Origin of the sequence: Paraburkholderia fungorum, from assembly GCF_003610895.1 — a bacterium.
Taxonomy (GTDB): domain Bacteria; phylum Pseudomonadota; class Gammaproteobacteria; order Burkholderiales; family Burkholderiaceae; genus Paraburkholderia; species Paraburkholderia fungorum_B.
Map to the genome: position 1 here is coordinate 57672 of NZ_MCAS01000020.1, position 57671 is coordinate 115342.

At 62.4% G+C, this 57671-nt stretch carries 46 protein-coding genes (2 of these 46 cut by a window edge); 20 read left to right on the plus strand and 26 right to left on the minus strand.

Features of this window, described 5'->3' with window-relative positions; all coding sequences use genetic code 11:
• A protein-coding gene (locus tag BCY88_RS19695) for a sugar ABC transporter ATP-binding protein (protein WP_120345875.1) crosses the window boundary here: on the minus strand, nucleotides 1-1170 show its 5' portion. 465 nt of this gene lie to the left of the window's left edge; 1170 of the gene's 1635 nt are visible here — the first part of the coding sequence; its start codon is at nucleotides 1168-1170; its stop codon lies off the left edge, out of view.
• Nucleotides 1171-1431: 261 nt separating this feature from the next.
• Between BCY88_RS19695 and deoC the strand changes: the two genes are divergently transcribed.
• The 7 genes from deoC to BCY88_RS19730 all read left to right on the plus strand — a co-directional run bounded on the left by deoC (nucleotide 1432) and on the right by BCY88_RS19730 (nucleotide 10843).
• A complete protein-coding gene (gene deoC, locus BCY88_RS19700) occupies nucleotides 1432-2442 on the plus strand; it encodes a deoxyribose-phosphate aldolase (protein ID WP_120345876.1) in 1011 nt (336 codons plus the stop codon).
• A 16-nt stretch (nucleotides 2443-2458) separates the two neighbouring features.
• On the plus strand, nucleotides 2459-4861 hold the full coding sequence (locus BCY88_RS19705) for an aldehyde dehydrogenase family protein (protein ID WP_120345877.1): 2403 nt from the start codon (nucleotides 2459-2461) through the stop codon (nucleotides 4859-4861).
• A gap of 162 nt (nucleotides 4862-5023) precedes the next feature.
• Nucleotides 5024-5998, plus strand: a complete 975-nt coding sequence (rbsK, locus tag BCY88_RS19710; protein ID WP_120345878.1) for a ribokinase — start codon at nucleotides 5024-5026, stop codon at nucleotides 5996-5998.
• A 32-nt stretch (nucleotides 5999-6030) separates the two neighbouring features.
• Nucleotides 6031-7092, plus strand: coding sequence for an ABC transporter permease (locus BCY88_RS19715; protein ID WP_120345879.1), 1062 nt, complete (start codon nucleotides 6031-6033; stop codon nucleotides 7090-7092).
• 111 nt (nucleotides 7093-7203) lie between these two features.
• Nucleotides 7204-8208, plus strand: coding sequence for an autoinducer 2 ABC transporter substrate-binding protein (locus BCY88_RS19720; protein WP_120345880.1), 1005 nt, complete (start codon nucleotides 7204-7206; stop codon nucleotides 8206-8208).
• 1 nt (nucleotide 8209) lies between these two features.
• Nucleotides 8210-9769 (plus strand): sugar ABC transporter ATP-binding protein, encoded by a 1560-nt coding sequence (locus tag BCY88_RS19725; protein ID WP_120345881.1) that lies wholly within the window; start codon nucleotides 8210-8212, stop codon nucleotides 9767-9769.
• Nucleotides 9770-9784: 15 nt separating this feature from the next.
• The gene (locus BCY88_RS19730; protein WP_120345882.1) at nucleotides 9785-10843 is read left to right on the plus strand and encodes an ABC transporter permease; all 1059 of its coding nucleotides are present in this window, start codon (nucleotides 9785-9787) and stop codon (nucleotides 10841-10843) included.
• Between the two features lie 51 nt (nucleotides 10844-10894).
• On the opposite strand, the gene BCY88_RS19735 is transcribed toward BCY88_RS19730, so the two are convergent.
• The 5 genes from BCY88_RS19735 to BCY88_RS19760 all read right to left on the minus strand — a co-directional run bounded on the left by BCY88_RS19735 (nucleotide 10895) and on the right by BCY88_RS19760 (nucleotide 14670).
• Nucleotides 10895-11620, minus strand: coding sequence for a DeoR/GlpR family DNA-binding transcription regulator (locus tag BCY88_RS19735; RefSeq protein ID WP_120345883.1), 726 nt, complete (start codon nucleotides 11618-11620; stop codon nucleotides 10895-10897).
• Nucleotides 11621-11814: 194 nt separating this feature from the next.
• A complete protein-coding gene (locus BCY88_RS19740) occupies nucleotides 11815-12432 on the minus strand; it encodes a hypothetical protein (protein WP_120345923.1) in 618 nt (205 codons plus the stop codon).
• 381 nt (nucleotides 12433-12813) lie between these two features.
• The gene (locus BCY88_RS19750; RefSeq protein ID WP_120345885.1) at nucleotides 12814-13392 is read right to left on the minus strand and encodes a YceI family protein; all 579 of its coding nucleotides are present in this window, start codon (nucleotides 13390-13392) and stop codon (nucleotides 12814-12816) included.
• 48 nt (nucleotides 13393-13440) lie between these two features.
• Entirely contained in the window at nucleotides 13441-14004 is a 564-nt protein-coding gene (locus tag BCY88_RS19755) for a YceI family protein (protein WP_120345924.1), read from the minus strand.
• Between the two features lie 111 nt (nucleotides 14005-14115).
• Entirely contained in the window at nucleotides 14116-14670 is a 555-nt protein-coding gene (locus tag BCY88_RS19760; RefSeq protein ID WP_120345925.1) for a cytochrome b, read from the minus strand.
• Nucleotides 14671-15362: 692 nt separating this feature from the next.
• Here BCY88_RS19760 and BCY88_RS19770 point away from each other — a divergent pair.
• The 3 genes from BCY88_RS19770 (at nucleotide 15363) to BCY88_RS19780 (ending at nucleotide 19865) form a co-directional block, all read left to right on the plus strand.
• Complete coding sequence (locus tag BCY88_RS19770) at nucleotides 15363-16274, plus strand: hypothetical protein (protein WP_259461455.1); 912 nt, start codon at nucleotides 15363-15365, stop codon at nucleotides 16272-16274.
• 293 nt (nucleotides 16275-16567) lie between these two features.
• Nucleotides 16568-18553 (plus strand): AI-2E family transporter, encoded by a 1986-nt coding sequence (locus BCY88_RS19775; RefSeq protein WP_120345888.1) that lies wholly within the window; start codon nucleotides 16568-16570, stop codon nucleotides 18551-18553.
• Nucleotides 18554-18641: 88 nt separating this feature from the next.
• Nucleotides 18642-19865: a DUF2252 family protein gene (locus BCY88_RS19780; protein WP_120345889.1), complete on the plus strand. Its 1224-nt coding sequence runs from the start codon at nucleotides 18642-18644 to the stop codon at nucleotides 19863-19865.
• A 101-nt stretch (nucleotides 19866-19966) separates the two neighbouring features.
• Here BCY88_RS19780 and BCY88_RS19785 read toward each other — a convergent pair whose 3' ends face one another.
• Nucleotides 19967-20839 (minus strand): manganese catalase family protein, encoded by an 873-nt coding sequence (locus tag BCY88_RS19785; RefSeq protein ID WP_120345890.1) that lies wholly within the window; start codon nucleotides 20837-20839, stop codon nucleotides 19967-19969.
• A gap of 724 nt (nucleotides 20840-21563) precedes the next feature.
• Here BCY88_RS19785 and BCY88_RS19790 point away from each other — a divergent pair.
• The 3 genes from BCY88_RS19790 to BCY88_RS19800 all read left to right on the plus strand — a co-directional run bounded on the left by BCY88_RS19790 (nucleotide 21564) and on the right by BCY88_RS19800 (nucleotide 27425).
• A complete protein-coding gene (locus tag BCY88_RS19790) occupies nucleotides 21564-25577 on the plus strand; it encodes a chemotaxis protein CheB (RefSeq protein WP_120345891.1) in 4014 nt (1337 codons plus the stop codon).
• Nucleotides 25578-25593: 16 nt separating this feature from the next.
• A complete protein-coding gene (gene gmtX, locus BCY88_RS19795; RefSeq protein WP_259461456.1) occupies nucleotides 25594-25929 on the plus strand; it encodes a gamma-mobile-trio protein GmtX in 336 nt (111 codons plus the stop codon).
• A gap of 248 nt (nucleotides 25930-26177) precedes the next feature.
• On the plus strand, nucleotides 26178-27425 hold the full coding sequence (locus tag BCY88_RS19800) for an arsenic transporter (protein WP_120345893.1): 1248 nt from the start codon (nucleotides 26178-26180) through the stop codon (nucleotides 27423-27425).
• A 1-nt stretch (nucleotide 27426) separates the two neighbouring features.
• On the opposite strand, the gene BCY88_RS19805 is transcribed toward BCY88_RS19800, so the two are convergent.
• Nucleotides 27427-27666 carry a hypothetical protein gene (locus BCY88_RS19805; protein WP_120345894.1) on the minus strand — a complete coding sequence of 80 codons (240 nt, stop codon included), beginning with the start codon at nucleotides 27664-27666 and terminating at the stop codon, nucleotides 27427-27429.
• A gap of 258 nt (nucleotides 27667-27924) precedes the next feature.
• A complete protein-coding gene (locus BCY88_RS19810) occupies nucleotides 27925-28137 on the minus strand; it encodes a hypothetical protein (RefSeq protein WP_259461457.1) in 213 nt (70 codons plus the stop codon).
• A gap of 436 nt (nucleotides 28138-28573) precedes the next feature.
• On the opposite strand from BCY88_RS19810, the gene BCY88_RS19815 reads away from it, so the two are divergent.
• From BCY88_RS19815 to BCY88_RS19825, 3 genes are all read left to right on the plus strand, one after another.
• Nucleotides 28574-28867 (plus strand): EF-hand domain-containing protein, encoded by a 294-nt coding sequence (locus BCY88_RS19815; protein ID WP_120345895.1) that lies wholly within the window; start codon nucleotides 28574-28576, stop codon nucleotides 28865-28867.
• A 129-nt stretch (nucleotides 28868-28996) separates the two neighbouring features.
• Nucleotides 28997-29710: a response regulator gene (locus tag BCY88_RS19820; RefSeq protein ID WP_120345896.1), complete on the plus strand. Its 714-nt coding sequence runs from the start codon at nucleotides 28997-28999 to the stop codon at nucleotides 29708-29710.
• A complete protein-coding gene (locus BCY88_RS19825) occupies nucleotides 29707-31065 on the plus strand; it encodes an ATP-binding protein (RefSeq protein ID WP_120345897.1) in 1359 nt (452 codons plus the stop codon). The genes BCY88_RS19820 and BCY88_RS19825 overlap by 4 nt, the downstream gene beginning before the upstream one ends.
• 10 nt (nucleotides 31066-31075) lie before the next feature.
• Here the strand turns inward: BCY88_RS19825 and BCY88_RS19830 are convergent, their stop codons facing one another.
• The 6 genes from BCY88_RS19830 to BCY88_RS19855 all read right to left on the minus strand — a co-directional run bounded on the left by BCY88_RS19830 (nucleotide 31076) and on the right by BCY88_RS19855 (nucleotide 35548).
• The gene (locus BCY88_RS19830) at nucleotides 31076-31342 is read right to left on the minus strand and encodes a hypothetical protein (RefSeq protein ID WP_120345898.1); all 267 of its coding nucleotides are present in this window, start codon (nucleotides 31340-31342) and stop codon (nucleotides 31076-31078) included.
• Nucleotides 31343-31523: 181 nt separating this feature from the next.
• Nucleotides 31524-31844: a DUF1634 domain-containing protein gene (locus BCY88_RS19835; protein WP_259461458.1), complete on the minus strand. Its 321-nt coding sequence runs from the start codon at nucleotides 31842-31844 to the stop codon at nucleotides 31524-31526.
• Complete coding sequence (locus BCY88_RS19840) at nucleotides 31841-32728, minus strand: sulfite exporter TauE/SafE family protein (protein ID WP_259461459.1); 888 nt, start codon at nucleotides 32726-32728, stop codon at nucleotides 31841-31843. The genes BCY88_RS19835 and BCY88_RS19840 overlap by 4 nt, the downstream gene beginning before the upstream one ends.
• Nucleotides 32725-33471 (minus strand): GntR family transcriptional regulator, encoded by a 747-nt coding sequence (locus tag BCY88_RS19845; protein WP_120345899.1) that lies wholly within the window; start codon nucleotides 33469-33471, stop codon nucleotides 32725-32727. Before BCY88_RS19845 ends, BCY88_RS19840 begins: the two co-directional genes overlap by 4 nt.
• Nucleotides 33472-33586: 115 nt before the next feature.
• Nucleotides 33587-34483: a DMT family transporter gene (locus BCY88_RS19850; RefSeq protein ID WP_183081404.1), complete on the minus strand. Its 897-nt coding sequence runs from the start codon at nucleotides 34481-34483 to the stop codon at nucleotides 33587-33589.
• Between the two features lie 9 nt (nucleotides 34484-34492).
• Nucleotides 34493-35548: a hypothetical protein gene (locus BCY88_RS19855; RefSeq protein WP_120345901.1), complete on the minus strand. Its 1056-nt coding sequence runs from the start codon at nucleotides 35546-35548 to the stop codon at nucleotides 34493-34495.
• A 325-nt stretch (nucleotides 35549-35873) separates the two neighbouring features.
• Between BCY88_RS19855 and BCY88_RS19860 the strand changes: the two genes are divergently transcribed.
• On the plus strand, nucleotides 35874-36404 hold the full coding sequence (locus BCY88_RS19860; RefSeq protein WP_120345902.1) for a MarR family winged helix-turn-helix transcriptional regulator: 531 nt from the start codon (nucleotides 35874-35876) through the stop codon (nucleotides 36402-36404).
• A gap of 184 nt (nucleotides 36405-36588) precedes the next feature.
• On the opposite strand, the gene BCY88_RS19865 is transcribed toward BCY88_RS19860, so the two are convergent.
• Nucleotides 36589-37716, minus strand: coding sequence for an aminotransferase class V-fold PLP-dependent enzyme (locus tag BCY88_RS19865; RefSeq protein ID WP_120345903.1), 1128 nt, complete (start codon nucleotides 37714-37716; stop codon nucleotides 36589-36591).
• Nucleotides 37717-38025: 309 nt separating this feature from the next.
• On the opposite strand from BCY88_RS19865, the gene BCY88_RS19870 reads away from it, so the two are divergent.
• From BCY88_RS19870 to BCY88_RS19880, 3 genes are read left to right on the plus strand one after another with little or no spacing between them, the layout of a single operon-like run.
• Complete coding sequence (locus BCY88_RS19870) at nucleotides 38026-38301, plus strand: metal/formaldehyde-sensitive transcriptional repressor (RefSeq protein WP_120345928.1); 276 nt, start codon at nucleotides 38026-38028, stop codon at nucleotides 38299-38301.
• Between the two features lie 8 nt (nucleotides 38302-38309).
• Nucleotides 38310-39587, plus strand: a complete 1278-nt coding sequence (dmeF, locus tag BCY88_RS19875; protein ID WP_120345904.1) for a CDF family Co(II)/Ni(II) efflux transporter DmeF — start codon at nucleotides 38310-38312, stop codon at nucleotides 39585-39587.
• A 3-nt stretch (nucleotides 39588-39590) separates the two neighbouring features.
• Nucleotides 39591-39758, plus strand: a complete 168-nt coding sequence (locus BCY88_RS19880) for a DUF1289 domain-containing protein (RefSeq protein WP_120345905.1) — start codon at nucleotides 39591-39593, stop codon at nucleotides 39756-39758.
• A 58-nt stretch (nucleotides 39759-39816) separates the two neighbouring features.
• Here BCY88_RS19880 and BCY88_RS19885 read toward each other — a convergent pair whose 3' ends face one another.
• The 10 genes from BCY88_RS19885 to bcsD all read right to left on the minus strand — a co-directional run.
• Entirely contained in the window at nucleotides 39817-40293 is a 477-nt protein-coding gene (locus BCY88_RS19885; protein WP_120345906.1) for a GNAT family N-acetyltransferase, read from the minus strand.
• A gap of 111 nt (nucleotides 40294-40404) precedes the next feature.
• The gene (locus BCY88_RS19890) at nucleotides 40405-41325 is read right to left on the minus strand and encodes a DUF72 domain-containing protein (RefSeq protein WP_120345907.1); all 921 of its coding nucleotides are present in this window, start codon (nucleotides 41323-41325) and stop codon (nucleotides 40405-40407) included.
• A gap of 35 nt (nucleotides 41326-41360) precedes the next feature.
• Complete coding sequence (locus BCY88_RS19895; protein ID WP_120345908.1) at nucleotides 41361-43985, minus strand: response regulator; 2625 nt, start codon at nucleotides 43983-43985, stop codon at nucleotides 41361-41363.
• Nucleotides 43986-44438: 453 nt separating this feature from the next.
• The gene (locus BCY88_RS19900; protein ID WP_120345909.1) at nucleotides 44439-49211 is read right to left on the minus strand and encodes a cellulose biosynthesis protein BcsC; all 4773 of its coding nucleotides are present in this window, start codon (nucleotides 49209-49211) and stop codon (nucleotides 44439-44441) included.
• Nucleotides 49202-50422 (minus strand): cellulose synthase complex periplasmic endoglucanase BcsZ, encoded by a 1221-nt coding sequence (gene bcsZ, locus BCY88_RS19905; RefSeq protein ID WP_120345910.1) that lies wholly within the window; start codon nucleotides 50420-50422, stop codon nucleotides 49202-49204. Before bcsZ ends, BCY88_RS19900 begins: the two co-directional genes overlap by 10 nt.
• Nucleotides 50423-50441: 19 nt before the next feature.
• The gene (bcsB, locus tag BCY88_RS19910; RefSeq protein ID WP_120345911.1) at nucleotides 50442-53018 is read right to left on the minus strand and encodes a cellulose biosynthesis cyclic di-GMP-binding regulatory protein BcsB; all 2577 of its coding nucleotides are present in this window, start codon (nucleotides 53016-53018) and stop codon (nucleotides 50442-50444) included.
• A 3-nt stretch (nucleotides 53019-53021) separates the two neighbouring features.
• Nucleotides 53022-55226 (minus strand): UDP-forming cellulose synthase catalytic subunit, encoded by a 2205-nt coding sequence (gene bcsA / locus BCY88_RS19915; RefSeq protein WP_120345912.1) that lies wholly within the window; start codon nucleotides 55224-55226, stop codon nucleotides 53022-53024.
• Complete coding sequence (gene bcsQ, locus BCY88_RS19920; protein ID WP_120345913.1) at nucleotides 55223-56011, minus strand: cellulose biosynthesis protein BcsQ; 789 nt, start codon at nucleotides 56009-56011, stop codon at nucleotides 55223-55225. Before bcsQ ends, bcsA begins: the two co-directional genes overlap by 4 nt.
• On the minus strand, nucleotides 56008-57081 hold the full coding sequence (bcsP, locus tag BCY88_RS19925) for a cellulose biosynthesis protein BcsP (RefSeq protein ID WP_120345914.1): 1074 nt from the start codon (nucleotides 57079-57081) through the stop codon (nucleotides 56008-56010). The genes bcsQ and bcsP overlap by 4 nt, the downstream gene beginning before the upstream one ends.
• Nucleotides 57082-57285: 204 nt before the next feature.
• Nucleotides 57286-57671 carry the 3' portion of a cellulose biosynthesis protein BcsD gene (gene bcsD / locus BCY88_RS19930; protein ID WP_120345915.1) on the minus strand. Its footprint extends 70 nt past the window's final position, so only the last 386 of its 456 coding nucleotides appear in the window; its start codon lies beyond the right edge, outside the window; its stop codon occupies nucleotides 57286-57288.

The window sequence follows — 57671 nt, forward strand, 5'->3', positions numbered from 1 at the left end:
CGGCAGCCGCGGCAAGGTCAGGTTGCGTTCGATCGAATGATCGAGGACGAGCCCTTCAAGATGGCGATCTTCGGGCACCAGCGCGACGCCGAGCCGGATCGCTTCGGCAGGCGTCATGCGCGCGCGCGATTGACCGTCGATCACGATGGCGCCCGACTCGATCTTTCGAATGCCAAAGATGGTTTGCAGGATTTCCGTGCGTCCGCTGCCGATCAATCCCGCGAGCCCGTGAATCTCGCCGCGGCGAATCAGCAGATCGACGTGGCGAAGCCGGTCATTGCTGAGCTTCGACAACTTGAGCATGGGCGCCGCCGCGGCATGGAAGGTGGCGAGGGTTTGCCGCTCGACACCGGGTTCGTCGCCCGCCATGCCGGCGGCAGTCCTCTCCCGCGCCTGCAAGGCGGCATGATCGGGGCCGACGATCGCCGCGACCAGTTGCTTCATATCGGTGTGCGCGGTCTGGAACACGCCGGCATTGGCGCCGTCGCGAAACACGGTGACGCGCTGCGAAATCCGGAACACCTCGTTCAGACGATGCGTCACATAGATCACGCCGACGCCGCGATCCGTGACCGTGCGAATCGCGTCGAACAGAATCTGCTCTTCGCCGCCCGTCAGCGCCGAGGTGGGTTCATCGAGAATCAGCACGCGCACGTCGCCCATCAGCGCCTTGCAGATTTCCGTCATTTGCCGGTACGCGAACGGCAACGCGCCAACCGGTGTGCGCGGGTCGAGCGGAATGCCGTGCGCGTGGAGGAATTCGCGCACGGTGGCCATGAGTTGGCGGTTTTTCACGAAACCGAGGCGGGTGCGAGGTTCGCGCCCCAGCATCAGATTGGCCCCGACCGAGAGCGACTCGACCAGGCTCAGATCCTGGTAGACCACCGCAACACCGGCTTCACGCGAGCGCGCCGGTGAGTCGAATGCCACTTTCTCGCCGGCAATCTCGATGATGCCGTCGTCATAGGCATGAACGCCGCTAAGGATCTTGATCAGCGTGGATTTGCCCGCGCCGTTTTCGCCGAGCAAGGCGTGGACTTCGCCGGGCAACACGTCGAGGCTGACGCCGCGCAGCGCCTGTACGCCACCGAATCGTTTGGTGACGCCCGCAACACGGATCAATGGAACCTGAGGCGATGACGCGGCCGCGACCGCAACCGGCTCACTCATCTGACACGTCTCCTTCGTCGATACGGCGGAATTTTTCTCTTTGCTTTCTCTTTGTATGGCGCTGATGGCCGAAACCGTTTTGTTATCTTCGCATCATGAATATGGTGCGTCAATAACATTCATGGCCAGAGTCAGGGCAGGACATCTGATTATGTAATGATCGAAGCGGAAAGCTTGTGATAATTCTATCAATCGTTGTAGCATAAGTGCGAACAACTTGTCGGCGGCCGTGGTGCGCCGCGTCAAATTTCCGGATGCCTTATGCCTGAAGCCCCTGTGCTTTCTTCCTCGGTCGTTACGCTGCGCGGCGGCCCGCTCGTTCATCCGGTTCGCAATCCGGGCCTGCCGTTCGATGCCTCCTGGCTCGACGGCCTGCGTGTCAACCAGTCCGCGGTCGAGCGGCGCACGGCCACGCTCGGCACGCGCCGCAGCGTCAAGAAAGATGCGCAGGCGGCCTGGCTGCTCAAGGCCGTCACCTGTATCGACCTCACCACGCTCAACGGCGACGACACCGAGGGGCGCGTGCGCCGCCTCTGCGCGAAGGCGCGCCAACCCGTGCGCGCCGATCTGCTCGAAGCGCTCGGCATCGCGCCGCATGGCATTACGACGGGCGCGGTCTGCGTCTATCACCGTTTCGTTGCGGCGGCGGTGGATGCGCTGCAGGGCAGCGGTATTCCGGTCGCGGCGGTATCCACGGGATTTCCGGCCGGCCTGATTCCGCATCCGCTGAAGCTGAAGGAAATCGAGGCCTCGGTTGCGGACGGTGCGCGGGAAATCGACATCGTCGTCACGCGTGAATACGTGCTGACCGGCAACTGGCAGGCGCTTTACGACGAAGTGCGCGAGTTCCGCGCGGCCTGCGGCCCGGCGCATCTGAAGGCGATTCTCGCAACCGGCGACATCCGTACGCTTTCCAATGTGGCGCGCGCCTCGATGGTCTGCATGATGGCCGGCGCCGACTTCATCAAGACTTCGACCGGCAAGGAAGGCGTCAACGCCACGCTGGATGTCTCGCTGGTGATGGTGCGCATGATTCGCGAGTACCAGGAGCGCACCGGCGTGCCGATCGGCTTCAAGCCGGCGGGCGGCGTGTCGAGCGCGAAGTCCGTGCTGTCCTATCAGATTCTCATGAAGGAGGAGCTCGGCCGGCCATGGCTCGAACCGGAGCTGTTCCGTATCGGCGCATCGAGCCTGCTGGCCGATATCGAACGCCAGCTCGAACATCACGTGAGCGGCCGTTACTCCGCTTTCAACCGTCACCCTGTAGCCTGAACTGAAGACCGATCCCATGAGCGTAGCCGAGTATTTTTCATCGATGGAGTACGGTCCCGCACCCGAGGACGATCAACCCGCGCGCGCCTGGCTCGCGCAACATGAGGCCGGCTTCGGGCATTTCATCGGCGGAGCGTGGCATGCGCCGGCCGCCGGCGAGCGCTTCGTCTCGCACGCGCCCGCCACCGGCGAGCGGCTCGCGGCCATCGCCCAGGGCGACGCGGCCGATGTCGACGCAGCAGTGGCCGCCGCGCGTGCCGCGCAGCCGGGCTGGCTCGCGTTGGGCGGTGCCGGGCGGGCCCGGCACCTGTATGCGCTCGCGCGCATGGTGCAGCGCCATAGCCGCCTTTTTGCCGTGCTCGAAGCGCTCGACAACGGCAAGCCGATCCGCGAAACGCGCGATATCGACGTGCCGCTGGTCGCGCGGCACTTCCTGCATCACGCGGGGTGGGCGCAGTTGCAGGAGAGCGAATTCGCCGATTACGCGCCACTCGGCGTGGTCGGCCAGATCGTGCCGTGGAATTTTCCGCTGCTGATGCTCGCGTGGAAGATCGCACCGGCGATCGCAATGGGCAATTGCGTCGTGTTGAAGCCGGCCGAATACACGCCGCTCACGGCGTTGCTGTTTGCCGAACTTGCGCATCGGGCCGGTTTGCCGTCAGGCGTGCTGAACGTCGTGACAGGCGATGGCCGTACCGGCGCCGCGCTCGTCGAGCATCCGCGGGTGGACAAGATTGCCTTCACGGGTTCGACGGAAGTGGGGCGTCTGATTCGCGCGGCCACGGCGGGTACGGGGAAATCGCTGACGCTCGAACTTGGCGGCAAGTCGCCCTTCATCGTGTTCGACGACGCGGATCTCGACGGCGCTGTCGAGGGCGTCGTCGACGCGATCTGGTTCAATCAGGGGCAGGTTTGCTGCGCGGGTTCGCGCCTGCTCGTGCAGGAAGGCATCGAAGCGCGCTTTATTGCGAAGCTGAAGCGCCGCATGGAAACGCTGCGGGTCGGCACGTCGCTCGACAAGAGTATCGATATCGGCGCGATCGTCGACCCGGTGCAACTCGAACGCATCCAGTCGCTGGTGGAAACCGGCCGTCGCGAAGGCTGTGCGGTGTGGCAGTCGCCTGATACGGCGATGCCCGCCGGCGGCTGTTTTTATCCGCCCACGCTCGTTACCGGCGTGGCGCCGGCTTCCATTCTGGCGCAGGAAGAAATCTTCGGGCCGGTGCTGGTCACCATGAGTTTTCGCACGCCGGATGAAGCGATTGCGCTCGCCAATAACTCGCGCTATGGGCTCGCCGCGAGCGTATGGAGCGAAACCATCGGCCGTGCGCTCGACGTCGCGCCGCGCCTTGCCTGCGGCGTCGTGTGGATCAATGCGACCAATCTGTTCGATGCGGCGGTCGGCTTCGGCGGTTACCGCGAGTCGGGCTATGGTCGCGAAGGCGGCCGCGAGGGCATCTACGAATATCTGAAACCGCTCGCCTGGCTCAAGCTTGCCGTCCGTCAGCCCGCGCACGCTGAACGGCCTGAACCGACAGCAGGCTCCGGCGAGCGCGAGCCGTTGTCGAATGTCACGTTGATCGACCGTACTGCGAAGCTTTTCATCGGCGGCAAGCAGGTGCGTCCGGACAGCGGCTATTCGTTGCCGGTTCACGCGCCGGATGGCACCCTGGTCGGTGAGGTGGGCGAGGGTAACCGCAAAGACATTCGCAACGCGGTCGAAGCGGCGCGCGCGGCGCAGAAATGGTCGCAGGCGAGTACGCATAACCGCGCCCAGGTGCTGTTCTATCTCGCGGAGAACCTGGCTGTTCGCGCGGACGAGTTCGCGCGGCAACTGGTGATCAGAAACGGGGCGACGGAAGCGGCGGCACATGTGGAAGTCGAGGCCGCCGTCGCGCGTCTCTTTACTTACGCGGCATGGGCCGACAAGTTCGACGGCGCCGTGCATACGCCGCCGTTGCGCGGCGTCGCGCTGGCGATGCACGAGCCGCTCGGCGTGATCGGCATCGCCTGTCCGGACGAAGCGCCCTTGCTCGGCTTTGTCTCGCTGGTGGCGCCCGCGCTGGCCATGGGCAATCGGGTGGTGGTGGTGCCGGGCGCGGCGTGCCCGCTCACCGTGACCGATTTCTATCAGGTGGCCGAAACCTCGGACGTGCCGGCCGGCGTGCTGAATATCGTCACAGGTGAGCGTAAGGCCTTGTTGCCCGCGCTTGCGAAACACGACGACGTCGATGCGCTCTGGTGCTTCGGCCATGCGGCGGATTCGACGCTGGTCGAGCGCGAATCGGCCGGCAATCTGAAGCGGACGTTCGTCGATTACGGCCGTCAGTTCGACTGGTTCGACCGTTCGAGCGAAGGCCGTGCGTTTCTGCGCCAGGCCGTGCAGGTGAAGAACATCTGGATACCGTACGGAGACTGACCGGGAGTCGGCGCTCGCGCCTGAACACTATGCACGCCAACCAGAACATGGAGGAGACAACGTGCTGAAGCATCTGAATCTGCATCTGAACACCGTGGTGCTGCGCTCGGCGCATGCCCCGCACGCATGCTTCACGATGAACGCGCCGCAAGGGGAATGCCAATGAACACGTCGTCGCAACGAAATGGGCGTGTTGTCATTCTCGGCATCTACGTCACGGACCTGACGTTTCGCGCCGGGCGTATGCCCCTGATCGGCGAGACGATCGCCGGTACGGCATTCGCAATGGGACCTGGCGGCAAGGGTTCGAATCAGGCGGTGGCGGCAGCGCGCGCCGGTGCCGACGTGGTGTTCTGCACGCGCATCGGCAACGACGCGTTCGGCGAGATCGCGCGCAAAACGTGGTCTGCCGAAGGCATTACGGCACGCGCGTCGGTGATCGAGGGCGTGTCCACCGGGGCGGCGCATATCTTCGTCGACGACACCACCGGCATGAACGCGATCATCGTCGCCGCCGGTGCGGCCGGCACGATGAATGCCGCCGACGTCGATGCGATCGAAGCCGATATCGCCGCCGCGCGCGTCTTCGTCACGCAGCTCGAACAGCCGCTCGCGGCGGCGCGCCGCGGTCTCGAGGTGGCGCGCCGGCACGGCGTCATCACCGTGTTCAATCCGGCGCCCGCGTTGCCGCTCGACGACGACATCTACCCGTTGTGCGACTACATCACCCCCAACGAGACCGAAGCCGCCGCGCTCACGGGTGTGCCGATCGCGAATGCCGACGACGCGCGCCGGGCTGCCGATGTGCTGCTCGCAAAGGGTGTCGGCGCGGTCATTGTCACGCTGGGCGAAAGCGGCGCGCTGCTGCACTCGGCAACCCAATCCGTGCTCGTGCCGGCCTATCGCTGCGGCCGCGTGGTGGAGACCGCCGGCGCGGGCGACGGCTTCACGGGCGGCTTCGCGGCCGCTCTTGCACGCGGTGACGACGCCGTGACCGCGCTGCGGTTTGGCTGCGCGCTGGCGGGCATTTCCGTCACGCGCCCGGGCACGGCGCCTTCCATGCCGACGCTCGACGAAGTGAACCGCGTGTTGAACCAGCCGGCCGAGCTGTCCCAGGCATCTTCAGCGCAGTCCTGACTAATCGAAGACTCAAGGAGATCATGCCCGCCATGAAGTCCTCGTTCACCGCTGGAAAAATGTTCGGCGACCGCCAGCTGAATTTTCTGCTGATCGTCAACGTACTCGTCGTGCTGGCCGCAACGTGGCTTTCGCGCGGGCAATTCGTCGATATCGACAACCTGCAGTCGATGGGCGGCCAGTTGCCCGAGCTTGGCCTGCTCGCGCTCGGGATCATGCTATCCATGGTGTCGGGCAACGGCGGGATCGACCTGTCGGGCGTCGGGCTCGCAAACCTGTCCGGCATGGTCGCCGCGCTGGTCGTACCGCGCTTCGTCAGTGGCGACGACTCGCCGGTGCTCTATACGTCGCTCTTCTGCGCGATCGTCGTGATGATGGGACTGCTCGGCGGACTCCTGAATGGCGTGGTGATCGCGCGCCTGCGGCTCACACCGATTCTCTGCACGCTCGGCACGCAACTGCTCTTCACGGGGTTTGCGGTGGTGCTCAGCAATGGCGCATCGGTGCACGTCGACTATGTCGACCCGTTGTCGAATATCGGTAACGGTACGGTGTTTCAGGTGCCGATCGCGTTCTGCATCTTTATCGCCGCGGTGATCGTGCTGGGATGGTTGCTCAAACGCAGCCCGTTCGGCCTGCGCCTCTATCTGATGGGCACCAATCCCAAAGCCGCGTTCTATGCCGGCATTCCGCGCGCGCGGATGCTGATTACGACCTATGCGATGTGCGGCGTGCTGGCGTCGCTCGCCGGCCTGATCAGCGCGACGCATACGTCCAGCGCCAAATGGGACTACGGGAACTCCTATCTGCTGATCGCCATTCTGATCGCGGTGATGGGCGGTGTGAATCCGGCCGGCGGTCACGGCCGCATCATCTGCGTATTTTTTGCGGCAACCGTGCTGCAGTTTCTATCGAGTCTGTTCAACCTGCTGGGCGTGTCGCAGTTTTTCGGCGATTGTGCGTGGGGTTTTCTGTTGCTGCTGTCGCTCGCGTTCGCGGGCGGCGAGCGGGTGCGCGCAATCTTCGGCTTCGGTGGCGGTAGCGGCGGTGGTGGTCGCAATGCGGCGAGTTCCGGCACGGCGCCGAAAGGTTAGCGTACCGAAACGGCTGCGGAGCGCAACAAGGTTTCAGTAGCGGCGGACAACGAGCCCTGGCTGTCCGTGACGGTGAAGTGGGGCGACATCGAACCATAAAGGAGACATCGCATGAAATTGACTCGACTGGGTACCGCGCTCGCAGCTGGCGCTCTTACAGTGGGCGTGATTGCCGCTGCGCACGCGGCAACCAACGAGACGATCGTCACGGTCGTCAAGGTGACCGGCATCAACTGGTTCAACCGGATGGACGACGGCGTCAAGCAGTTCGCGAAAGACAACCCGGGCGTGACCGCGTATCAGACCGGCCCCGGCCGTGCGGATGCGGCACAGCAACTGAAGATCATTGAAGACCTGATCGCGAAGAAGGTCACCGCGATCGCCGTGGTGCCCTACGATCCGCCGACGCTCGAACCCGCGCTGAAAAAGGCGATGGATCGCGGCATCAAGGTGGTGACCCATGAAGCCGACAATGCGAAGAACACGATGGTCGACATCGAAGCATTCGACAACACGGCCTACGGCGCCGGCCTGAACGAACGCCTCGCTTCGTGCATGCATAGCGAAGGCAAATGGGCCGTGCTGGTCGGTTCGCTTGGCAGCCGCTCGCAGGTGCAATGGGCCGACGGTGGGATCGGCAACGCCAAGGCGAAGTATCCGAAGATGGATCTGGTCGAACCGAAGCTCGAAACCAATAACGACGGCGAGCGTGCCTATGAAGTCGCGAAGGAAGTGCTGCGCAAGCATCCGGACCTGAAGGGCTTCCAGGGCTCGTCCTCGCTCGACGTGATCGGCATCGGCCGCGCGGTTGAAGAAGCCGGCATGCAGGGCAAGATCTGCGTCTACGGTACGGGCCTGCCGACCGAAGCAGGCAAGTTCCTCGAGAGTGGCGCGATCAACGGCATTGCCTTCTGGGATCCCAAGCTGGCGGGCATTGCGATGAATAAGGTCGCGCAGATGCTGATCGACGGCAAGACGGTCGAGAACGGCGCCGATCTCGGCATTCCGGGGTATACGAAAGTCACCGTCGCCAAGGGACCGGGCAAAGGGATCATCGTGCGCGGCCAGGGCTGGGTGAACGTCGACAAATCGAACTACAAGCAGTATCCGTTCTGATATGAACCGAGACGCAGTGTCACCGCAGTCAGCGCGAACCGGGACGCCGCAACCGTTTCTTCAGGTTGTCGGCGTGCACAAACGTTTCACCGGCGTGCACGCGTTGCGCGGGGTGAGCCTGTCGTTCGAGCGCGGTCAGATTTATCACCTGCTCGGCGAGAACGGTTGCGGCAAGAGCACGCTAATCAAGATCATCTCCGGTGCGCAGCCGCCCGACGAAGGCGAACTCGTAATCGAAGGTGTTCGGCATGCGCGGCTCTCGGCACTGGAGTCGCTGGCGGCGGGAATCGAGACCGTCTATCAGGATCTCTCGCTGCTGCCCAACATGAATGTGGCGGAAAACGTCGCGCTCACCGCCGAGCTGGCCACGCACGAAGGCCGGCTCGCGCGGACCTTCGACCGGCGCGCGCTCGCGCGCACGGCGGCGCGCGCGCTGGAATCGGTGGGCCTGCCGGGTGACGCCGAGTTTCAGGCGACCCTGATCGAGCAATTGCCGCTCGCCACGCGTCAGCTCGTCGCGATTGCGCGCGCGATTGCCAGTGAGGCGAAGTTCGTCATCATGGACGAGCCCACCACGTCGCTCACCCAAAAGGAAGTCGACAATCTGATCGCCGTGCTCGCGAATCTGCGCGCGCAAGGCGTCACGGTGCTGTTCGTGAGCCACAAGCTCGACGAGTGTTACGCAATCGGCGGCGAGGTCATCGTGCTGCGCGACGGCCAGAAAATGGCGCAGGGACCCATCGCGCAGTTCACCAAGGCGCAGATCAGCGAACTGATGACGGGGCGCCACCTGTCGAACGAGCGCTATCGTGAAGGCGCGTTTAGCGAGGAGGTGGTGCTCGACGTGCGCGGCTTCACGCGCACGGGCCAATTTAGCGACGTGTCGTTCGCGCTGCACGGCGGTGAGATTCTCGGCATTACCGGTCTGCTCGATTCGGGGCGCAATGAACTTGCGCGCGCGCTCGCGGGCGTTGCCCCGGCGCAGTCGGGGCAGGTGATGCTCGATGGCAAAGCGATTTCCTTGCGTACGCCTTCGGACGCGAAACATCATCGCGTTGGCTACGTGCCGGAAGACCGCCTGAATGAAGGGCTGTTTCTCGACAAGCCGATCCGCGACAACGTGATTACCGCAATGATCTCCAGCCTGCGGGACCGCTTCGGCCAGATCGACCGCACGCGTGCGCAAGCGCTCGCGGAACAGACCGTGAAGGATTTGCAGATCGCGACGCCCGGTGTCGACAAACCCGTGCAGTCGCTCTCGGGCGGCAATCAGCAGCGCGTGCTGATTGGCCGCTGGCTGGCTATCGATCCGCGCGTGCTGATTCTGCATGGGCCGACGGTCGGCGTCGACGTCGGATCGAAGGACATCATCTACCGCATCATGCAGCGCCTGTCGCAACGCGGTATCGGCATCATTCTGATTAGCGACGACCTGCCCGAGCTGCTGCAGAACTGCGACCGCATCCTGATGATGAAGAAGGGGCGTGTGGCGAGCGAGTATCAGGCCGACACGTTGAGCGAAGGCGACCTGTATCGCGCGCTGCTTTCGGAAGCCGCATAAAGGACACCGATACCCATGAACACGCGGATCCCCTCGCGCATGAACCAGACCATGACCACCCCGAGCGTTGTTGAAGTCGCACCCGAGGTCAAGCCGCCCACCTTGCGGGCCAGACTTTCGCGCAACCCCGAATGGTTCACCGTCGCCTTGATCGCGGCGACGTGTGTGATTGTCGGCGCGATCAATCCGCGCTTCTTTCAACTCGCGACGCTGTTCGATCTGCTGCATTCCGCCACCACGATGTCGCTTTTCGCGCTGGGCACGCTCGTTGTGCTCGCGTCCGGCGGTATCGATGTCTCGTTCACGGCAATCGCCGCGCTGACGATGTACGGCATCACCAAGGCGGTATTCGCGTGGTGGCCGGACGCGCCGTTCGCGCTGATTCTGATCACCGGCGCGCTGGGCGGCGTACTGCTCGGACTTATCAATGGCCTGCTGGTGCATCGTTTGAAAGCGCCTTCGCTGATCGTCACGATCGGCACGCAGTATCTGTATCGCGGCCTGCTGTTGACGTTCATCGGCACGACGTTCTTCATGAACATTCCGCACAGCATGGATCACTTCGGGCGGATTCCGCTGTTTTTCTATCACACGAGCGAAGGCCTGCGCGCGGTGCTGCCCATTTCGGTGCTGGCGCTGGTGGCGGCCGCCATTGTGACGTGGTGGCTGCTGAACCGGACCATGATGGGGCGCGGTGTCTATGCGATGGGCGGCAGCCTCGCGATCGCCGAGCGGCTCGGCTACAACCTGCGCGCGATCCATCTGTTCGTGTTCGGTTATACCGGCATGCTCGCCGGTATTGCGGGCATTCTGCATGTATCGAACAACCGGCTCGCGAATCCGTTCGATCTGGTGGGCTCCGAACTCGATGTGATCGCCGCGGTGATCCTGGGCGGCGCGCGCATTACGGGCGGCACGGGGACGGTGGCCGGCACCCTGCTTGGTGTGGTGCTGGTCACGCTGATCAACAGCGTGCTGATTCTGGTTGGTGTGCCGAGTACCTGGCAGAAGGTGATTATCGGCGCGTTCATTCTGATCGCCGGGACGCTGTTCGCTTTACAGCGCAAAAGCTGACAACGGAAAGCCGGCTGCTCGATGGCACGATGCCGGGAGGCACAAGCGCATTTATTTGCGCTTGCGAAGCTCCTGGCCTTTTTCGGTGATGATGGAATCGAAGTCGTCGACTTGTGAGAAGCGTACCGCCTTGACGACACCAAACTTGCTCTGGTCCACAACCAGATGCCGTTCGACGGCGCTCGCCATGGCCGCCTGCTTGAGCGCGACTTCGTGAAAATTCCAGCACGTGACGCCGCGTGCGTTATCGACGCCGCCCGCGGAAATAAACGCTTTGTTGATGCCCATGCGGCGCAGCATCTCCAGACTCTCTTCGCCTGCAAACGAATCTGAGGACGGTACGTAGACACCGCCCAGCAGAATCATCCGCACATTGGGCTTGCGCCGCAGAATTTCCGCCACGTTCAGCGAATAGCAGACCACGGTGACGTGACGCTCGAGTGGAATCAGGCGTGCAAGCGTGGTGAGCGTCGTGCCGCAGTCGATAAAGATCGTTTCGTGGTCGACGACGAGCTTTGCCGCGATCGCCGATGCTTCGGCTTTGGCCTGCGCGAAATGATCCTTCTCTTCTTCGAGCGAATAACCGGCGGTGTTGGGCAGATCGGTCGCGCTGACGATGTAGCCGCCGAGATAGGTGAATCGTTCCGGACTGCCTGCGATATCGCGCCGGACAGTCATCTCGGATACGTCCAGCAGGCTGGCGGCGTCGCGCAGGCGCATCACGCTCTGCTTGGCCAGCGCATCGGCGAGGGCGCGGAGGCGGTCGGGTTTCAGCATGGAGGTCCTGTCGCGCAGTGTGAGGGAACGTTATGTTTTGTTCGACTTGGTGGGAGAATTATAACAAGAGCTTGTCAGCGCGGCGAGCCTGTTTGTGCGTCGAATGTGAAGACGCTCTCGAATGGGGAACGGCAAAAAACCTTTAGCCCGACGGGCTAAAGGCGCGTTGCTGATGAATCTGGCGGGGTACCGCGTCAGAACCGGTAGCTCACCCCGATCTGAACCACGGGATACAGCTTGTAGCGCTCCAGCTTGTTGCTCAGGTTCTGTTCTTCCTGATCGATGTTCGCCTGCGTCGTATAGGCCGCATAGATTTGCGGCACGCTGTACGACGTACGTGGGCGGCCATAGGCCACGCCGAGATCGAGCGTCAGACCGAAACCCCTCGAAACCGGTTTGTGGCCGTAACCGATGCCAAGGTAGGGCATCACGCGCGGCATGGTGGCGGTGACCGAAGGCGCGGCGCCTACGGCTGGTACGAAGTCGTTACCGATCTTGTAGTTGCCTTGCGCGTTCGGCGTGGCGTGGGCCGTCAGTTCGTCGTCGTTGATCAGTGCGCCGGCTGTCACGCGAAATCCGCTCGACGCAAACGGGAACAGATCGAGATACAAGCCGCCTTGCAGCAGCTTGAGGTGGCCGTCGTAATCGTTGCCGCTGACGTTGACCGAATGCGAGAAACCAAGCCCTTCGAATTCCGCGTGCACGCCGGCCCACGAGTTCAACGGCAGCGCGGCGCCAATCCCTGCGCCGAGTGTGCCGCCGTGTACATAGACTTCCTGCGCATGGACGGCTCCCGTCGTCATCATTGCCATCGCCGCGGCCAGTGCCGCTTTTTTTACCTGATTCACCGCAGAGTCTCCAACAAGGGGTTAATTCCGTGGTGGCGACTTTAAGGTTTAACCATGCGGCTCAAACCGGCGAAAAGCGGGTACTTATGGCGGTTCATCGCGCTCAAGTTTTCGCGTGCGATGAAACGGAAGGAAAAGACCTGTCATGCGCGACAAACAGGTGAGTGAATTCGGCCTATTGATCAGACGAGTGCTGTTTTTAGGGGTGATTCAGCGGATCGGGAGCATTGTTCGGACGAATCGACTGTCGGCGCTGACGGCGGTGTCGAATGAAAGGGAGGGCGTGATACCACTGCCTGCCGCGAGCGTGTCGTGCAAGCGGCAGGAGCAGGGACAGCGGAGCGATTACTGCTTGATGCCTTCAGCCTGAATATGCAGCGTGGTCTGCATCTTGAAACCGTAGGTCTTGCCGAAGTCGATGCCGAAATCGTCGCGATTGAACGTGGCGGTCGATTCGGTGCCGCACACTTCACGCTTGAGCATCGGGTTCATCATGCACTTGAACGATTCGATCTTGAGGTTGACCGGCTTGGTGATGCCGTGCATGGTCAGCGTGCCGATCACTTCCACCGGCTTGTCGCCGTCGAAGCGGATCTGCGTGCCCTTGTAGGTCGCGTTCGGATACTTTGCGGCGTCGAAGAACTTCTCCGTGACCAGTTCCGAGTCGAGCTTGTCGTTGCCGATGTCAATCGAGCTCATGTCGATCGTCACGTCCACCGTGCCGGTCTTCGCCGCGCGATCCAGCACCACGGTGCCGCTGCTCTTCTTGAACTTGCCGCGCCAGATCGAGAGGCCGCCGAAGTGGTCGGTTTCGAAGCTCGGGTAGGTGTGCATGGGATCGAGCTGATACGTGTCCGCGGCCATGGCGTTGAACGACATAGCGGCGACCAGTGCGCCCGCGGCGAGCAAAAGTTGTTTCTTCAAGTGATTCTCCAGGTTTCAGAAAGTGTTGAGGCGCTGTGGTGTGTTTCGTTACTTCTTCGAAGCGACGATGTGAAATTTGATGACGACTTCGTCGGCGACGACCGACGTGTCTTTCCATTCGCCCGTGCCGACGTCGAACTGCGAGCGTTTGATCGGCAAGGCGCCGTCGAAGGTTTGCGTGTTGCCCTGGCTGGCAATCGTGACCGGGACCACGACGGTCTGCGATTTGCCTTTGATGGTGAGCTTGCCGGTGACCTTGTACTGATTGCCGCCAGCCGGTGCGATCGCACTGGAGACGAACGTGGCGACCGGATAGGCCGCGCTATCGAACCATTCCTTGCCTTGGGTCTGCTTGTTGTAGTCGTCCGCGCCGAGGTCATAGCTGCCGGTCTCGATCGACACGTTGGCGCTGCCGGCGGCCGGCTTGGCCGGATCGAAAGTCAGCTGTGCAGAAAACTTCCTGAACTTGCCGTCCACCGGCACGTTCATCTGCTTCGTCGTGGCGATGACGCTGCTTTTGCTCGTGTCGACATCGGCGTGCGCGAGGCCCGCGCCGAAGAACGAGAGGGCGGCGACGCCGGCCAGAATGGAGTGGTAAAGGTTTGATTTCATGGTGGTGCGCATCCTATCGAACCCGCGCGCGCAGATTGCACGCCGCTGGGAATTAAATTGCCAACAGGCGGTAGTGAATCGCCTGTGACTTGTTTGTGACCCGCCGCTGATTTATTTGAGGAACGGAATCATCCGCGCGAGCAATCCGTCGCGGTCGACAAATTGATGCTTTAACGCCGCGAGTACATGCATGACAACGAGCGTCAGTAACGTGTAATTGAGCAGTACGTGGACTGTGCGCAGACTCGCTTTGAGCGCCTGATCGGGGCCGATGAGGGTGGGCAGCGGCACGATGCCGAGGTACACCACCTGAATGCCCGCCGCGGAGCTATAGAAGTAGCCGGACAGCGGAATGGCCAGCATCAGAACGTAGAGCACGCCATGCACGAGATGGGCGGCAGCCTTCTGCCACGTGGGTGTCGCGCTATCGAGCGCCGGCGCGCGATGAGTGGCGCGCCACAGCACGCGGGCCACGGCCAGCGCGAAGACGGTCACGCCGATCCATTTGTGCCAGGAGAAGTACTTCAGCTTGGCGGGCGTAAAGCCGGGGATATCGGTCATGATCCAGCCGATCGAGAACCCGCAGATGATCAGCAAGGCAATGAGCCAGTGCAAGGCGATGGCTGGGCCGCTGTAATGCTCGATGTCTGAGGGACGGGGTTTCATGGGTTCAGGCTCGCTATTCGTGATGCGCGTGATGCGTGTGCTGCTTACCGCGTGCGGCATGTCGCGTGTGAATGCGGATAGTAGGGATGCCAATGAAAACTGAATAGACGGGCAGAAGAGAACAGATTGTTCTAGCGGTGACGTTAATGGGGATGGAATAAGTGCGCGAGGCCGCCTGAATGTTATTCCCCCGCCTCGGAATACATATTTGTGTCGAGAGAGCATCGACGGAACGCGCTCGTTCATCGGGGGCACGTATCTGCTGAGCGGCCGCCTCGGTGCGATTCATGATCAGGCTTCAGGATGCTGTATGAATACACAGTGATTCTGGCGCAAGATTTCAAGGTGGCGGGTTGTCCATTCGGTGCATTCGGCGTCGTGAATGAGGATAAGCCAGCTCTTTACTCCAGGCGTTGAAACCTGCAAGCGTCCCTCCCAGCTATCGCTTGACTAATTCGCCCTGAATGCACGACTGGAACTGCATCGGGGTTGCCGGGCATCTGATCTTCAGAGCGACCTGGACGGTCTGCCAGGCGACCTCACTTTCAAGGCCCGCGATATTCTGGCCATCCCGAACGGGTCCGGCACAAAGAATGCTGGGTTGATGCGTGTCCGATCCCCGTTCCATCGTCACACCGTGCGTGGCCTGTAGCGGCATAACCCGGGACATGACTTCCAGAAAGGAGACCTTCGTGGACGAGATTGGAATGAGCAGCCGGCACGCGAACGCGGCGAATGCAACGTTATTGGAGGGATCCAACAGCGCGGTCTCATGGAGCGCGATCTTTGCGGGAGCGGCGGCGACCGCGGCCTTCACGTTGATCCTGTTGACACTCGGCTCCGGACTTGGTCTTGCTTCGATATCGCCTTGGGCTGCCGCAGGCGAGAGCGCTGCGCGATTCGGATTTGCCGCCATCGTATGGATTTGTGTGACGCAGATTCTCGCATCGGGCCTTGGGGGATATCTGGCCGGGCGGCTCAGAAAACGCTGGGTCGCACTTCATGTCGATGAGACCTACTTCCGTGATACTGCTCATGGATTTCTGAGTTGGTCTGTAGCGACGGTCGTCACAGCCGCGCTTTTGGCGTCGGCAATTTCGGGCCTCTTTCACACCGGTGCGCAGGTCGCGGTGGCGGCTGGCAACACCGCGCCGCTGTCGATCGAACGCGGCAACGCAGCCATCGCCGGCAACAGCTGGCCTATGGGCTATTTTGTAGACTCCCTTTTCCGACAGCCGGCCACTGCGGCGGTAACCGGCAGCGTCACACAGAACGGCAGGGATCCCACCGACGAGGTTCTACGGATATTCCTGAACAGTCTGGCATCGGGTGACCAGCTCTCCGCTGACGACACACGGTATGTCGGTCTGCTGGTCGCGCGACGCACCGGGCTTTCCCAGGAAGCCGCCCAGGCGCGCGTAGACACGACGTACTCGCGGCTTCAGCAGAAGCTCAACGATCTCAAGGCCGCCGCGAAGGAAGCCGCCGACAAGGCGCGCAAAGCGGCCGTGTTCGCGTCCTTATGGCTCTTTGTGTCACTGTTGATGGGCGCTTTTTCGGCCAGCCTGATGGCAACGTTCGGCGGACGACAGCGCGATCTTTAGGGTTTCTGACCAATACAATTTCTGGAGGCAACCATGCGTTCGATCCTTCTTTTCATGCTCGGCGTACCCATTCCGATCATCATCCTCATCGCGCTGTTTGTGCATTAGTCTTTTCGGGGACGAAGTACTCGCGCCGGCGCCTTGCTTGCGCCCAGGTAAGCGACGCCCTTGCGGCCGGCTGATCTAACTTCGCGCTGTCATGTAACGACCGCCCGCACTCGCCTACAGACACGTGCCGCGCTTGCGATGTTTTGTGGAACAAGCCCCTCTCTTTATCTATCGAGGAGTGTGGAATGGCCTCGAACCGGCCCAACTGGCCCGCCATCAAGGTCGCGCCTCCAGAGGCCCCTAATCTTCGGCAACTGACGTCGCTGGTCACGGCCGTAGTTGTCATCTGCGCTCTTGACCTTGGACGTGAGGTACTGATACCCGTTACGCTGGCCGTGCTGCTGAGTTTCCTCGTGGCACCCCTCGTAAACCAGCTTCGGCGACTTCGGTTAGGCGAACTTCCTTCGGTTGTCATTGCTGTGGTTCTGGCCCTGGCCGTGATGGGTGGCGTTGGAACCCTCATCGGCGCTCAGGTCGCCCAGCTCGGGGCGGATCTGCCGCGATACCAGGCCGCTATCGAGAGAAAGATCCAAAGCGTGCAGGGCGCCACGGTGGGACGCGCTGACGACCTGCTTGGGAGCGCGTCGAGCCTGTTCAAACGTTCGGTTCCGGTTCGAAAGCAAGAAACTGCATCAGATTCCGGGGTGGCAAAGCAGGCGGACAAGGCACCCATGCCCGTTGCAGTCCAGGAACCGCCGCCGTCTCCGTTCGCCCTTGCGCAGCGGTTTCTATCGCCGGTGATTAGCCCGCTTGAGACGGCGGGCATTGTGCTCGTCGTTGCCATCTTCATTCTCCTTCAGCGAGAGGATCTCCGCGACCGGCTGATCAGACTGTTCGGTTCGCGAGATCTACACCGCGCTACGATCGCGATGGACGAAACCGCTCACCGGCTCAGCCGCTATTTTCTGACCCAGTTCGGCGTCAATGTGGGTGTCGGATTTGTCATCTCGATCGGCCTGGCTGTCATCGGTGTTCCTGGCGCGGTACTGTTCGGGGTGCTGACCGCGCTTCTGCGGTTTGTGCCTTATGTCGGCACGTGGATCGGAGCCCTTCTCGCCCTTACGTTCGCGGCTACAGGACCTGACTGGTCGATGCTGTTGTGGACAGTGGCACTTTTCGCTGCGACTGACCTGATCACCGGCCAGGTTATCGAACCTTTGCTATACGGCCACAGCACCGGGCTGTCCCCCGTCGCGGTGATTGTTGCCGCCATATTCTGGAGCTGGATCTGGGGCCCGGTGGGACTCGTTCTTTCTACGCCCCTTACTCTGTGTCTTGTAATTCTGGGACGCCATGTCGACAAACTGGAGTTCCTCGAAGTGCTTCTAGGTGATCGGCCACCACTCACTCCTCCGGCGAACTTTTATCAACGGATACTGGCGGACGATCCTGAAGAAGCGTTGAAGCAGGCCGAAACGCTGCTGAAGGACATGACACTGGTGGACTATTACGACAGCGTCATGCTGGAGGGGTTACAGCTCGCGCATAGCGACATGATGCGCGGGGTGATTCCGCCTGACCAGCTCATGCGTATCACTGAAGCGTTGCTCGATATTATCGATGGACTTGAGGATATCGACGAACCGGTTAGGGAGGAGGCGTTGACGCCCGCCGGGCGCGACCTACCCGCGCTGCGATCGCCCCCCGAACCAGCCCTCTCTGTTATCGCCAATGGAGCACCGGAAATAACGCAGCAAGCGGGCCGCCCGGTTCTGTGCATCGCCGGCCGGGGAGGACTGGACGAGCTGCTGGCGGCGGCCACTGCTCAGCTTCTGATGCGGGAGGGGATCCAGACAGACATTGCCGACTATGCGCAGTTTTCCCGCAAGAAGTTGGCAGAGGTAGATCTGTCGGCGGTAACGACGATCTGCGTTGTTTCCCTCGATGCGGGACAGTCGAGTGCGTATCTACGCATTCTGCTCCGCCGCCTCCATCAGCGGGCGCCGGCGGCCACGCTTCTTCTCGGTTTTATGTCGGACACACCGCAGGATACCCAGGAGCACCGTGGCACCGCTGCCGTCGCGGCATCGTCGTTCAGGCAGCTGTTAGCGTTGGTTCAGCCGGGAAGTTTGTCGGATGTTGATCTTCAGCCTGGCTCGCAAACAGGCGACAGGACGAGTCGCGCTTCATCCACGGTGGAGTCGGGCGGGCTGTCGCCAGACTCAATCTGAGCATCGCATTTCTGTGTCTGTCTTTGGTCCGATCGTGACTCGATCCAGGTTTTCACAATCCAGAGCCGTCTCATCAGTGGAGAAAAATATGGGAAAAAAACGGGGTAAAACACCTCCTGACGTGGAGGGGCGGCTGGCCCTGCTGAGCGCGATGCGAAACGCGAAGATGGCGCGCTCGGCACACGCCTATGTCCGCGGCAACACCATGCAGTTCTATGAATGGCTTGAGGCGCGCGAAAGCAAGGCACTGCCGGACGGGCCGGCAGTATGGATTTGTGGCGACTGCCATACGGGCAACCTTGGACCGGTTGCTGACGCGCAGGGCCGCGTGGAAATCCAGATTCGGGATCTGGACCAGACTGTAATCGGCAACCCGGCGCACGATCTTATCCGGCTCGGACTATCGCTGGCGACGGCAGCGCGAGGCTCTGACCTGCCGGGCCTGACCACCGTCCATATGCTGGAAGCGCTCGCCGACGGTTACGAGCGCGCGTTCGAACGGGCGACAAAGCGGAAAGAAATTGAAGGCCTGAAACGACCTGAAAGCGTGCTCGTTGTCATGAAAGAGGCGGTACGTCGCTCCTGGAAACATCTGGCAGTCGAACGCCTGGAGGACACGACGCCGACGATCCCGCTGGGAAAGCGTTTCTGGCCACTCACAAAAGACGAAAGAATTGAGATCTCGGCGCTGTTCGAGACGGGATCGATCAGCCAGCTCGCAACGAGCCTGAAGGGACGAAAAGATAATGGGGAAGTGTCTGTGCTCGACGCCGCGTATTGGGTCAAGGGCTGTAGCTCGTTAGGACGTCTGCGCTACGCCGTTCTCCTCGATGTCGATGGCGGCGTAGTGGATGGCGACGACCTGTGCCTGATCGATATAAAGGAGGGCGTGAAGGCAGCTGCCCCGAGATACGCCGGGGTCAGCATGCCGAAAGATAACGCAGAACGCGTTATCGAAGGCGCGCGTCATCTTGCACCATTTCTCGGGGAGCGTATGCGTGCTGGCCGGCTGCAAAACCGCCCGGTGGTGATCCGCGAACTGCTGCCACAGGATATCAAGCTCGAGATTGACCAGTTGACCCAGACCGGTGCGATGGACGTCGCGCGCTACCTGGCGCAGGTCGTCGGTATCGCCCATGCCCGGCAACTGGATCACGGCGCGCGAGCGTCCTGGCTGAAAGAGCTCCGGCGGGCCCGGTCGAAAACTATCGATGCGCCGCCCTGGCTTTGGAGCAGCGTGGTCGAGCTCGCCGGTAGCCATGAGACCGCTTATCTTGAACATTGTCGGCGGTACGCGCTGGCCGCCGTGTAGCATCGTGAACCGTTAGGGTCGGTTCACCTTCACCGGCGCCCACCGATCGAAAGCGGAAAGACGCGGCGAGTTCCCCTACTCGCCGTTGTCGCACAGAGGACTTATACCGTTTGCCCAGCGCCCAGGTCAGCGCCCGTCGTCGGATCGGACGAGGTGTCCGATGCGGTCCGCGACGCCATGGCCTGCAACATCTTCACGTCCTTTTTCGACACATTGACCGTCGCCAGCCCGTCACCGCCATCGACCGCCGGTTCGGGGGAATCGACATATTCCCATGCGGGTCCTTCGTTCCACGGCCCGCGCGGCGCATCGTCACCTTTTGACATGTTGTAGTAGACGCTCGTGTATTCGGGCACACCCGGAAGTTTGCCCTGCGGGAAATTTGGCTGGATCGAATGCAGCGCCTTCTCGAATGATTTCTGATGCGCGATCTCCCGTGTCATCAGGAAGCCGAGTGTTTCCTTGATGCCGGGATCATCGGTCACATTGATCAGCCGTTCATAGACGATCTTCGCGCGAGCCTCTGCTGCGATGTTCGATCGTAAGTCAGCGGTCGGCTCACCAATCGTATCGACATAGGAAGCGCACCAGGGCACACCGGCTGAATTGGTGAGTGCGGGGCCGCCACCGTAGAGAAGCGCTGTAGTATGCGAATCGTTTCCGCCGCCCGTCATGGACCGGTAGAGTTCTGCTTCGGCGTCCACAGCCTCGGCCAACTGACCTTTTGCGCTCTTGTTTAGCATGGCGACGATCGACCCGACGATTTCGAGGTGGCTCAATTCCTCGGTCGCGATGTCGAAAAGCAGATCCTTCCGGCCAGGATCGTCCTCAGCAACGGCCTGCGTAAAGTAACGGCATGCGGCACCGAGCTCTCCCTGTGGGCCACCAAACTGCTCCAGCAGGAGGTTGGCAAGTCCGGGGTTGGGAGCCGCGACGCGCACGGTGTACTGCAAACGCTTGTTGTGGATAAACATGACACATCTCCGGTGATCGGCGCGAGACAATCGTTCTTCGACCGGAAATCGGGTTTGCCGAGGATCGAAGCGGTAATAGGCCGATGGGTTGGCCAGGCAGCGGCTAGGGCAAGCCCCGTCGCACCCGACCCCGGGCGCCTGGCTCTCAGGGCGGACGCCCTGGCTGTTGCACCGCGAAATTGCCGTGCAAGGCATCAACTGCCGAAAACATCCGGCGCACGGGATGTGCCTGCTGGGAGGAATAAATTTGCAGTACGGCGTGAGTTTGCGAGGTGCGCGCCGTTGCCTGCTTCTCAGCTAAAAGACAAAGCTCAACCCTGTTGCATTCGCAGAAGAAATCGACAGATTGACCGCCGTCCCAGATCGCTTCCGGGGGAAAGGTGAGCCTCCTGCGACTTGCTCCTTCGTTGCCATGTTGATTTTCTTCTGGTCATTCCTGGTGCGGCAGGGAGATCCTCCATGCTGACTACCGATATGTGGCCGGCAAGAGAAGCGAACGGAATTCGTATCTTGCGAAGATATCGATGGCACGGTCGTTGCTCTACCTGCAATAGCACGCATAATCCGGCGGCGTATTTGTCGCGGTCGTCAAACCACCAGGGGAGCCAACCGTATGTTGGCGGATGCGTGAGAAAATGCTGACCGAAATGTGACCCGGACCTCTATGGGGCATGGTGCGGAAGGCACGTTACACTCCCATTTCTGCGGATTCGGTGCCCAAAACATGCTCGGCTCAAAAGAACAATCTTCGCGGGTCGCACCGCCGGCTCCTGCGCGAATCGTGGCAATCGGTGGATCAGCGGGAGCGCTGCACGCCCTGGGCCAGTTTTTCCGGGCGGCTTCTGCCATGCCACACGACGTCGCTTTCGTGGTCGTCGTTCATCTATCGCCGGATTCTGAAAGCCATCTGCCCGAGCTGCTGGCAAGGGATACATCCCTGGCCGTATCGATGATTGAAGATGGCGAGCCGATTCGAGCAGGATGTGTCTACGTCATTCCGCCGAAGGTGTTGGTGGGCGTTTCTCAGGGGACGTTCAAACTGATACCGGCGGTGGGGCGCCCTGAGATACCGATGCCCATCGACCGGTTGTTCTCTTCACTGGCAGCGGATCAACACGAGCGCGCCATCGGGATTGTGCTCACGGGGGCGAATGCCGATGGGGCTGCAGGCCTGCGCGCCATCAAGGCGGAGGGCGGCATGGTGATGGCGCAGACTCCCGAATCCGCTGAGCACAGCGCGATGCCAAGGCACGCGATCGCGACGGGACTGGTCGATTACGTGCTGCCAGTGGCCAAGATGCCTGCGGCGTTGATCGACTACATCGAGCGCCCAGCTGCCTTGAGCCTGCCAGCCATGGAAAACGAAGAGCATCCGGCCGATCTGGACCCGGTGCTTCGGGCGTTGGCTGCGGCCGGCGCCGACTTCAGAGGGTACAAGCGGGGAACGATGGAACGGCGTATCGCCCGCCGCATGACTGTGAACCGGGTGAACAGTCTCGACGCCTACTGCGACATACTGAGAAGCCGGGTTGAGGAAGCGGACGCGCTAAGTCTGGACATGATGATTGGCGTGACGGAGTTTTTCCGCGACCCGGAAGCGTGGAAAGTGCTGGCCGAACGTGTCCTGACTGACCTTCTCGACGAGCCGGAAGGCGATCAGCCATTGCGCGTCTGGGTGCCGGGGTGTGCGACAGGGGAAGAGGCGTACTCCATGGCCATGTTGCTCACCGAAGAAATCGAGAAGCGCAACGGATCGCGAAAATTCATGATTCTCGCGTCCGATGTGAACCGTGCGGCCCTCGCACGGGCGCGAACCGGCATCTATACACCTGGTGTCGCGCTGCCACTTGGTGAGGCGCGGCTGGATCGTTTTTTTCATCCGCAGGGCGACGGATACCAGGTCCGGCAGGACCTTCGGGAAACGATCCTCTTTACACCGCAGAACCTGATCGCCGATCCGCCATTCTCCCGCGTCGACCTCATCAGTTGCCGCAATCTGCTGATTTATCTCGAGCCCGAAGCCCAGCAGCGGGTTTTCGAGCTTTTTCATTTTTCGCTTAATCCGAAGCGCTATCTGTTTCTCGGACGCTCGGAAAGCACGGATCCAGATTCCGTCCAGTTTCAGGAAATGTCCAAAGCCTGGCGCATATACCAGCGCAGTCCGGCCGCGGCGCCCGGCGTTTCCGGCTACCGCTTTTCGACACTGACGGTGCGCCGCGAGGAATTCCCACCGACGGGGCGCATGGGTGCGAGAAGCAAGGGTTACGCGGAACTGGTGAACGCAACCCTGCTGACTGAACATCACGCCGCGTCGGTGCTGGTCAATGCCGCACATCAGGTGCTCTATGTAAGCGGCTCCGCAGACGACTATCTGGGGCAACCAGCGGGAGAGCCGACAGGCAACATTCTCGATATGGCCCGGGAGAGCCTACGCCTGAAATTGCGTATCGTGTTGCGCCGGGCAGGCGAAAGCGAATCTGGCTCCCCTGTCAGCGAGGTGGTGTCGGACGGCGAAACGCCAGGAGTAAAAATCACCGTCACACGGCCTTTCGATACGACGCATTCCGGCAAGGCCCTGCTCATCATTTTCGCGCGGTTGCCCGTCATTGACCGGCCTGCTTCGCCAGTCCCGTCGGGCATCGATTCGGATCTCTGGCATCTGGAGAGCGAACTTCGCACGACCCAGTCCGTCCTTGGCAGCACCATTGAGGAGCTGGAAGAGAGTAACAGCGAGCTACGGGTATCGAACGAAGAAATTCTTTCGATGAATGAGGAATTGCGCTCGGCCAACGAGGAGCTCGAGACTTCGAAAGAAGAGTTGCAGGCGGTTAACGAACAGTTGAACCAGGTCAATGCCCAGCTCGAACACAAGATCGGTCAGGCGGAGGCACTCGCCGAAGACGTCACGAGTCTTCTCGCGAGCACGGAGATTGCGACGTTACTGCTCGATCGACAAGGCACGATAAAGCGATTTACGCCCAGCGCGGCCCGAATGCTCGGTCTGGCATTACCTGATACTGGGCACACTCTCGCCGAAGTGCTGGGTGCGCCTCTCGGCGAGACGTTGGCGAAGGATGTAGAGCAGGTACTTTCTGGTGCGACGGGAAATGCGGAAAGGGAAATTGAAACGGCTACGCGGCAATGGTACGTGCGGCGGGTCACGCCCTATGTCGCGCTTCATGGCAAGGCGCCCGCCGGCGTCGTCGTCACATGGACGGACATCACCCACGTCAAACGCGCCGATGAGCGCTCGCGCCGACTTGCGGCAGTTGTTCAGGACTCCAACGACGCGATAACGGTATTCGACCTGAATGGCCGTTTCCTCGCATGGAACAGGGCCGCCACTGCCATGTACGGCTATAGCGAAGCGGAAGCGCTACGCATGTCCGTCTCCAATATGCTGCCAAGGGGCGCAAGGCAGGATCACCTTGATTTCATCCTGCAGGCCTTGCACAACGAAGCGTTTCATTCCTATGAAACGCGGCGTCTCGCCAAGGACGGGCGGGTGATCGATGTATGGATGACCATGTCGCTCCTGCTGGACGATGCGGGTAATGCCATGGGGGTGGCGTCGACAGAACGTGATCTCTCCAATCGAAGCGTGAGCAATCAACACCTTCGCGAGCGTGCGGACCAGCTTGCGCTTGCCGACCGCCGGAAAAACGAATTCCTGGCCATGCTAGGCCATGAGCTCCGCAATCCGCTTGCCGCACTTGTTTCTGCGGGCAACCTGCTGGTCTCCGAATCGGCGGGAGATGCGCGGAAAAACTGGGCCGCCGGTGTCATACAGCGACAGGTACGGGCAATGATGCACCTGGTGAACGACATGCTTGATATCACGCGGATCACGAGCGGCAGCATTGAATTGAACCGGCAGACCGTATTGCTGAAGACCGTGGTCCAGAGTGCGATCGAGGTTTGCCAGCCGATCATCGATGAACGTCATCACACGCTCTCGGTCTCGCTTCCGGAAGAGCCTGTCTATTTACACGCGGATGCGACCCGTCTGTCGCAGGTCATTGAGAACATCGTGATCAATGCCGCAAAATTTACTCCGGCGGGCGGCACCATACAACTTCGTGCGACCCGGGCGGCTGGCCGGCTTTCGCTCAGCATCAAGGACAACGGCAGGGGTATTCCGCCCTTGATGCTCGGGAGTCTTTTTGAAATGTTTGTTCAGGGCCCCGCATCGGGCCATCAGCGCCAGAGCGGGCTGGGCGTCGGGCTTTCCGTGGTCAAACGTCTCGTCGAGTTGCACGGAGGTTCGGTCAGGGCAATCAGCGACGGCAGGACAGGGAGCGAGTTCATCGTCGACCTGCCAATTGGCGCATCCCCCGGTGCGGAGGGCGACGTTGATGCACCGCTTGTCCGCACCCCGATGCCTGCGAAGCGGATCCTCATCATCGATGACAACACAGACGCGAGCGAAGCATTGGCGATGCTTCTGGCGATCGAAGGGCACGATGTGCAAACCCGCTCGGATGGCATGTCGGGAATCGCCGCGGTGGAGACCTTCGGCCCCGATGTCGTTCTGCTCGACATCGGACTTCCGGATCAGGACGGTTACGAGGTGGCAAAGCAACTCCGGAAGTCTGGACCCGGTGGCGCAATCACTCTGATCGCAGTTACCGGATATGGCATGCCGACGGACCGCATGCGCTCTGCTGAGGCGGGTTTCGATCACCATCTGACCAAACCGGTCGACCCGGAAGGCTTGTTGCGATTATTGTCCGAATAGAACCGTGCGGCGGTCCTTGAAGCACGCGCTGTTCGCCAAAGGCGGCCGTTCGCATCGGCGAGCCAAACTGGCGGCGATGCACGAGATTTGTCGCCGGCATCACGAATCGGGGCCCCGCGATTTTTCGCTCCCAGCCATCGGGCGCCTCGCCCAAGCCGTTGGAATCCTGAGAGGACGCGTTCGCCACCTCACGCCGTCCGAGCGCGAAGCGCTGCAGAAAGGTGTCTCGGCTGATTACCTCGAGAAGCAGGGTTTGGCGGAGGGCACCCACGCCGAGATCGTAAACGAGCTAGGCCGGATAGTGTTCGATATCGGCTTTGCACGCGGGATACGCAAGGTCCTTGGGACCTGACTGACCTTTGAAACGAACGATGTATTGATACATCAAAAGATAATGTCCCGAAGAGGTCAGGTGCCAGAGGCTCTTGCGTCATTGACGTACAAACGACGCGTCTCTGGGGTATAGGTTCACAAGGGCGTGGCACGCCACTTGCGCCTCGACTCCGGCTGCACCGCGGCCATGAGTTATGCTGCGCTCCATTACCGCGCTCGCGCGCAATCAAAAATCAGAAATCAAAAATCAGAATCAGGACTTGCCCGGTGAATTCCGTCTTTCTATCCTGGGGTATTGCCATTGCCGCCACGGCGGGGGTCATTACCCGTCCGTTCAAATGGCCCGAGGCCGTGTGGGCCGTCGCCGGCGCGTTATTACTCGTTTCGCTGGGCCTGCTTCCCGTCGATCTGGCCATTGAGGCGGTCGGCAAAGGCACGGACGTCTACCTCTTCCTGTTCGGCATGATGCTGCTATCGGAAGTCGGGCGCCGCGAAGGCCTGTTCGACTGGGTCGCCGTCTACGCGGTCAACCACGCCAAAGGTTCACCGCGAAAGCTCTTTTTACTGGTCTATCTGGTCGGCGTGGTCATCACGGCGTTTCTTTCCAATGACGCCACCGCGGTTGTCCTCACACCGGCGGTATTTGCCGCCGCGAGGAAAGCGAAGACGGATCCGCTGCCCTTGCTCTTTATCTGCGCATTCATTGCGAATGCCGCGAGCTTCGTGCTGCCGATCTCGAACCCGGCCAATATCGTGCTGTACGGCAATCACACGCCGGCGCTCGGCGCGTGGCTGATGCGTTTCACGCTGCCTTCGCTGCTGTCGATTGTCGCGACCTATGTGCTGTTGCGCTGGAGCCAGCGCGAGGCGCTTGCCGGCACCTGCGAGACCGACCTCGAGCCGCTCGTGTTGTCGTCGAGCGGGCGCGTTGCGCTTGCGGGTATCGCGGTGACCGCCGTCGCGCTGCTGGCGGTGTCCGCCTTCGATGTCCCGCTTGGCCTGCCCACGGCGATACTCGGCGCGCTCACCGCCGCGGTGGTGCTGATCCAGGAGCGCAAATCGCCGCTGCCGATGATTCGGGAAATATCGTGGAGCGTGCTGCCGCTGGTCGCCGCGTTGTTCGTGTTGGTCGAAATGCTCGATCACACCGGCGTCATCAGGACGCTCGTCAACCTGCTGCAAGACGCGACGCTGCACAGTGAGCGCGGGACAGCCGGCTGGGCGGGCGCCATCATCGCGATCGGCAGCAATCTGATGAACAATTTACCGGCGGGCCTGATCGCCAGCTCGACCGTGCTGCAGGCGCACAGTCCGGAGCGCGTGATCGACGCGCTGATGATTGGCGTCGATCTGGGGCCGAACCTGTCGATCACGGGGTCGCTTGCAACCATCCTCTGGCTCAACGCCATTCGCCGCGAGGGCGAGGACGTGAGCTTCATGAAATTCCTGAAAGTTGGGATCGTGGTGATGCTGCCGGCCCTCGCGCTGGCGCTGGCCGCGCGGATCCTGATCTAGGCTAGGTGCCCGTCGGACGCATGGGCGGCTCGGCCGCCAGCGTTCGCACGGACTGTTCGAGTGCACGCAGCACGGTGTCGAGCCGCGCGAGACGAGCGCGCTGTGCGGGCATCAGCGACGTTCTGGGAAGCATGAGCAGCCGCTGGCGCCAATAGGACAGCGGAATGCGATCGTTGGCGGAAATCTGCCCGAATACGAGTTCGAGATGGGCAATCTCTTTGTCTATCTGTTGAAAGCTCATCTATCGTTCCTGAAGAAGAGATGAATGGGCAACGAAACGTGTAGACGGGAGGCCGTCGGTGGGACAGATAGGTCTAACCAATAGACTCCAGACGGGGACTCCAGACGGTGGTACAACCAGTACGAAACGAGTAGCAAGCGCCGTACCGCACGCCGCCTTGTTGAGTTGACATCGAGCTTTCAAACGCCTGTATTGATCTGATGGGTTGACGCCGTCCTGTCAGGGCGGCCTTCGGAAGAAACCAGTCTTGTGCATGATTTAATTCGCGCCAGTCTGGGGGCGGGGAACGGGCGGCGGTGCCGCCACATAGACCGGTTTGAGCGGCGTGTAGCCGTAGTAATAGACGGGGCGTGGCGGCGGTGCGTAGACCACGGCAGCGGGCAGGGTGACGATCAGCCGGGCGAACGCGGTGGACCACCAGGCCAGACCGATGGCGGTGAAGGTAGAGGCGCAGACGAGACGAATACTCACTTGTTGCTCCTGAGGCATTTTGAACGGCACGGCGCGTCTTCCCTGCAGGAAGCCACGCGACTGATTCGGATTGCTTGATAACCCGCCAGGACCGCTGGCAGGCTTGAGGTCCTTGAGGCGCCAGGATGTTTGTGGCGCCGGCAGACGAAAGATACGCAAATGGCGTTCGAAACGGCAGCGCGAACTTATGTCGTTTCATGTCGCGCGAAAGTGGGGCGGAAGACAAGCGTGCGGGTGTATCAAGCGCATGAGGCGTTGGACACCGCGTTGGACAGGTAGCGCGCGCCCGCCGTGGCAGCGTCACGAAACCTTGAAATATGGCGACATGATTCTGAAATTGCCTTCCGGCTGGGCTTGCTCAAGAATTCGGCCTGTCATCGAACGGATCGCGGCGGTTTGCAGGCGACGCACGATGACTCAATCGAAGGAGTCAGTCATGAAGAAGTTGATCGCCGTTGTGCTGCTGTGCTGCGCATCCACCGTCACGTTCGCCCAAACGGCCGCACCGCAGGGCGGCAATCCCCAGCGCATGGAGCGCATGGCGCAACAGCTGCAGACGCGCTTTGCGAATGCCAACACCACGAACGACGGCAAGCTCACGAAAGCACAGGCCGCCGCGGGCATGCCGATGGTCGCGAAGCATTTCGATGAAATCGACACGCAGAAAGCGGGCTATATTACGTTGCCGCAGATCGTGGCATTCATGCAGGAACGCGGGGCAGCGCACTGAGCCGCGCGGACATCGGCAGGATCGTAGGATGGCTGTTTATCCTGTCGTTCCAGGTGCGGGTGCAGCGCGAGGCCAAACGGCTCGCGGCGCGCCATGCACCGCCCGACGTCTGAACCGAGGAGCTTTCGTATGGAACGCCCCGCCAGAATTATCGTGCTCGACGACGAAGCCGAACTGCGCAACATGCTGCAGCGTTTCCTGCGCGGCCACGGTTTCGACGTGCGCGTCGCGGAAGACGGCAAGCGCCTCGACCGTTATCTGGAGCGCGAGCCGTTCGACCTGCTGGTGCTCGATCTGATGATCGGCGAAGAAGACGGCCTTGCCATCTGCGCACGTTTGCGCGAGCAGGGGCAAACGCTGCCGATCCTGATGCTGACTGCCAAGGGCGATCCGCTCGACAGGGTGGCGGGCCTCGAAATCGGCGCCGACGACTATCTCGCCAAACCATTCCTGCCGCGCGAACTGGTAGCGCGAATCAATGCGCTGCTGCGCCGCCAGAAGATCGCCTCGGGCGATGTCACCGTGACTTCGCAGAGCGTGCGTTTCGGCGATTTCAGTCTCGATGTCGGCAAGCAGGAGCTCTCACGCACGGGAGCATTGCTGGAGATTCATTCGGCGCAGATGTTGCTGCTGGTTGCGCTGGCTTCTTCGCCGAACCGGCCCGTGAGCCGTGACAATCTGCTGGCGCGCGCCCGTGGTCGTGATCACGACGCGCTCGATCGAAGTATTGACGTCCAGGTGCTGCGGCTGCGGCAGATCATCGAGGAAGACCCGTCGAAACCGCGTTTCATCAAGACCGTGTGGGGCGTCGGCTACATGCTGGTCGCGGACGTCGACTCATGACGCGCGCGTGGCTGCAGCGGGCGCTGCCAAGAACGCTACTGGCGCGCAATATCGCCTTGCTGATCGTGCTGGTGATGCTAAGCCAGGTGTGTTCGCTCGGCGTTCTGCTGCACTATGTGCAGCGGCCTCGCGTCGAGCGTGCGGGCGCGGTGTTTGCCACCTATGTGACGACGCTCGATGGCCTGCTTCAGGCCACGCCGCCGAACGCGCGCGCCGAATTGACCGCGCGCCTCGATGCTCGCGCGCAGTTACCCGCGGAAGCCACCGTTGAACCGGCACCCAGTTTATTGCGTGCCTATCGCAGTTATCAGCGCAACGTGTTTCTCGGCAGCTTGCGCGCGCACCTGCCTGCCGATATGCCTGCGCTCTGGCAATCCGAAGGTGGCCAGCGCCTGTGGATTCGCATGCATGCGCCGGCCGATGCGCCGCACGCGCCGTACTGGATCGCGCTGCCGATTCCGGAGGACGCGCAGGGCGCCGGACTCGACGCCGCGATCCTGTTGTCGCTCGGCCTGGGCGCGCTGGCGGCATTGACCGGCTACGTGATCCAGCGCCACCTCAACCAGCCGCTGCGGCAGTTGACGCGCGCGGCGCGGCGCGTGAGCGCCGGTGAAACGCCTGCGCCACTGCCAACCGACGGTCCGACCGAGATCGCGGAGGTCAGCAGTGCATTCAATCAGATGACGCATGCGTTGCAGCAGGCCGAGGCGACGCGCGCGTTGATGCTGGCGGGCATCTCACACGACATCCGCACGCCGCTCACCAAGCTGCGGCTCGCGATGGCCATGGCGATGCCGGACGGCAGCGACAGCAGCTTTGTGGTGGCCGCCGAGTCTTATCTGGACCAGATCGAGACGATCTTGCAGCAATTCATGGATTACGCGGGCAGTGGCGAGCGCGAAGCCGCCGAGCCGGGCGATCTCAATGCGTTGATCGAAAGGCTTGCCGGCGATTTCGCGGGGCTCGGCCACGAGTTTGCACTCTCGCTCGCGGTGTTGCCCGCCATCGCGTATCGGCCGATCAGCATGATGCGGCTCCTGATGAACCTGATGCAGAACGCGATCGTCTATGGCGGCAGCGGACTCGCCGTGCGAAGTTGGGCCACGGGCGAAGCCGTGTATGTGGCGGTTGGCGATCGCGGCAAAGGGCTATCCGCAGAAGAGCTGGAGCAACTGAAGGCGCCGTTTCAGCGTGGCCACAATGCTCGTGCGCATAGTGGCGGCACCGGCTTGGGGCTGGCGATCGTCGAGCGGATCGCGCGGCTGCACCACGGCGGTTTGCAGTTTCATGCGCGTGAGGGTGGTGGGCTGGAGGTGTGGGTGGTGTTGCCGCTGGTGTTCTCGCTCACGCCCTAGTCGAGCCCGCTCATTTCCTGTCCAGCCACGCGTCCAGTCCCACCCGGAAGGCCACGCCCGCGATAACCGGCACGGTCAGCATCAGAATGATGCCGAAGTTGGGAATCTCGTCGCCGTAGGTAATCGGACCGTAGAGTACGACCGTCGCCACGATCGCGAAGACCACCACGCCGACCGCAACCATCAGCAGGTTGCGCGACACAATGGACAGATCCTTGCGCTTTGCCTTGTCCGGCTTGGTGCTGGCGGTGGGAACTTCGTCGTGTTGGGCGGGCATGATGGTTCTCGTGGCTGGAAGAAATGCCGCGCAAGACGCGGCTGCAACTACAAATCGAAACGCAATGACAAGGTGCGGCAAGAAAGCGTAATGACAGCGCGTAATGACACCGCGCGGCGCTGATTCTCACACTAACCGGCGCGCGTTCGCATCATACCCAGGGTCGTTCGTGCCGAGCAGATCAGGCAGCGCCGGCCAGCAAGCCCGCCGCGACGATCAGCAGCACGAGCGCAGCAATCGCGCCAAACCGGTAGTCGCGTTGATGCAGGAACATCCCTAACATCAATATAAGCCGCATTACCGGCAACAGGATAAAAAGCGCGATGCCGGCGGTTACAACAGGCATGCCGGGCAGGGCACTGCCGGGGGGGCTTGCGCGCTGGCTCAGAAGGCTAATTGCAAGGCCGGTCGCAATGATGCCGCTTGCCGCCCATGTGCCGTAATGCAGGAGCTTCGCGAGCCAGTGTTCGAGCCGTCCCGCGGTGGATACGATGCGGTTCATGCCGCCGCTCCGCCGAGGTGGACACCGAATGCTTCGAGCAGCATCTGCACGGCGAGCACCGTAAGCACTACGACAAAGAGCACGCGCAGCTTGTCGCCCGATACGCGCGTGAGAACGCGCGCACCGAGCACCGCGCCGACGACCGAACCCAAGGCCACCGGGCCCGCGATTGCCGCCACGATCTCGCCGCGCAGGAAGTAAGCACCGGCACTGGCCGTCGCCGTCACGCCGATCATGAAATTGGAGGTGGCGGACGAGACTTTGATCGGCAAGCGCAGCGCCGTATCCATTGCCGGAATCTTGAGAACGCCGCTGCCGATGCCGAGCAACGCCGAAATCAGACCCGCACCGACCATCAGGGCCAAGCCCAGGGGCACGCGTTGCACGCGATAGTCGACGTCGCGCCCGAGCGCACGATCCGGGTAGCTCGAATCCAGCCGCAACGAAGCGCCCCACGAGGATGCGTGCGGCGCGTGAGCGGCCAGGCTCGCGATCGGATCGGCGCGCCGTGCGAGCATTTGCTGGGCTGAGAGCAGTAGAACGACGGCGAAAATGAAAAACAGCACGGGCACCGGAATGAGTCCGCTCAGCAGCACGCCGGACAATGCACCCAGCGTGGTGGCGGTTTCCAGAACCACGGCGAGCCGGATATTGGTCAGGCGGGCGCGCAGGAAGGGCGCGGCGCCCCCGCATGAACAGGCGATCACCGAAACGATGCTGGCGCCAATGGCGACGTGAATGTCGAGGTGACCGAACATGGTCAGGATGGGGACGATAAAAATGCCGCTCGCCATGCCGAGCATGCCGCCCAGTGCGCTTGCGCCAAGCGACACCGCGAAGAGCCACAGGATGTAGCCCAGATCCGCCGCATGCACGCCGGTCACGGGCGGTTCGGCTTGCGCCGGGCGAGACGGGTGACGAACTGGATCTGATCGCCGCGGTAATACAGCTTTTCATAGTCGACCGGACGATTTTCGCCGTCATACGAGGTTCGCTCGATCAGGAAAATCGGGCTGCCAGCGTCGACCTCGAGCGCCCGCGCAACGGCTTCATTCGCGGCGATTGCTTCGAGCCGGTATTCGGCCTCGATCAGCGCGATGCCGTACTTCTCCTCGAGCAGCGTAAAGATCGGTTCCGCCTCGAGATCGTTCTCGACGATCTTTTCGCCGATGTCTTGCGGCAGCCAGGTTTCGTCGAACGAAAGCGGCGTGCCGTCGGCGATGCGTACGCGCTGAATGTGGACGACAGGCGTACCCGGTTCGAGCGCCAGCCTTGCCGCTACGGCCTCGCTCGCGTTTTCGATCTGTCTGGCCAGCAGGCGCGCGCTCGGATGGCGTCCGTGCGCACGCATATCCTCGACAAAGCCGCTCAGTTCGGTGAGCGGCTGGGTGAGGCGGGGCTGGGTGACGAAGGTGCCTTTGCCGCGGCGGATTTCAATCAGGCCGCGCGTAATCAGGTTCTGCACCGTCTTTTGCAGCGTGGTGCGGCTGATGTTGAAACTTGCCAGCAGGCTCGCTTCATTGGGTAGCTGTGTACCGGGTGGATACGTGCCGTCTGCGATCCGTGCGGCGAGTACCGCTTCGACCTGGGCGTAAAGAGGGAGTTGGCTGCTTCGGTCTGTGTTCATATGAGACATCATGACGTCATGATGTCTTGGTGTCAAGGCGTGATTTTCGGGCTCAAGTGAGGGGCGGCGAGGTTAGGAAGTGGGGATTCCACCCATGGGTAATCTGGTAAGGCGCCTAAAAGCTTGCGGCTGATCGAGGTTCCGTCGTCGACTGCCGTGTGATAAAAATCGATGACAGAAGGATCATTACAAAACCCACAATGTTCTGGCTGTTGATCGTTTCCGAAAGAAACAGCACCGAAAGGGAAACGCCGAAAATTGGCGTCAGGCAAAGCAGAATGGCTGACAGACTGGTGGGAATATATTTCATACCCCACAGGTAGAAATAGAACGATAGCCCGTAAGCCAGTGCCCCGGACGACACGGCGTAGACGTTGAACTGATTGGCATGCAGCGAAAACTGACCGCGCAACATCAGATAGCCGATCACCAGAACGATGCAGAAACTCAGTTGCCAGAACAGAAGCGACTCCGCGCTGTTCTCGCCGCCCACCACACGGGACGATAGCGTGACGTAAGCTGCCGCAAAGAGCGTACCGAGCAGAACGAGGTAATCGCCCGAATCGATCGATATGCCTGTCAGGATGCTCTCTTTCGTGGTCACGAGGATCGCACCGATAGTCGACAGGCAACCCCACATGAGCGTGCGGGATGAAACCTTGCCTCGAAAGAAGACGAACGACAGACCGATGATCATCAACCCTTCCATCGACTGGAGGATCGTCGCGTTGATTGCACTCGTTCGGGCAAGGCCGAGCAGGACGAGGTAAAACGCGATTCCGGGCTCCAGTATTCCCAGCCAGCCATGCTTCCACTCCCGAACCGAGAGCTTGCCTCCTGTCAGCGTCAAAATGAGGATGCAGGCCCAGGCAGAAATAAGTTGGACAACAAACAGGCTGTTCTCGTCCACAGTGTTCAGGCTGCGTTTGCTCAACACCATCCCACCGCCCCAGCAAAGCGTCGCGAGGATAGTGAGCAGAACTCCTTTACGTTCGTCCGAATGCGATTTCATTTGCATACCTCAATAGATCAGATTGGGTGAGTTGACGGCACGTATCGGCGGAAACGGATTGAAGTAGATAGCCTCGTCATCGACCGGGTAACCATGGAACATGCCAAAGTCAATCGATCCGAGTTGATACTGGCGTGCGGTGAAATACTCGATCGTCAACCACTTCCAGTCTTCAACAGAAGGGTCGCCCATGGTGGTTGGCACTTCAGTCAGTCGGCGTGGAATCAGGATGTCCGTGTGATATCGCGCCGAGTAGTTTGCGATCGAGAAATTTTCAGGCACTGTGCTCGGGCGCTCGCCGAACGGGCAGGTGTTTTTCGGATCGATGTTGTGCCAACTGGTCAGTGCCGGATTGTTGACTCCGATTCCACCGTTGCCGATCGACTGCCATGCAAACTTGCGGATGTTGGCCACAGCATCTTCGACATCCTTGAACTGCCCCTGCCTGACCATGTTGTTCGCATAGTGGCCAACAGCGTTGATCGAAATGACTGCGCCACCAGGAATCCTTCGATCATGATTGGACGTCAGGTGTGCCGTAGTGTGGAAGAGGTTAATACCGGCCTTGAACAGGTACAGCTTCTCGTCAAGCTTGAGCGGAGAAGCTTCCGTATAGATGACGTCGGGCTGTATCGGCCCGAATTCGTGAAAAATCAGATCCGAGAATCGGGTGAAAATCTCCAGCAGGTGGCTGGATGGCGGGACGCGGCTAAGTTTCTCTACATTCAGAAAATAAAGCACAGCGTCGCTCTCTCCGCACGCGCACTGGTCTTTCCAGTCGCGACGACATTGCCTGAGATATCGCTGGAGGTGTGAGTCGCCCCGTGCGACATCCTGCTCGTCGATGACGAATACAGAAATCTGGATGCCTCGCTTTCCGGACGAACCCAGGCGGCCGAGGATACAAGGCTGGAATTTTTTCGCCCAGTTGAACAGGATTGCTCTCTTTTCGGTCTTGTCGCGCGTTGAAAAGAGCAGTGCATTCGTTTCGTCGATATCCGCCCCGTACGATGCCTCCTTCGAATCGTGGCAAGGCGCCGCGTCTATCAGTTCGAATAGTTGCATGATTTTCCTCGTTGTAGACCGTCAGGCAACAGGTGCCCGCGCCGCGGCTGTGGCGGCGTCCCGGAAATGCGGCAGGAATCGAAACGGAAGCTAGACAGGGCGAAGCGGTGCCCAGCGGAGCGGGCCGCTGCGCAAGAAATGACTGGACCACGGCGCAATGGTCGATATTGTCAGGAGAGCATCCATCTTGATCCACTCCATGTCGGCATCCAGACTACGCGGAGCCCGCATGAACCCGCTTGCCTTCAGGCAAGTCCGGATAACAGGGAGGTTGATGCGGTGAATATATCTGTGTACGATACATACATACAATAGCGGGCTTCGTATGGAAAAGCAACGACTCGACAATCTCCTTGGTGCGCTTTCGCTAGCGATGATGGACCGGATTCGCGACGCTGTTTCAACGGAAACGGGATTGCATGAAACAACGGTCTTCGCGCTGACCCTGTTGAGCCAGCGGCCCGCTATTACGATCGACACGCTCGCGCGGCTGCTGGGCCTTGCGCATTCCACTGTCGTGCGGCTTGTGGAGCGTCTTGCCGAGGACGGATATATCGAGCGGCATTCAGGAACCGACAGGCGGGCTGTCTTCCTGTCGCTTGCACCAGCCGGACGAGCTATCGTGAACGTGGCGCTTTCTGCACGCCAGACAGCCATCAGCAAGCTCACTGATCAGTTTCCCGAACGGGCGCAAACGAAGCTGATCGCTATGTGCGAGCAGCTTCTGTCCCTCATGTCCACTGATGCGACGACTGCGATCCGCAATTGCCGTCTTTGTGACGAAACCGTATGCGATCTGGATCGATGCCCAGTAGAGCATCAGTATCGCCACCACATTGGCTCCGCGGCGGATTAGCCGGTTACGTTGTATTTGGATAGCTGAGTTGCGGATAGCGGGCATTCATCGGCACTATCCCGGCTCGCACGAGCGACCGTTAGCGCCGAAGCGTGCGCATAGCTATACCGGCAGTTTCCGGAGCACCCCTGCCGATGCAGCCGCGAGGACCACAAGCCGTGCACACATGCTCCGGAAATGCGCTCTAAAGGATACGGTCCAACGCCTTGGTAAGCCTCGCGACCGCGCCTTCGACGTCATGCAGTTTGTCGAGACCAAATAGTCCGATGCGGAAAGTCTTGAAGTCTTCAGGCTCGTCGCATTGAAGAGGAACGCCCGGCGCGATCTGCAAGCCGGCATCAGCAAACTTCTTGCCGGATCGAATGCCGTCATCGTCGGTATAGCTGACCACGACACCCGGGGCCTGAAAACCTTCGGCCGCCACGCTTCTGAAACCCCTGGCGCTCAGCAGTGAGCGAACGCGCGCACCGAGTTCGAGCTGCTCCGCTTTCACCTTCTCGAAGCCATATGCCTCGGTTTCCTTCATGACGTCGCGCAGCGTCGCGAGACTGTCCGTCGGCATCGTGGCGTGGTACGCGAATCCACCGTTCTCGTAGGCTTCCATAACCTGCAGCCACTTGCGAAGATCGCAAGCGAAACTGGTGCTGGTCGTGGCGTCGATTCTTTCGCGGGCGAGCGGGCTGAGCATGACCAGTGCACAGCAGGGCGATGCGCTCCATCCTTTTTGCGGCGCGCTGATCAGCACGTCAACACCGCTCGCCTTCATGTCGACCCAGACCGTGCCGGAGGCGATGCAATCCAGTACAAACATGCCGCCGACGGCATGAACCGCGTCGGCCACCGCGCGCAAATAGGCATCGGGCAGCATCATCCCGGACGCGGTTTCGACATGCGGCGCAAAGACCAGATCCGGCTTGTTTTCCCTGATCGCAGCGACCACTTCTTCAATCGGCGGCGGTGCATAGGCGGCCTGCCTTCCTTGTTCGACCGGACGCGCCTTCAACACAATCGATTCAGACGGGATGCCGCCCATATCGAAAATCTGCGACCAGCGGAAACTGAACCAGCCATTGCGGATGACCAGGCACTTCCGGTTCGTCGCGAACTGCCGGGCGACGGCTTCCATGCCGAAAGTCCCGCTGCCCGGGACGATAACGGCCGACTGCGCGTTATAGACTTTTTTCAGGGCGCCGGAAATATCCCGTACGACTCCCTGAAAAAGTTGCGACATATGGTTGATGGATCGGTCGGTGTAAACGACTGAATATTCGAGGAGTCCCTCGCGGTCGACATCGGGAAGTAAGCCTGGCACGTTTGTCTCCGGTTATAGATGAATATGAGGATCGAAAACAGATTCTAACGAAAGCCACCTGCACGGGCACCGGCATCGGCCGGGACGCCCCCGTTACCCATCCGGCACGTTTCGGCGCGGATCAGCCGTCGAATGATGCTGGTCTGGAATGCCCTATGGGCAACCGCCAAACGGCACGATTGCGAACCGTGAACCCACAGTCTACGGCACACATTCGATTCGTCGCACGAAAGTATTCAACATACCCCCACCCCCTATGCTAGACTCGCGTCTATTGCATACCCCATGGGGCTATTTGGAGGTCGCACAGTGAGTCACACAATCCATGAAAAACAGCGGCTCCTCAACAGGGTCCGCCGCATCAAGGGGCAGGTCGAAGCCATCGAACGGGCGCTCGAGGAAGAGCACGGCTGTTCGGACGTGCTGCAGCGGATCACGAGTTGTCGCGGAGCGATGAACGGTCTGCTTGCGGTCGTGCTGGAAGACCACATCAGGGACCACCTTGTCGACGCGGAAAACGGTGAGGAAGGTGGTGTCAGCGCGACGGAACAACTCATTGAAGTTGTCCACAGCTATTTCAAGTAGAGTCAAAAATGAGCGATTTCAAAGACGCCGCATTCGGCGCAGGACATGACCACATTTTTCTGGGTGTTGGTCACGAAAAGAACGAGCGCAAGACGTGGGCCGTGATTGCATTGTGCAGCGCGATGATGCTGATTGAAATCGTCGGCGGCAGTATGTTCGGCTCGCTGGCGCTCGTCGCCGACGGTCTGCATATGTCCACGCATGCCGGCGCGATGCTGATTGCCGCGCTTGCGTACACCTACGCACGCAAGCACGCCAGCGACTCCCGCTTCGTGTTCGGTACCGGCAAACTCGGTGACCTCGCAGGGTTCACGAGCGCCATCGTGCTCGCGATGATTGCCGTGCTAATCGGCTACGAGGCGGTGTCGCGCTTTCTGTCGCCGGTACCCATTCATTTCGGTGAAGCCATTCCTATCGCCGTGGTTGGCTTGCTTGTGAACCTGGCAAGCGTGTGGCTGCTGAGCGGCGGCGGTCATGGACACAGCCACGGTCATAGCCACGGACACGGTCATGGTCATGATGACCACGCTCACGAAGAGGAAGTGCAGAAGATTTTCGCCCCATCCGGCGTGTTTGCCGTTTCCATCTTCGAGGACGGTGTGCCACCCGTTTTCCGCATTACGCCGGCGACGCAGGCTTCACGACTGGATGCTTCGGCGGTTTCCGTTACGACGGTGCGGCCCGATGGGACAGAGCAGACATTCGCGCTGGCGGACCGTGGCGGCTATCTGGAGTCGGTGGAAGACATTCCCGAGCCGCACGCCTTCAAGGCCATCGTGCGGATGCCGGACGGCGCGCACGAAGTCGAGTTCGAAGAACATGAACACCACGACGACGCACATGAAGCGGCGACCCGCGACCATAACATCCGGTCCGCCTATATGCACGTCATGGCGGATGCGGCGGTTTCCGTGCTGGCGATCATTGGCCTCGTATTGGCGCGCGCATTTGGCTGGCTCTGGATGGACCCGCTCGCCGGTGTGATCGGCGCATTGGTGATTGCAAACTGGTCGTACGGCCTGATGCGTGACACGAGCGCGATCCTGCTCGACATGAGCCCCGACCGGCGCATGGCGGAGAACGTGCGTCACGCTATCGAAGACCGCGGCGACAAGGTTGTTGACCTGCATGTATGGCGGGTGGGTCCCGGTCACATGAGTGCCGTGGTGTCAGTGGCAACAGACGAAACCCAGCGAGACTCGCGCTTCTATCATGGGGTGCTCGGGCGCTTCAAGGGACTGTCGCACGTCACCGTTGAGGTCCAACCGTCGCACGCGGTGGCCTGACACATGGCAGTCAAGTCACCGTGCATCAACGTGTGCACCTTCGATGGCAAGACCAAACTGTGCGTTGGATGTTTTCGTACCCTCGATGAAATTCGAGGGTGGAAGAAGATGACCGATCATCGGCGCCATCAGGTGATTAACGACCGGGCGAGGCGGCAGGCCAGGTTGTAGCCGTCTCAGCGGCGTCTGAATGTCTGGCCCGCGGCACGGCTGAATGGCCCCTGGTTCGTTAACCTACGGGATCACCGTGCCGCGTCAGCCGGTAAAGAACATCGGGACATTGCTCCTCGTTATTGCTTCCGTCACTGTATTCAACTGCGACGAACCCATGATGTTCGTAGAAAGCGGCTGCAGAGGTGTTCATCTGGAATGTGTACAGTTGCAGGTCCCCGTTGATCTGCGCTTTAACGGATTCCAGAAGGAGTGTGCCGATTCCACGGCGTTTGAAACGAGGGCAAATGTACAGTTGATCAAGCCAGCCGATGCCTTCGGAAACCGAGTGAGACGCCATTCCAACGATAGTACCGTCGTCCACGGCTACGGTGACGTTGCCAGATGGAATGAGTACGTTTGCGAGCCAATCGCGCACCGATGCATCGGAGTGAATTATTGGCGCGTAGGACGCCAACTCGTTGCGCGATCGCAGGTACATTCCTGCAAGTTCCTCAGCGTCGCTCAATTCCGCGCGACGTAGAATCAAAGGCATAAGCGCCTCGTTGAAAGATGTCGATCAGGCCACGAATGGTAACGGCAAAAAAGAAGTATCGCGAGCGTGACGTCAGCGTGCCGTTGATCGTTTTCCCGCGCCCGCCACGCCCTACGCCAACGTAGCGCTTCCGCCGAGAATGCTCATCAGCGAACGCGCATTGCGTTGCCCCTGGTCTTCGAAGCAGTTGTTGAAGATCACGTGCGTCCGGCCTGCCCGTGTCGCGATTGCGCGGATCGACGGCGCCAGTTCGCTCAGTTCGGCGTCGCTATAGTCGTAGTTGAAGCGATCGGCCGCGCTCGCCGTACCCGTCGCGCCCCACGTCTGCGTATTGCGGCCATGCAAACGTACCATCGCGAGTTGAGGATGCGTCGCTTCCCACACGGTGTGCACGCGGTTCGTCACATCCGGCGGCGCGTCGACGATCACATGGACGAGGCTATGCTCGCGCAGGAAGTCCAGCGTCCATTGCGCGTGCTGATCGTCGAACCAGGATTGATTGCGGAATTCGGCGGCTATCAAGTAGTCTGCCATGCGCGCCCGGCAGGCTTCGACGAGCGCGAGACCGTCCGGTGAGCGCGTGATCCACGGCGCGAACTGGAACAGCACGGCGCCGAGACGGCCGCTTGCGCGCAGCGGTTCGAGCGCGTCCAGATAACGCCGCCAGAGCTCGTCGATGATCTCGGCGGGGAGTTCGGCGTAGTAGACGTTCTTCTTGCGCGAGCCGGTGGTACCGGCCGGCAGCGCCATCGCAATGTCTTTGGGCAGTACGTCGGGCGAAGTCTGGTGGCCGGTAAAGAGGCGAAACGCCTTGAAGTTGAATGTGAATCCTGCCGGCGTGCGCTCGCTCCACATCTGCGAATGCGCGGGCGACGGCATTGCATAGTAGGCCGAATCGACTTCAACGAGCGGAAACTGCGACGCGTAGAAACGCAGCCGCGCTTCCGCACTGCTGCTGCCACGTGGGTAAAAACGCTTACAGGCGATCAGCGTCTTGTCGGTCCAGCCAGCGGTTCCGCATTGAATGTCCATTGGCGGCCTCGTGTGCTTGCGTGAAAGACGCTTCGCTAGGAAGCCGCCTCGGTATGATCGAGCCACTCCGCGAGTTCGTAGCGCAACTGCGAGATATCGAGCGGCTTGCCGAGCAGCCGCGCGCCCGGAATGGCTTCGCCGATCTCGGCGTTCTTGCCGTAGCCAGAGAGCACCAGCACGCGGATGTCCGGCTGTTGACTGAGCACCGCGCGAGCCAGGTTGTCGCCGGACATGCCGGGCAATGTCAGGTCGGTGAGCAGGACGTCGAAGCGTTGGGCGGGTACCAGCGGCAGCGCTTCTTCGGCGCTGGCGGCCGCAGTGCAGTCCAGTCCCAGTGCACCGAGCAGTTCGCAGAGCGCTTCGCGCGAATCGGTGTCGTCTTCGACCAGCAGCACGCGAGCCGACGTGCCGGGTTGACGTGCCTGCGCGTGCATGCTTTCGCGTGGGTCGGACGCTTCAGATGCTGCGCCTGCGTGGGCCGGATCGTAGCCCGCGCGCGGCACGCAAGCGGAGATATGTCTATCGCTCACACTGGCTATGCCGGCGCTCAGTACGCTGCGCACCTTGCGCGCGAGATCGTCGCGCCGGTACGGCTTGGAGAGCAGCGTGATGCCGGCGTCGAGCTTGCCGTGGTGGACGATTTCGTCGCGCGTGTAGCCCGATGTAAAAAGTGTCGGCACCGTGGGCGAGCGCGCTGCCGCACGCTGCGCCAGCTCGACGCTTTTCACCACGCCGGGCATCACGACATCGGTAAACAACAGATCGATTGGCACGTCGCTATCGATGAAATCGAGCGCCGCATCCCCACTGGAGGCAGTCAGCACCTTGTAGCCGAGTTGCGCGAGCATTTCGACGGCGGTCAGGCGGACATCCGCATCGTCCTCGACCACCAGAATCGTTTCGCGGCCGCCCACCGGCGCCGCGGTCTGATCGGCGGTTTCGGCTGTTTCCGGCTCGCAGCAGCGCGGAAAATACAGCGAGACGGTGGTGCCGCGCCCCACCTGGCTGTCGATCAACGTATGGCCGCCGCTTTGCCTGACGAAGCCGAACACCATGCTCAAGCCGAGGCCGGTGCCATGGCCGTCGGGCTTGGTGGTGAAGAACGGTTCAAACACGTGCTCGAGGATTTCGGGCTTCATGCCGATACCGGTGTCGGTCACCGAGAACACCACGTACTCGCCAGGCGAGAGCTCCGGCTTGCCACGGCAAAACTGGACGTCCAGCACGCGGTTGGTCGCCTGTACGGTGAGCGTGCCGTCTGCCTGCATGGCGTCGCGCGCATTGATCACAAGATTGAGCAGGGCGTTTTCGAGCTGGTTGCGATCGACCTGCACATGCCAGAGGTCGTCGCTCAACACCGTCTCGATCTTGACGGTCTCGCCGAGCGCGCGGTGCAGCATCTCGCTCATGCCGGAAAGCAGGCGGCGTGGGTTCAGCACGATAGGCGAGAGCGGCTGGCGCCTCGCGAAGGCAAGCAGATGCGCGGCGAGTTTCGCGCCGCGTTTGACGGCATCGGTCGCGGCCGACAAACGCCGCAACGTGGCCGGATTGCCGTCGGTATCGGCGGCGAGCATCTGCAGATTGCCGTTGATCACTTGCAGCACGTTGTTGAAGTCGTGCGCGACACCGCCTGTCAGGCTGCCGATCGCTTCCATCTTCTGGGCCTGGCGCAACTGCTCTTCGGCGAGCGCCCGTGCGGAGACTTCATCGGCAACGCGTTGTTCGAGCGTTTCGGTCAACTGACGCAGCGATTGCTCGGCGATCTTGCGTTCGTGAATGTCGATCAGCACGCCGGGAAAGCGCGTCGGCTCCCCCTCGTCGTCGAACTCGCACTGGCCGTTCGCCTGCACCCACATATAGTCGCCATCGGCGCGGCGAATCCGGTACTCGGCACGAAACGGCTGGCCGGTGCGTATCGCTTCGGCAGTCAGGCGATCGTTGAGCGGCTGGTCGTCGGGATGGATCACCTGCGTTGCGGCCTGGCGCTCGACTCCTTTCGCGGCTTCTTCCAATGGAAACGAAAAGGTGCGCGCGAAGCGCTCGTCGCCGGTGACGGTGCCGGTGCCGGTGCGCAGATCGAGCACCCAGGTGCCGAGTACGGCGCCGGTATTGAGCGCGAGCTGCAAGCGTTCGTTGGTTTCGTGCAGTTCCGCCTCGGCGCGTTGGCGCCAGCGTTCGGTCAGTATGCGGGTAGTGGTTTCGACGACCATCGCGAGCACGCCCGCAGGGGCGCCGCTGTCGTCGGCGACCGGACTGTAGTACAGGTCCATCCAGACGTCTTCGGGTTTCCCGTCGCGCAGCAGAACCAGTTCCTTGTCGCGATACGACAGGGTGCCGCCGGCCAGACAGGTCTCCATGACGTGATGGTTGAACTCGGCGACCTCCGGCCAGCCGCGTTCGACCGGACAACCGAGCAGATACGGATGCCGTCCGCCTGCGAAGATCGCGTAGGCGTCGTTGTAGATCATGTAGCCTGGTTTGCCCCACAGAAGCACGAGGGGCACGGGCGAAGCGAGCAGCATTTGAACGACGGCAGTGAGACTGCGCGGCCATTCTTCCATCGGGCCGAGGCTGGTCGCGCGCCAGTCGAATTCGCTGATGCGCCGCGCCATTTCCCCGTTCCAGCCGGGGCAGCCGTGGTCTTGTGCCGGAAAGGGCATTGCTGCGCTCCACAGAGTTCACGTCAATGAGTGTGTTCCCACTCTGCCGACGCGCATGGCGCGTGAATGCCCAGCAAACGGTGGGGTGAATCTTCTGCCGTGCGCCGCGGGCGCGAAGCGGCCACGCGGCAGCAATAATTGTAGGCGACAACGTCCGGTTGGTGACGGGGTCGAGCGTGCTTTATGGGGCTGCCCGAACAATGCGGGCGAAGGGCAGGGTCACGCGTGGCAACCTTTACTTGGGCTACCCGGAAAGCGTGGTGCAAAGCGGAAAGAAGGGCGCGCGACGCGATGTGGCGCGAGGGCAAAACATCACACGAAATACGCTGCCTGAGCCGGACACACGTCAGGCGTCAGGTCGGTATCGAGCGCACCGGCCATGTTCCGAGGCCGCGCGTGGAGCGTTGAGCGTTGAGCCTTGGGCGCGCGCCATCGCCGCCCAAGAAAAGACCGCTAGTTCGACAACGACAGATAAGGCGATGTGAGCGGCGTAGGCGGGAACGGCTGCAATCCCGTCTGTTTGCTAAAGCTATACCGCACATAAACAGCGGCAAGCCACTCGCGATACTCATAAGCATTGCCGAGCGAAGCGGTCGCCCCAAACGCCAGTTGCGGCGCCAGTTGATATTCGCCCACCGCGCTAAGCGAATAGGACAGCCCGGTCTTGCTTTGCCCCGGATAAACCGCACCGCTATCCACACCTGTGCCGATCAGTTTGGCGACCGCAGCCGCGGTGGCCTGGCGGTTGGAGCCGTCATTGAGCGGGAAGTAGTTCGACGCGTCCTGACGATAATGCTGCACGCCGATCGAGCCCTTCACGTCATAAGTAAACTGACCATTGCGCCCAGTCCATTCCACCGGAAGATTCAGGATCACGTACTGTTGCGGACTGAAGTACCCGCCCTGGCCATAGGTAAAGTACGACAGGTTGTTGGCATAACGCATCAGTGTCGTGTTCACGCCGACCGTCAGCGTCTGATCGGCATCCTTGAAGACGCGTGTATAGACACCGCCGCCGCCCTTGACCGCGTTATTGCTCGCAACGTTGTAGCCCTGGTAGAACTGATACGCGGCGTTCACATACAGGCCGCTGGTGCCGTCGTCCCATGCGAGGCTGCCGAGGCCGCCGTTGGAAGTGACGCCGCCCCACTCGAGGCCGGAGCCTGAATCGCGTGCGCCCGCATACGACAGCAGGCTGTCGGTCACCGCGCGGCGCGCGATAGCCAGCGAATACGACACCTTGTCGGTAATGCCGCCGTTGTATTGCAGGCCGCCCACGATGGTTTTCTCGGGGAAACCGAGCGGCGTCACGCCGACATCGCCGCTGAAGCTGCGGCCTTCGTAGCCGACGGACAAGCCCACGCCGCTGGCGGTCTGACTGCCATACGTGTTGTTGCCGGCGACCGCCGCGGTGGCGGAGTTGAAACTGGACAGCCCCGCGCCGAATCGCGCGAGCGTCGAGACATTGCCCGCGGCGGTGCCGGCGTCGAGCGTAACCGGCGTCGCGGTCACGACGATATGGCCGTTGCCGGCCTTGATGCGCCCCTGGATCGGCGCTTCGATATCGTTCAGTGTCGACAGGCCGTCTTCGCCCGAACGGTTGCGGAACACGATCCCGCCCGACACCGTGCTCGACTGCTCGCGATTGACCTGAGCCAGTTCGTCCGCCACGCCGAGCGTCTGCGTATTGGCGACATTCGGCTGCGCGTAGCTGCCGCCGTTGCCATTCGCGCCGGGTTGCTGCGGGTAATACGGCTGCGCATAACCGGTCGGCGGTTGCGGAATGTACGGTTGCTGCTGCTGCGCGTAATAACCCGAGCCCTGGTTCGGATAGGGCTGATAGGGTTGACCGTAAGCCTGCTGTGGCGGAAGCGGCTGATAGGGTTGCTGCGCGTAAGCCTGTTGCTGCGGCGGATAAGGCTGCTGGCCGTAATAGGGCTGTTGCTGCTGCGGGTAGCCCTGATTCTGCCCATACGGCGCCTGCGCGTAGGCTTGCGTGTTGCGGCTGCTCTTCGCGGCGCTTGGTTTCCTGCTGGCCGCGTGTTTCGTGCCGGAGGGCGAGTTCGCGTAACGCGGCTGTTGCATCGAACCGGCATTGGCTTGCGCTTCGCGCGCCGCGGGCGACATCGGCCACGGCGTGGCCCCATAGCCGTCCGGCATTTGCTGCGGGTATTGCGTCTGCTGCGGATAAGCACCTTGCTGCGGGTAGCCGGCTTGTTGAGGATACCCCGCCTGCTGCGGATACCCCGGGTTGTACTGCTGCTGCGGGGCCTGCTGCATCTGCGCCTGACCCTGGCCCGGATACGGCTGCAACGGCGCGCCTGACTGGCTCGATCCGTTGGCCTCCTGACCGTAGCCACCTGTATTGACGCCCGGACGTGGCGCGTTATAGGGCAATGCGGAGGGTGCGGCATTGGGCAAATACGGCTGCGGCGCGGGTGCCGTATAGGGCGCGACGTAAGGCGCGGGTTGCGTGGGCGGCGGATAGTTCGGCACGGTCTGTGACGGCAAGGAGGACTGCGAGTACGGAAGCGAGGCACGCGCGGCATTGGAGCCGCCGCCGGCAAACGCGGCGTTGTCGGCGTCGGTCGGCGAGATCGTGGCGGTTTTACCTTCGAAGGGATTGGTGCCGGGCAGCGGCGTCGCGCCGATCCGGCGCATCGCGACTTCCCAGCCGCGCGGCACATTGCTCGGTGAATTGGCGCGCGGCGCAGCCATCAGCGGCGTATTGGCCGCGACCAGCGAGCGCTGCAGATAAGTCGCGGCGAGCGACAGCTTGCCTTCGGCGCGATACATGCGGCCGACCGTCGCCAGCACGCCCGGGTCGCCCGGGGCTGCCGCGAGCGCCTGCTTCGCGAGCGATTCGGCGTAGCTGAACTGCTTGGTGCCGGCCGCCGCGGAGATGCTCGCCTGCAGCAGGTTCAGGTCGTCGGGCTTGCGCTGCAGCGCGACGCGATAGCTGGCGAGCGCATTGCGGTCGTCGCCGGCGGTCGAATAGAGACGGCCGAGGGCGGCTTGCAGATCGGGATTGTCGGGCATCGCCGCCAGCCACGGCGCGATCACGTCGTAAGCGCTGGCAAGGTCGCCGCGCTGACGCACCGCGTCGCATTGCTTGATGACGATACCCAGATTCAGATTGCCGAAATCCGTGCGCTGCTGAGGCGTTAGCTGCATCGACGCGAGCCGTCGCATCACCATGCCGAGTTCGGCTTCCTGCTGCGTGGCGGACAGAATGCCCGCGTATTGCAGCAGCAAATCGGTGTTGCCGGGCGCCGCGTTCATCGCGCTGCGCACGAGACCCAGCGCGCGATTCGGGTCGCCGGCCTGCTGATACGCGGCGGCGATCACGCCGATCAGTTCGGGGCTGTTGCCGGCGACCGGTTCGGCGGCGGCGAGCGTTGCCAGTGCTTGCTGCGACTGGCCGTTGCGCGCCATGCGCGTCGCGAGGTCGGCCTGCTGATGCACCCACAAACGGTGCTGCAAGGTCGTCATCGCGTCGGTGCGTTGCGCGGCCGGAATCCGTTCGAGTTGCGCGAGCCCGGCCGCCCAGTCCTGCGTTTCCGCCGACAGCAACGCGCTCGCGTAGAGCGCGTCGGTCATGTCGGGATGCGCGGCGAGCAGTCCGTCCATCATGCTGCGCGCGTTCGCTACCGCCCCCTGGCGCACGTAGATGCGCGCGAGGTCGAGGCGCAGCCAGGGATCGTCGGGATTGTTCAGCAACGCGTCTTCGAACAGGCTGCGCGCGCTGCCGAGATCGCCGCGCGCTTCGGCCGCGCGTGCCTGGGCGGCCTGCGCTTCGCCGCGCAGACGGTTGATGCCGCCGGCCTTGGATTGTTGTTCGCTGTTCAACTGATTGGCGAATTGCAGCGCTTCGTCGCCGCGGCCTTGCGCGGCGAGCGCGCCGACGAGGCCGCGAATCGCATCGGGATTGTCGGCCTGGCGGCGCAATGCCATCCGGTAGGCCTGCTCGGCCCCGGCCGGGTCGCCATTCGAGAGCAGCATCTCGCCGAGCAGCACCTGCGCGGTGACGTCGGCCGGATTGAGCGCGATCGCGCGTTCGAACAGCGACTTCGCCTTCGCGAACTCGCCATTGCTGCGCGCGCCGATCGCGTCGCTGGTATAGGTCCAGTAGGTCGCGCTATCGAGCGCGGTTTTCCAGCGCGCGGGATTGCCGCTGCGCGACGCGCGCTCCAGATAGTTGCGCGCCTCGGCAAAGCGTTCCTGTTTCAGTGCGGCGATCCCCATGCCGCCGAGCGCGTCGGTGTCGTTCGGACTATTTGCCAGTACTGACGAAAACTTCGTCCGCGCCGTGCCGAGGTCGCCACGATCGAGCGCGGCGAAACCGTCGGCGATGGTGCGGCCGCGGGCGTCGACAGCGGCATTTTCCTGAGCGCGGTCGCGAGCGGCCTTGTCCTGCTGAACCATCGACTCGAAGCGTGCTTTCACCGCGGCGTCGTCGGGTGCGCCTTGCAGATAGGCTTCGTACGTCGCGACGTCGGAAGGCCGTGCGTCGAGCCACAACAAGGCCTGCCGCCAGCTCTTTTTCGCCGACGCGCCAACCGTGCTGTCGCCGGCGAGCTTCTGCAGCCGCGCGATACCGTCGCGGCGCGTCGTGTCGCGATAGGTCAGATGCTGGGCATAGGCGAGGGCATAGCGCGGGTCGTCGGGATTGTCGCGCGCGAGCTGTTCGAGGCCGCGGCGTGCCTGATCCCAGCCCTGCGGCGTGGCCGACAGCGCCTGGTAGTACTCGAGCTGCAGTTCGGGTGTGGCCGGTTTGCCGTTCAACGCGCGCTGGTATTCCTCCACCGCGCTCGCGCTCTGGCCGCTTTGCGCGAGCCGCCGCGCATCGTTGACGGTCTGATCCCGCAGGCTCGATTCGCCGAGACGCCGGCCGAGTTCGTCCAGATTCGGGTAGTTCGGCGCGACCGCTTTCAGACGCGCCAGATATTGCTGCGCACCCGCGCCGTCCTTGCGGTCGGCGAGCACCATGCCCATGCCATAGAGCGCATCAGGCTGCTTCGGGTCGAGGCTCAGCACTTTCTGCCACGCCTGTTCGGCGAGGTCGCCGCGGTGATGCGATTGCCAGTACTTGCCCTGATCGATCAGCACGCTCAGCGGATCTTTTGACGCCTGCGCCAGCACGTCGGGTGAAGCCGCCGCCGTACAGCAGACGACCGTCAGGCTCAGCGCGAAGCGCAATGACAACGCGAGGGCGCTCAGTCGCATGCATTTCTCCAACTTGGCACGAGACGGCCGGCTTCGTCGAAGCGATAGCGGCCGTCGATAAATCCGGTGCCGAACAAGCCGAGCACACGATCGTAATAGACAGGTTCGCGGCCCGGCACGGTGGTGTCGAGCACGGCGAGATGGGTGCGGGCGAGACCGAGGCCGCGTTCGTCACCGAGCGCCTTGAAATACGGCGCGAGCGCGCCCCAGTAGCTCAATGGTCCTTCGCCGCTCGCCGTGCCGGTGGTCGACGAAACCTTCTCGGGCGGGATGCCGGTTTGCGCGACGCGCGCGCGCATGCCGCCGAGCGCCGCGAGCCAGGGTTTGCCGAGCGGGTCGGCGGACGAGGTGAGACCGGCCCATAGGTAGACGCGGATCGCGTCGTAGCTGCCTGTGTCGCCTTCTTTCGGATCGACCACGAACTGGCCGTTCTGCCACGCGGCCCAGTCGGGTGCGAAGCCTTGGGGGGCGGTGGTTTTGATCAGCTTGAAGGTGCTGTCGGCGAGCTTGCCCCACGGGCCGTTCGGCACGTCTTTCGCCAACGCGCGCAGCACGGGTAAGGGCAGATAGCTCGGATTGAGGCGCGTCACCCCGCCGTTTTTGAAGCCCTGCGGGCCGGGCAGCAGCATCGGACCGACGCCCGGCAGCGTGGTCATTTCCTGGCGCGCGATCTGGGCGGCGAGCGCCTGACCGAGTTGCGTATAACCGGGCTCATGCCAAAGGCGGCCGGCTTGCAGCAGATCGTAGGCGATCCACAGGTCGGAGTCGGACGCGGAATTCTGATCGAGCACGCCGAACGAGCCGTCCGGTTTCTTGCCCCAAAGCCACGACGGCAGCCGCACGTTTTGCGCGTCGAACTGATTGCCCGCGAGATTCGCGCGGGTCCAGTCGAGCAGGCGGTCGAAGGTCGCACGGTCGTTCGCGACCAGGGCGAAGAACATGCCGTACGACTGGCCTTCCGAGGTGGTTTTCAGTTGCGGCGACGAATAGTCGATCACGCGGCCATCCGCCTGCACGAAGCGTTCGACGAAGATGCGATAGGCCGGCCAGTCGGTGTTGCACTGAGCAGGCTGACCAGCTTGACCGGTGGGCGAGGTGGTCTGGGCCACCCTGGTAATAGTGGTAGTAGCGGCAACACTCGCGGCCGCGGCAAGCGCGAGACTGAGGCCCACCGTTAGCGTCATAGAGGTTTTATTGATTCGAACCCGCATATCAGTCCTGTCGGTCCTCTCAGTCTTTCAGCCGGCGCGCGGCGATCGAGCGCAGCGTGCGGTAGAACAGGCCCGCGATGATCAGCGCGGCGAGCACGCCGCTTAGCACCAGCAGCAGCGGATGCGACGACAGCGCCCAGCGCAGATACTCCTGCGGCGACAAATGGCCGACATAGTACGCTTCGCCGTTCGACGTGATGGTGACGGTGCGGCCGTGGATCACGGCCATCGCGCCTTGAATTTCCGGCAGCACGTCGGCGTCGAGCAGGGCGGCGGACAGGTCGGCGTCCGACTGGCCGGCCGCGCTCACCAGCGCGACGGCGCTGCGATTCTTCTGCAGCGGCGATTCGAAACCGGTCAGCAGCGCGTCGCCGTTCGAACTCACGAGCGTGAGGTCGGCGCGCGCCGGCGAGCGTTCGACCCCGCGCTCGCCATGCCACCAGTCCTCGAGCTTGAAGACTACGTCTGACAGCGCGAAGGTGCGCGAATCGCCGTCGCTGGAGAACGGCATCGATTTGGCCCAGCGCTGCAACAGCGGTTGCTTGCCCGGCGCGCCGAAAATCAGCAGGTCCTTGTTGGCGTACTTGTCGACGTCGTCTGCCGTGCCGACGGTGACGCCGTTCACCGGGTAGCCCGTCGATGCCCCCATGCGGCCCATGGTCAGCAGGTACAGGCTGTAGTCGCTCGAATCGGCCTCGTCCGGCAGGATCACCGCGGTTTCGGAAAGGTCGGCCATGCGCGTGAACGGGAAGCCGCTGTTGGCGAATGCCGCCAGATCGGGCAGTGCCATGTAGTGCGGGAACGACGACAGGTCGATGGTCGAATTCGGATCGATGGCGCCGACCACATTTTCCAGCAGGCGGCCGTGACATTCGCCGGTGTTGGGAATGTCGTAGTAGAAATGCAGGCGCACTTGCGCACGCGGCGTCAGCAGCAGCGGCGGCACGTAGACCGTGCGGCGCGCTTCGGCGGTCTTGTCCGGCAACACGCGCGCGAAGTAATGGCTCAGCTCGAATACGGAGGCGGACTCGGTGGGAATCGGCAGCGCCTGCACGAAGCCGTCATTGACGCTGATGTTCAGCGACGACCGGTCGCGCAGCGGGCGCACCGTGTAGCGGTAGCGCAGATCGATCGGCGCGCCCTTGGTGTGCCACATGAACAGATCGGGCGGCACGCGCAGATTCACGCGCACGGCGTCGGCGTCGTAGCCGGACACGGTCAGGTCGCGCGGATCGGCGAGCTCGCCGAAACGCACGGGGCGATTGGTGGGCAGCCAGTTCGGCGCGTCGTACGGCGCGCGCGGCGTGAGTTCGTTCAGGCGCGTGATCGTCGCGCTCGGACCGGTCAGCGTGTTCTGGCCGATGCCGAGTGCTCTGGCCGCGGTTTTCAGTTCGGCCTCGGTGCGGCCGAGCACGAGCAGCAGCTTGCCGCGCGCCGGCGCTTCACGATCCACCACGGCGATGGTCGGGCCCGAGATCGCCGGAATCGTCACGCCGGCCGGGCGCTGGTCGTCGGTGGCGAACACCACTGCGTTGCCCGAGAGCGGTGCGTTGTCCTGTTGTGCCGGAAAGACCGCGCCGCGATAGCCGGCGAGCGCGCCGAACCATGAGGCGACGATGCCGCCTGCTTCGAGCGTGCCGGCGCCGGGTTTTTGCGGGAACACGAACGGCAGTTCGAGACGGCGCACGTCGCGGCGGTCGAAGAACGGCTGCGGCAAGGCCGCCAGATCCGGCTTGCTGGCGAGCGACGCATAGGTCAGATCGAGCGAGCTGGCATTGCTGACGGTGGCCCACAGCGACGAATTCGCCGGGTCCTCGCAACTCGTCGTGTAGTGACCGATCAGCTGCACGTTCAGATGGTTGAATTCGGTGATGAAGCGCGGATCGATCGAGACGTCGCGCGCTACCAGCATGCCGGCCTGTTCGCGCGGCACCGGCAGCGTCGCGGCGACTTCGCCGTTCACCAGCACTTTCAGCTGGGAAATATTCGCGAGCAGCGCGGGCGAGTAGCTATAGACCAGATGCAGGACCGCGCCGGTCACCACTTCGTCGCCGCGCACGGAGAACGCGACGCCGTTCTGGCCGTCGGTACCGCGCAATTGCAGCGGATCGCGCGCGCCCAGGTCGGCGAACGTGAGTGTTTGACGGCGGCCGCCCGGCACCAGCGTGCCCGGCTCGGCGGTGGTGGGCGTTTTGATGCCCAGCGCTTTCACCGACGACGCAGCGAGCGCCGGCGTGGGCGTGGCCAATTGCGCTTGCGCGATCGCGTTCGGATCGTAGGCGAGCGCCGGTCCCGGCGCGGGCACGCTGCCCACGCCAGTGGCGACGCGCGCGCCCGCTGCCTGGCCCTGGGCGTTTACCGCCGGCCCGGCTTGCGACGCGCTCGCGCTACCGCTCGTGGTTCCCGCGGCCGCCGCGACCACTTCGGCCGCCGAAGCCAGCGGTGCCGCCAGGGCAGTTTGCAAGGCGAGCCAGCAGGCCAGCCCGCGCGTCAATCGCTGCGTGCGGGAGCGTCCAGCCAGACGCGCCTGCACTCCCATCCCACCGCGCTCGTGATGCGAGCGTTCGACGTTTGACTTCGCCATCCTGTTGCCCATAGATCAGTCTTTGGTTTTTAGCTTTTTGACGTCCACCGGACGGCTTTTCATCGAGCTTCGAAGGTCGGCATAAAGATGCTCGAAAAGACCCCAGATGCCGCGTGCGCCGACGCTCAGCACATGCGACAGACCCCGCAGCGGCGTGTCCTGCTGACGTCCTTCAGCCCAGCCGGTCCATGCGTCGGCACGCGCGAAGGTGGTCTTGACGAACTCGTACTCCTGCTCGCGCGTGAGCGTCGAGAAGCGCAGCCCCACGCGGCCCGGCTCCGTGAATCCGACCGTGGCGGGGAAGGCGTATTCCTCGTCGCCGCGAAACAGCGACACGGTCACCTGTTCGTGCACCGGCACTTCGATCCTGGCCGGCAGCGCCACGCCGACGCCGCCTTCCGAGTAGTCGATGGTTTCGCAGGCGAGCGTGCGGCCGGTCGAGAACTTCAGCATCACGGGCATCTGCATCGCCACGCGGTGTACGGCGCGAATCTGCCGGCGCTCGCTCGCGGCGGCCACGCTCGCGCCGAGAATCAGCATGTTGTAGGTGGTCCAGCCCAGGTTCAGGATGGTCGTGTTGACCACGCTGCGGATGTGCCAGTTCAGATAGATATGCACGATCCCGACCACGAAGCCGATCAGGTTCAGCAACAGCAGGAACAGATACGGCCGCGAGATCGCCCAGTCGAAGTAGTTCTTCTCGATCTGGCCGCCCTTGGCCGTCACGTTGAACTTGCCGAGCTTCGGATTGATCAGCGCGAGCAGCGTGGGCGCGGTGATGTACGACGCCAGCACCGATTCATACACCTCGGCCCAGAAGGAATGGCGGAACGAGCGCTGCATCCGCGAGTTGGTGATGCTCGCGTGCATCATGTGCGGCAGGGCGTAGATCGCGATCGTGCTGGCGGCGGCCTCGATCACATGCGCGCCGAAGAACAGATACGACAGCGGCGCGGTCAGGAACACCAGACGCGGGATGCCGTAGAAGAAGTGCATCATCGCGTTCAGATAACAGAGCCGCTGGCCGATTTTCAGCCCTTTGCCGGTCAGCGGATTGTCGATCCGGAAAATCTGCGTCATGCCGCGCGCCCAGCGGATCCGTTGACCGATGTGACCGGACAGACTTTCGGTGGCGAGCCCCGCTGCCTGCGGAATCGCCAGATACGCGGTGGTGTAGCCGAGGCGGTGCAGCTTCAACGCGGTGTGCGCGTCTTCGGTGACCGTTTCCACCGCGATGCCGCCGATTTCTTCGACCATGCTCCGGCGCAGCAATGCGCATGAACCGCAGAAGAAGGTGGCGTTCCACAGATCGTTGCCGTCCTGCACGAGGCCGTAAAACAGCTCGCCTTCGTTCGGCACCTTGCGGAAGGTGCCGAGATTGCGTTCGAACGGATCGGCGGAGAAGAAGTGGTGCGGCGTTTGCAGCATCGACAGCAGCTTGTCGCGCAGGAACCAGCCGAGGCCGATCTGCAGGAACGAGCGCGTCGGAATGTGATCGCAGTCGAAGATCGCCAGGTATTCGCCCTGGGTGATCTTCAGGGCTTCATTGATGTTGCCGGCCTTCGCGTGGCGGTTGTGGGTGCGGATGGTCCAGTTGACGCCGACGTCTTCGCAAAACGCCTTGAACTCGGGACGGCGGCCGTCGTCGAGCACATGGATCGAGATTTTCTCGGCCGGATAGTCGAGCGCGAGCGCGGCATAGATGGTCGGCTTCACCACCGAGAGCGGCTCGTTGTAGGTCGGAATGAACACGTCGACGCTCGGCCACTGGTCGCGCGAAGCGGGCAGCGGCATCGGCGTGCGCTTGAGCGGCCACGCGGTCTGAAAGTAGCCGAGCATCAGCACGATGGTCGAATAGACCTCGGCTGAAACCAGCAACAGGCCCCAGGCGGCGTCGAGCGGATGTTCCCAGTATGTGGTCGACGTGAGCCGCCAGTACATATAGCGGCCTGAGGTGACCACCGAGAGCATGATCATCACCATCGTCGCGTAACGGCCCGGCATGCGGCGGAACCACAGCGCGGTGATGAAGCAGACGGTCGCGAACGTCAGTTGCTCGTAGAACGCGAGCGGCACGGTGAACACGAAGTACAGCATCACCAGGGCGAACAGCGTGACCAGACCCGTCACGATCCGGCTGTTCCAGAACCGCGCGTCGGCGAAGCGTTCGAGCCGCGACGGGTCGGCGCCCTCGAGGCCGTGTGAAGAAGGCGTACTCATGCGACGTTCCCCGGCGAGACGGCGATCGTGTCGACCGCTGTCATCAGCCAGTTGCCGCACGAGCGAAAATCGGCGGCCGCCTGGCTGAGTGGATCGTAGTGAATCAGCGTGGTGTCGCACGCGAGCGCTTCGCTCACGCCTTCGTCCAGATGGATCACGCCCGGGAAGAGCCTGTCGCCGAGCATCTGGCGCAGGACCTTGAGAACGTCTTTGGTCAACTGGCGTGACTGGTCGATCTGGTTGATCACGTAGCCAACCCCGCCGAACTCAGGGCGGGGCGTCGCGTAGGCTTCGATCAGCCGTTCCATGAGCGGAATGGCCGCGTACGAAGCCGCATCGGCGAGCACCACGTTCAGCGCGAAGGTGGCCGCGCACAGCGCATTGCGTACGTACGCGGAGGAACCCGGCGGCGTGTCGATGATGACGATATCCGACGCGTCGAGCCGCAGCGTTTGCAGCGACTGCGCGAGCCAGTCCGGTTCCCGGTCGATATAGGCTTCGAAGCGGCGGCGGTCGTCTTCGAGCAGCGCGCCATAGGGCAGCACGGTGACGCCGTCCACGCCGTCGAACATCACCGTTTGCCACGGATCGCCTGTCAACGTGGCGCGCGATAAACCGTCGATACTGTCGAGCGGTACGCCGAAATGCAGGCGTAGCGCGTTCTGTGGATCGAGGTCGAGTGCAATCACACGCCGGCCGCTGGCGGCGAGCACGGAGGCGAGATTGGCGGCGAGGGTGGTTTTGCCCACCCCGCCTTTGGCGGACACGACCGCAATGACTTTCATGAGCGACGAGGGCCGTTGACCAGCCACGAGTTGGAGGTGGCGGGCGTGACGGCGCGCGTTGCGCCTGCCGGCGCGGCGGCCGTTTGAGCGGGGGTGCCGCGCAGACGATCGAAGACCGATTGCAGCGGAGCGGATTCGCCCGGGTTGGCCGCGGGTGGTTGCGGCGCGGGTGCGGGTTGCGCGGCGAACAGTTTGCCGAGGATCGAGGCGGGCGGCCTGGGCGCCGTGGGCGCGCTTGTGTAGGCAGGCGCCGGCATTGGGGCGTGCGCCTGGGCAGGCGTTTGCGTCCAATCCGGCGCAGGAATGCGGGTTTGCACCCATGTCGGCGCAGGGGCCTGGAGCGGCGCCGGAACGGCGGCTCGCGGTGCGACGGCGGGGATTGCGGTACGTGGCGCCAGCACGTTGGGCGGCGTGCCGGTCATGGGTTGCGTGACAGGCACAGCCGGCGTGTGGAACTGGGCTAGCGGCGCGATACCTGCCGGCGGTATCGCCGTGGGAGCCGGTGCGCTGGCAACCGGGGGCACATGTGGCATATGTGGCACGTGCGGCAGGGTGGCCGCGGACGTCGCTTGCGTGACCATTGGCGTTGCCGCGTCGAGTTGTGCTGCGGCCGGCGCTGCTGGTGCTGCTGATGCGGACGATGCGGAAGCTTGCGCCGTGCCGTCGTCGTTCGTTTCGGGCGCGCCGAAACGCGAAGCGCCGCGCGGCGCCGCGGACTTGGCGGCAGCGACGACGACCGGCGGAATATCGCGCCGATGCGAACGGGTGAAGAGCGGCGCCTTCGCTCGCGTGACCGAAGCGGCGTCTTTAGGCACTGCGTCCTGGCGATCCTCGCTCGGCGCCGCTTCCTCAGCCGCCTTCCGGGCGGCTTCCTGCGCCAACGTCTCGGCACCCGGTTCGCGGCGTTGCACGATCGCGGGAATCGTGGGCTGCGTCAGGTCCAGCGTCACCAGCAATGGCCAACGCGTGCGCGCCGAACGCGCTTCGTTCTCACGGCCGATTTCCTGGTACGCGCTGGCGTCGCCCCCAAAATGATCGAATAGTTTCTCGATGTCGCTCGATGAACTCATAGTGCCACCGTGTTTTTCATGATCTGCCTTGCCCCGACCCACACTCTTGCTCGCGACGCCAGCATGCTGGCGCCGCCACTTCACGCGCACCGGTCTCGCGCGATCCTCACTGCCTGTTGCCTGACGACTCTCTGCAGGACGCGAGCCGGTACTTGCCGGCTCATGCCTGATGATTCCATCTCACGCGCCGCTTAGTGGATTCCCTTAGACAGGGTGCCGGCCCAGCCGAAACTCGATCGCGGTGTCCGTGCCGTACGCGCTCGTTTGTGCGACCGACAGACCTTGCGCGCCCAATGCGCTCAGCCAGGTCTGATAGACGCCTTCAAGAAATGCCGGCGTCCATGTGAGCGCCGTGTTGCCGAATGCCTGCAGCGGGGCACAGTAGTGCACGATGCGTAATGACTCGGCTTCGTCGGACAACTCGACGTAGCCCCAATCCATGTCCTGCCACAACAGATTCAACGCATGAGCGAGTTCCGCCGTCGACCCGCAGGCGGGTAATTGATGCGCCGCGGCAAACCGGCAGCCGACGCGGTACATCAGTTGACGCAGTTCGTCGCGGCCAATTTGCGCTTCGAACTCTGTTGCCA

What these genes read in the sequence shown, in the direction of transcription:
- BCY88_RS19730 (WP_120345882.1), top strand. Translation starts at nt 9,785, where the DNA reads ATGAACACGCGGATCCCCTCGCGCATGAACCAGACCATGACCACCCCG.
- BCY88_RS19820 (WP_120345896.1), top strand. Translation starts at nt 28,997, where the DNA reads ATGGAACGCCCCGCCAGAATTATCGTGCTCGACGACGAAGCCGAACTG.
- BCY88_RS19740 (WP_120345923.1), bottom strand. Translation starts at nt 12,432, where the DNA reads ATGGCAATGATGACGACGGGAGCCGTCCATGCGCAGGAAGTCTATGTA.
- BCY88_RS19860 (WP_120345902.1), top strand. Translation starts at nt 35,874, where the DNA reads ATGGAAAAGCAACGACTCGACAATCTCCTTGGTGCGCTTTCGCTAGCG.
- BCY88_RS19785 (WP_120345890.1), bottom strand. Translation starts at nt 20,839, where the DNA reads ATGTTTATCCACAACAAGCGTTTGCAGTACACCGTGCGCGTCGCGGCT.
- BCY88_RS19760 (WP_120345925.1), bottom strand. Translation starts at nt 14,670, where the DNA reads ATGAAACCCCGTCCCTCAGACATCGAGCATTACAGCGGCCCAGCCATC.
- deoC (WP_120345876.1), top strand. Translation starts at nt 1,432, where the DNA reads ATGCCTGAAGCCCCTGTGCTTTCTTCCTCGGTCGTTACGCTGCGCGGC.
- BCY88_RS19815 (WP_120345895.1), top strand. Translation starts at nt 28,574, where the DNA reads ATGAAGAAGTTGATCGCCGTTGTGCTGCTGTGCTGCGCATCCACCGTC.
- BCY88_RS19880 (WP_120345905.1), top strand. Translation starts at nt 39,591, where the DNA reads ATGGCAGTCAAGTCACCGTGCATCAACGTGTGCACCTTCGATGGCAAG.
- BCY88_RS19895 (WP_120345908.1), bottom strand. Translation starts at nt 43,985, where the DNA reads ATGCCCTTTCCGGCACAAGACCACGGCTGCCCCGGCTGGAACGGGGAA.
- BCY88_RS19885 (WP_120345906.1), bottom strand. Translation starts at nt 40,293, where the DNA reads ATGCCTTTGATTCTACGTCGCGCGGAATTGAGCGACGCTGAGGAACTT.
- BCY88_RS19805 (WP_120345894.1), bottom strand. Translation starts at nt 27,666, where the DNA reads ATGAGCTTTCAACAGATAGACAAAGAGATTGCCCATCTCGAACTCGTA.
- BCY88_RS19890 (WP_120345907.1), bottom strand. Translation starts at nt 41,325, where the DNA reads ATGGACATTCAATGCGGAACCGCTGGCTGGACCGACAAGACGCTGATC.
- bcsB (WP_120345911.1), bottom strand. Translation starts at nt 53,018, where the DNA reads ATGGGCAACAGGATGGCGAAGTCAAACGTCGAACGCTCGCATCACGAG.
- rbsK (WP_120345878.1), top strand. Translation starts at nt 5,024, where the DNA reads ATGAACACGTCGTCGCAACGAAATGGGCGTGTTGTCATTCTCGGCATC.
- bcsA (WP_120345912.1), bottom strand. Translation starts at nt 55,226, where the DNA reads ATGAGTACGCCTTCTTCACACGGCCTCGAGGGCGCCGACCCGTCGCGG.
- BCY88_RS19845 (WP_120345899.1), bottom strand. Translation starts at nt 33,471, where the DNA reads ATGAACACAGACCGAAGCAGCCAACTCCCTCTTTACGCCCAGGTCGAA.
- BCY88_RS19720 (WP_120345880.1), top strand. Translation starts at nt 7,204, where the DNA reads ATGAAATTGACTCGACTGGGTACCGCGCTCGCAGCTGGCGCTCTTACA.
- BCY88_RS19715 (WP_120345879.1), top strand. Translation starts at nt 6,031, where the DNA reads ATGAAGTCCTCGTTCACCGCTGGAAAAATGTTCGGCGACCGCCAGCTG.
- BCY88_RS19830 (WP_120345898.1), bottom strand. Translation starts at nt 31,342, where the DNA reads ATGCCCGCCCAACACGACGAAGTTCCCACCGCCAGCACCAAGCCGGAC.
- bcsZ (WP_120345910.1), bottom strand. Translation starts at nt 50,422, where the DNA reads ATGCGGGTTCGAATCAATAAAACCTCTATGACGCTAACGGTGGGCCTC.
- BCY88_RS19780 (WP_120345889.1), top strand. Translation starts at nt 18,642, where the DNA reads ATGGGAAAAAAACGGGGTAAAACACCTCCTGACGTGGAGGGGCGGCTG.
- BCY88_RS19725 (WP_120345881.1), top strand. Translation starts at nt 8,210, where the DNA reads ATGAACCGAGACGCAGTGTCACCGCAGTCAGCGCGAACCGGGACGCCG.
- BCY88_RS19790 (WP_120345891.1), top strand. Translation starts at nt 21,564, where the DNA reads ATGCTCGGCTCAAAAGAACAATCTTCGCGGGTCGCACCGCCGGCTCCT.
- bcsQ (WP_120345913.1), bottom strand. Translation starts at nt 56,011, where the DNA reads ATGAAAGTCATTGCGGTCGTGTCCGCCAAAGGCGGGGTGGGCAAAACC.
- BCY88_RS19855 (WP_120345901.1), bottom strand. Translation starts at nt 35,548, where the DNA reads ATGCAACTATTCGAACTGATAGACGCGGCGCCTTGCCACGATTCGAAG.
- BCY88_RS19900 (WP_120345909.1), bottom strand. Translation starts at nt 49,211, where the DNA reads ATGCGACTGAGCGCCCTCGCGTTGTCATTGCGCTTCGCGCTGAGCCTG.
- BCY88_RS19755 (WP_120345924.1), bottom strand. Translation starts at nt 14,004, where the DNA reads ATGAAATCAAACCTTTACCACTCCATTCTGGCCGGCGTCGCCGCCCTC.
- dmeF (WP_120345904.1), top strand. Translation starts at nt 38,310, where the DNA reads ATGAGCGATTTCAAAGACGCCGCATTCGGCGCAGGACATGACCACATT.
- BCY88_RS19735 (WP_120345883.1), bottom strand. Translation starts at nt 11,620, where the DNA reads ATGCTGAAACCCGACCGCCTCCGCGCCCTCGCCGATGCGCTGGCCAAG.
- BCY88_RS19775 (WP_120345888.1), top strand. Translation starts at nt 16,568, where the DNA reads ATGGCCTCGAACCGGCCCAACTGGCCCGCCATCAAGGTCGCGCCTCCA.
- BCY88_RS19835 (WP_259461458.1), bottom strand. Translation starts at nt 31,844, where the DNA reads ATGAACCGCATCGTATCCACCGCGGGACGGCTCGAACACTGGCTCGCG.
- BCY88_RS19705 (WP_120345877.1), top strand. Translation starts at nt 2,459, where the DNA reads ATGAGCGTAGCCGAGTATTTTTCATCGATGGAGTACGGTCCCGCACCC.
- BCY88_RS19850 (WP_183081404.1), bottom strand. Translation starts at nt 34,483, where the DNA reads ATGAAATCGCATTCGGACGAACGTAAAGGAGTTCTGCTCACTATCCTC.
- BCY88_RS19825 (WP_120345897.1), top strand. Translation starts at nt 29,707, where the DNA reads ATGACGCGCGCGTGGCTGCAGCGGGCGCTGCCAAGAACGCTACTGGCG.
- bcsP (WP_120345914.1), bottom strand. Translation starts at nt 57,081, where the DNA reads ATGAGTTCATCGAGCGACATCGAGAAACTATTCGATCATTTTGGGGGC.